The 57,671-nt window shown below is 45.0% G+C and carries 50 protein-coding genes (1 of these 50 running past the window's edge); 13 read left to right on the top strand and 37 right to left on the bottom strand.

Annotated features, from left to right (window positions below; translation table 11 throughout):
* From FFM70_RS10800 to FFM70_RS10790, 3 genes are all read right to left on the bottom strand, one after another.
* Window positions 1-871, bottom strand: the 5' portion of a protein-coding gene (locus FFM70_RS10800) for a Gfo/Idh/MocA family protein (RefSeq protein WP_137616864.1). 140 nt of this gene lie to the left of the window's left edge; the window shows 871 of its 1,011 coding nt (coding positions 1-871); it begins with the start codon at window positions 869-871; its stop codon lies off the left edge, out of view.
* A 157-nt stretch (window positions 872-1,028) separates the two neighbouring features.
* Window positions 1,029-1,589 carry a hypothetical protein gene (locus tag FFM70_RS10795; protein WP_137616863.1) on the bottom strand — a complete coding sequence of 187 codons (561 nt, stop codon included), beginning with the start codon at window positions 1,587-1,589 and terminating at the stop codon, window positions 1,029-1,031.
* On the bottom strand, window positions 1,573-1,764 hold the full coding sequence (locus tag FFM70_RS10790; RefSeq protein ID WP_137616862.1) for a hypothetical protein: 192 nt from the start codon (window positions 1,762-1,764) through the stop codon (window positions 1,573-1,575). The genes FFM70_RS10795 and FFM70_RS10790 overlap by 17 nt, the downstream gene beginning before the upstream one ends.
* A gap of 384 nt (window positions 1,765-2,148) precedes the next feature.
* On the opposite strand from FFM70_RS10790, the gene FFM70_RS10785 reads away from it, so the two are divergent.
* The gene (locus tag FFM70_RS10785) at window positions 2,149-2,532 is read left to right on the top strand and encodes a DUF4828 domain-containing protein (protein WP_137616861.1); all 384 of its coding nucleotides are present in this window, start codon (window positions 2,149-2,151) and stop codon (window positions 2,530-2,532) included.
* A 42-nt stretch (window positions 2,533-2,574) separates the two neighbouring features.
* Here the strand turns inward: FFM70_RS10785 and FFM70_RS10780 are convergent, their stop codons facing one another.
* Both FFM70_RS10780 and FFM70_RS10775 read right to left on the bottom strand, forming a co-directional pair.
* Window positions 2,575-3,351 carry a GH25 family lysozyme gene (locus FFM70_RS10780; protein WP_137616860.1) on the bottom strand — a complete coding sequence of 259 codons (777 nt, stop codon included), beginning with the start codon at window positions 3,349-3,351 and terminating at the stop codon, window positions 2,575-2,577.
* A gap of 31 nt (window positions 3,352-3,382) precedes the next feature.
* Window positions 3,383-4,273 carry a MurR/RpiR family transcriptional regulator gene (locus tag FFM70_RS10775; protein WP_137616899.1) on the bottom strand — a complete coding sequence of 297 codons (891 nt, stop codon included), beginning with the start codon at window positions 4,271-4,273 and terminating at the stop codon, window positions 3,383-3,385.
* A 106-nt stretch (window positions 4,274-4,379) separates the two neighbouring features.
* Here FFM70_RS10775 and FFM70_RS10770 point away from each other — a divergent pair, with 106 nt between their 5' ends.
* Window positions 4,380-5,891 carry a gluconokinase gene (locus FFM70_RS10770; protein ID WP_137616859.1) on the top strand — a complete coding sequence of 504 codons (1,512 nt, stop codon included), beginning with the start codon at window positions 4,380-4,382 and terminating at the stop codon, window positions 5,889-5,891.
* A 392-nt stretch (window positions 5,892-6,283) separates the two neighbouring features.
* Here the strand turns inward: FFM70_RS10770 and FFM70_RS10765 are convergent, their stop codons facing one another.
* The 4 genes from FFM70_RS10765 to FFM70_RS10750 all read right to left on the bottom strand — a co-directional run bounded on the left by FFM70_RS10765 (window position 6,284) and on the right by FFM70_RS10750 (window position 10,281).
* Window positions 6,284-7,159, bottom strand: a complete 876-nt coding sequence (locus FFM70_RS10765) for an alpha/beta hydrolase (RefSeq protein WP_137616898.1) — start codon at window positions 7,157-7,159, stop codon at window positions 6,284-6,286.
* The gene (locus FFM70_RS10760) at window positions 7,152-8,477 is read right to left on the bottom strand and encodes a PTS transporter subunit EIIC (RefSeq protein ID WP_137616858.1); all 1,326 of its coding nucleotides are present in this window, start codon (window positions 8,475-8,477) and stop codon (window positions 7,152-7,154) included. The genes FFM70_RS10765 and FFM70_RS10760 overlap by 8 nt, the downstream gene beginning before the upstream one ends.
* Window positions 8,478-8,615: 138 nt before the next feature.
* Entirely contained in the window at window positions 8,616-9,938 is a 1,323-nt protein-coding gene (locus FFM70_RS10755; protein ID WP_137616857.1) for a DUF4097 family beta strand repeat-containing protein, read from the bottom strand.
* Window positions 9,922-10,281, bottom strand: coding sequence for a PadR family transcriptional regulator (locus FFM70_RS10750; protein ID WP_137616856.1), 360 nt, complete (start codon window positions 10,279-10,281; stop codon window positions 9,922-9,924). The genes FFM70_RS10755 and FFM70_RS10750 overlap by 17 nt, the downstream gene beginning before the upstream one ends.
* A 211-nt stretch (window positions 10,282-10,492) precedes the next feature.
* Here FFM70_RS10750 and FFM70_RS10745 point away from each other — a divergent pair, with 211 nt between their 5' ends.
* Window positions 10,493-11,422, top strand: a complete 930-nt coding sequence (locus FFM70_RS10745; RefSeq protein WP_137616855.1) for an MDR/zinc-dependent alcohol dehydrogenase-like family protein — start codon at window positions 10,493-10,495, stop codon at window positions 11,420-11,422.
* Here the strand turns inward: FFM70_RS10745 and FFM70_RS10740 are convergent.
* Window positions 11,404-12,246, bottom strand: a complete 843-nt coding sequence (locus tag FFM70_RS10740; protein ID WP_137616854.1) for a helix-turn-helix domain-containing protein — start codon at window positions 12,244-12,246, stop codon at window positions 11,404-11,406. The genes FFM70_RS10745 and FFM70_RS10740 overlap by 19 nt on opposite strands.
* Before the next feature lie 215 nt (window positions 12,247-12,461).
* Window positions 12,462-13,019: a TetR/AcrR family transcriptional regulator gene (locus FFM70_RS10735; protein ID WP_137616853.1), complete on the bottom strand. Its 558-nt coding sequence runs from the start codon at window positions 13,017-13,019 to the stop codon at window positions 12,462-12,464.
* Window positions 13,020-13,186: 167 nt separating this feature from the next.
* On the opposite strand from FFM70_RS10735, the gene FFM70_RS10730 reads away from it, so the two are divergent.
* Together FFM70_RS10730 and FFM70_RS10725 are read left to right on the top strand one after the other, a co-directional pair.
* Window positions 13,187-14,629, top strand: coding sequence for an MDR family MFS transporter (locus FFM70_RS10730; protein WP_137616852.1), 1,443 nt, complete (start codon window positions 13,187-13,189; stop codon window positions 14,627-14,629).
* On the top strand, window positions 14,626-15,375 hold the full coding sequence (locus FFM70_RS10725) for a DUF4811 domain-containing protein (protein ID WP_137616851.1): 750 nt from the start codon (window positions 14,626-14,628) through the stop codon (window positions 15,373-15,375). Before FFM70_RS10730 ends, FFM70_RS10725 begins: the two co-directional genes overlap by 4 nt.
* A gap of 459 nt (window positions 15,376-15,834) precedes the next feature.
* Here FFM70_RS10725 and rlmD read toward each other — a convergent pair whose 3' ends face one another.
* The 12 genes from rlmD to FFM70_RS10665 form a co-directional block, all read right to left on the bottom strand.
* A complete protein-coding gene (rlmD, locus tag FFM70_RS10720) occupies window positions 15,835-17,205 on the bottom strand; it encodes a 23S rRNA (uracil(1939)-C(5))-methyltransferase RlmD (protein WP_137616850.1) in 1,371 nt (456 codons plus the stop codon).
* Between the two features lie 219 nt (window positions 17,206-17,424).
* Window positions 17,425-18,435, bottom strand: coding sequence for a diacylglycerol kinase (locus FFM70_RS10715; RefSeq protein ID WP_137616849.1), 1,011 nt, complete (start codon window positions 18,433-18,435; stop codon window positions 17,425-17,427).
* Between the two features lie 182 nt (window positions 18,436-18,617).
* A complete protein-coding gene (gene gatB / locus FFM70_RS10710) occupies window positions 18,618-20,042 on the bottom strand; it encodes an Asp-tRNA(Asn)/Glu-tRNA(Gln) amidotransferase subunit GatB (RefSeq protein ID WP_137616848.1) in 1,425 nt (474 codons plus the stop codon).
* Window positions 20,042-21,505 carry an Asp-tRNA(Asn)/Glu-tRNA(Gln) amidotransferase subunit GatA gene (gatA, locus tag FFM70_RS10705; RefSeq protein ID WP_137616847.1) on the bottom strand — a complete coding sequence of 488 codons (1,464 nt, stop codon included), beginning with the start codon at window positions 21,503-21,505 and terminating at the stop codon, window positions 20,042-20,044. The genes gatB and gatA overlap by 1 nt, the downstream gene beginning before the upstream one ends.
* On the bottom strand, window positions 21,505-21,819 hold the full coding sequence (gatC, locus tag FFM70_RS10700) for an Asp-tRNA(Asn)/Glu-tRNA(Gln) amidotransferase subunit GatC (protein WP_137616846.1): 315 nt from the start codon (window positions 21,817-21,819) through the stop codon (window positions 21,505-21,507). Before gatC ends, gatA begins: the two co-directional genes overlap by 1 nt.
* A 28-nt stretch (window positions 21,820-21,847) precedes the next feature.
* Window positions 21,848-23,023, bottom strand: a complete 1,176-nt coding sequence (locus FFM70_RS10695; protein ID WP_137616845.1) for a CamS family sex pheromone protein — start codon at window positions 23,021-23,023, stop codon at window positions 21,848-21,850.
* Window positions 23,020-25,062 (bottom strand): NAD-dependent DNA ligase LigA, encoded by a 2,043-nt coding sequence (gene ligA, locus FFM70_RS10690; RefSeq protein ID WP_137616844.1) that lies wholly within the window; start codon window positions 25,060-25,062, stop codon window positions 23,020-23,022. Before ligA ends, FFM70_RS10695 begins: the two co-directional genes overlap by 4 nt.
* Window positions 25,063-25,083: 21 nt before the next feature.
* The gene (pcrA, locus tag FFM70_RS10685) at window positions 25,084-27,342 is read right to left on the bottom strand and encodes a DNA helicase PcrA (protein ID WP_137616843.1); all 2,259 of its coding nucleotides are present in this window, start codon (window positions 27,340-27,342) and stop codon (window positions 25,084-25,086) included.
* A 1,548-nt stretch (window positions 27,343-28,890) separates the two neighbouring features.
* Window positions 28,891-30,063 carry a 5-(carboxyamino)imidazole ribonucleotide synthase gene (locus FFM70_RS10680; RefSeq protein ID WP_137616897.1) on the bottom strand — a complete coding sequence of 391 codons (1,173 nt, stop codon included), beginning with the start codon at window positions 30,061-30,063 and terminating at the stop codon, window positions 28,891-28,893.
* A 100-nt stretch (window positions 30,064-30,163) separates the two neighbouring features.
* Window positions 30,164-30,709: a DUF2179 domain-containing protein gene (locus FFM70_RS10675; RefSeq protein ID WP_137616842.1), complete on the bottom strand. Its 546-nt coding sequence runs from the start codon at window positions 30,707-30,709 to the stop codon at window positions 30,164-30,166.
* 22 nt (window positions 30,710-30,731) lie between these two features.
* Window positions 30,732-31,316: a xanthine phosphoribosyltransferase gene (locus FFM70_RS10670; protein WP_137616841.1), complete on the bottom strand. Its 585-nt coding sequence runs from the start codon at window positions 31,314-31,316 to the stop codon at window positions 30,732-30,734.
* 42 nt (window positions 31,317-31,358) lie between these two features.
* The gene (locus FFM70_RS10665; protein ID WP_137616840.1) at window positions 31,359-31,994 is read right to left on the bottom strand and encodes a glycoside hydrolase family 73 protein; all 636 of its coding nucleotides are present in this window, start codon (window positions 31,992-31,994) and stop codon (window positions 31,359-31,361) included.
* A 132-nt stretch (window positions 31,995-32,126) separates the two neighbouring features.
* Here FFM70_RS10665 and FFM70_RS10660 point away from each other — a divergent pair, with 132 nt between their 5' ends.
* The gene (locus FFM70_RS10660; RefSeq protein ID WP_137616839.1) at window positions 32,127-33,101 is read left to right on the top strand and encodes a Gfo/Idh/MocA family protein; all 975 of its coding nucleotides are present in this window, start codon (window positions 32,127-32,129) and stop codon (window positions 33,099-33,101) included.
* Between the two features lie 102 nt (window positions 33,102-33,203).
* Here FFM70_RS10660 and FFM70_RS10655 read toward each other — a convergent pair whose 3' ends face one another.
* Entirely contained in the window at window positions 33,204-33,680 is a 477-nt protein-coding gene (locus tag FFM70_RS10655) for a hypothetical protein (RefSeq protein WP_137616838.1), read from the bottom strand.
* A 127-nt stretch (window positions 33,681-33,807) separates the two neighbouring features.
* On the bottom strand, window positions 33,808-34,722 hold the full coding sequence (locus FFM70_RS10650; protein ID WP_137616837.1) for a 1,4-dihydroxy-2-naphthoate polyprenyltransferase: 915 nt from the start codon (window positions 34,720-34,722) through the stop codon (window positions 33,808-33,810).
* 119 nt (window positions 34,723-34,841) lie between these two features.
* Between FFM70_RS10650 and FFM70_RS10645 the strand changes: the two genes are divergently transcribed.
* On the top strand, window positions 34,842-35,819 hold the full coding sequence (locus tag FFM70_RS10645; RefSeq protein WP_137616836.1) for a polyprenyl synthetase family protein: 978 nt from the start codon (window positions 34,842-34,844) through the stop codon (window positions 35,817-35,819).
* 163 nt (window positions 35,820-35,982) lie between these two features.
* Entirely contained in the window at window positions 35,983-37,632 is a 1,650-nt protein-coding gene (locus tag FFM70_RS10640) for an SWIM zinc finger family protein (protein WP_137616835.1), read from the top strand.
* A gap of 618 nt (window positions 37,633-38,250) precedes the next feature.
* Here the strand turns inward: FFM70_RS10640 and cydC are convergent.
* The 4 genes from cydC to FFM70_RS10620 form a co-directional block, all read right to left on the bottom strand.
* Window positions 38,251-39,999 (bottom strand): thiol reductant ABC exporter subunit CydC, encoded by a 1,749-nt coding sequence (gene cydC / locus FFM70_RS10635; RefSeq protein ID WP_137616834.1) that lies wholly within the window; start codon window positions 39,997-39,999, stop codon window positions 38,251-38,253.
* A complete protein-coding gene (gene cydD / locus FFM70_RS10630; RefSeq protein ID WP_137616833.1) occupies window positions 39,999-41,732 on the bottom strand; it encodes a thiol reductant ABC exporter subunit CydD in 1,734 nt (577 codons plus the stop codon). The genes cydC and cydD overlap by 1 nt, the downstream gene beginning before the upstream one ends.
* 118 nt (window positions 41,733-41,850) lie before the next feature.
* Window positions 41,851-42,846 carry a cytochrome d ubiquinol oxidase subunit II gene (gene cydB / locus FFM70_RS10625; protein WP_137616832.1) on the bottom strand — a complete coding sequence of 332 codons (996 nt, stop codon included), beginning with the start codon at window positions 42,844-42,846 and terminating at the stop codon, window positions 41,851-41,853.
* The gene (locus tag FFM70_RS10620) at window positions 42,839-44,278 is read right to left on the bottom strand and encodes a cytochrome ubiquinol oxidase subunit I (RefSeq protein ID WP_137616831.1); all 1,440 of its coding nucleotides are present in this window, start codon (window positions 44,276-44,278) and stop codon (window positions 42,839-42,841) included. The genes cydB and FFM70_RS10620 overlap by 8 nt, the downstream gene beginning before the upstream one ends.
* Window positions 44,279-44,938: 660 nt before the next feature.
* On the opposite strand from FFM70_RS10620, the gene FFM70_RS10615 reads away from it, so the two are divergent.
* On the top strand, window positions 44,939-45,112 hold the full coding sequence (locus FFM70_RS10615) for a hypothetical protein (protein ID WP_137616830.1): 174 nt from the start codon (window positions 44,939-44,941) through the stop codon (window positions 45,110-45,112).
* Between the two features lie 106 nt (window positions 45,113-45,218).
* Here the strand turns inward: FFM70_RS10615 and FFM70_RS10610 are convergent, their stop codons facing one another.
* The 4 genes from FFM70_RS10610 to FFM70_RS10595 all read right to left on the bottom strand — a co-directional run bounded on the left by FFM70_RS10610 (window position 45,219) and on the right by FFM70_RS10595 (window position 50,244).
* Complete coding sequence (locus FFM70_RS10610) at window positions 45,219-45,809, bottom strand: ECF transporter S component (protein WP_137616829.1); 591 nt, start codon at window positions 45,807-45,809, stop codon at window positions 45,219-45,221.
* 103 nt (window positions 45,810-45,912) lie between these two features.
* Window positions 45,913-47,337 carry an amino acid permease gene (locus FFM70_RS10605; RefSeq protein ID WP_137616828.1) on the bottom strand — a complete coding sequence of 475 codons (1,425 nt, stop codon included), beginning with the start codon at window positions 47,335-47,337 and terminating at the stop codon, window positions 45,913-45,915.
* A 238-nt stretch (window positions 47,338-47,575) separates the two neighbouring features.
* On the bottom strand, window positions 47,576-48,547 hold the full coding sequence (locus FFM70_RS10600) for an AEC family transporter (protein WP_137616827.1): 972 nt from the start codon (window positions 48,545-48,547) through the stop codon (window positions 47,576-47,578).
* Between the two features lie 65 nt (window positions 48,548-48,612).
* The gene (locus FFM70_RS10595) at window positions 48,613-50,244 is read right to left on the bottom strand and encodes a malolactic enzyme (protein ID WP_137616826.1); all 1,632 of its coding nucleotides are present in this window, start codon (window positions 50,242-50,244) and stop codon (window positions 48,613-48,615) included.
* Between the two features lie 219 nt (window positions 50,245-50,463).
* Between FFM70_RS10595 and FFM70_RS10590 the strand changes: the two genes are divergently transcribed.
* From FFM70_RS10590 to FFM70_RS10580, 3 genes are all read left to right on the top strand, one after another.
* Window positions 50,464-51,351 (top strand): LysR substrate-binding domain-containing protein, encoded by an 888-nt coding sequence (locus FFM70_RS10590; RefSeq protein WP_137616825.1) that lies wholly within the window; start codon window positions 50,464-50,466, stop codon window positions 51,349-51,351.
* 472 nt (window positions 51,352-51,823) lie between these two features.
* Window positions 51,824-52,138 (top strand): hypothetical protein, encoded by a 315-nt coding sequence (locus FFM70_RS10585; protein WP_137616824.1) that lies wholly within the window; start codon window positions 51,824-51,826, stop codon window positions 52,136-52,138.
* Window positions 52,139-52,322: 184 nt separating this feature from the next.
* Complete coding sequence (locus FFM70_RS10580) at window positions 52,323-52,769, top strand: hypothetical protein (protein WP_137616823.1); 447 nt, start codon at window positions 52,323-52,325, stop codon at window positions 52,767-52,769.
* Window positions 52,770-52,879: 110 nt separating this feature from the next.
* On the opposite strand, the gene FFM70_RS10575 is transcribed toward FFM70_RS10580, so the two are convergent.
* From FFM70_RS10575 to FFM70_RS10565, 3 genes are read right to left on the bottom strand one after another with little or no spacing between them, the layout of a single operon-like run.
* On the bottom strand, window positions 52,880-53,824 hold the full coding sequence (locus tag FFM70_RS10575; RefSeq protein ID WP_137616822.1) for a metal ABC transporter solute-binding protein, Zn/Mn family: 945 nt from the start codon (window positions 53,822-53,824) through the stop codon (window positions 52,880-52,882).
* Window positions 53,821-54,681 (bottom strand): metal ABC transporter permease, encoded by an 861-nt coding sequence (locus tag FFM70_RS10570; protein WP_137616821.1) that lies wholly within the window; start codon window positions 54,679-54,681, stop codon window positions 53,821-53,823. Before FFM70_RS10570 ends, FFM70_RS10575 begins: the two co-directional genes overlap by 4 nt.
* Entirely contained in the window at window positions 54,678-55,421 is a 744-nt protein-coding gene (locus FFM70_RS10565) for a metal ABC transporter ATP-binding protein (protein ID WP_137616820.1), read from the bottom strand. The genes FFM70_RS10570 and FFM70_RS10565 overlap by 4 nt, the downstream gene beginning before the upstream one ends.
* Window positions 55,422-55,698: 277 nt before the next feature.
* Here FFM70_RS10565 and FFM70_RS10560 point away from each other — a divergent pair, with 277 nt between their 5' ends.
* Window positions 55,699-56,115, top strand: coding sequence for a hypothetical protein (locus FFM70_RS10560; RefSeq protein ID WP_137616819.1), 417 nt, complete (start codon window positions 55,699-55,701; stop codon window positions 56,113-56,115).
* Between the two features lie 86 nt (window positions 56,116-56,201).
* On the opposite strand, the gene FFM70_RS13875 is transcribed toward FFM70_RS10560, so the two are convergent.
* On the bottom strand, window positions 56,202-57,671 hold a 1,470-nt coding region (locus FFM70_RS13875; protein WP_171002358.1), incomplete at its 5' end, for an MSCRAMM family protein.

The following is a 57,671-nucleotide window of genomic DNA, read 5'->3' as shown; positions in this document are numbered from 1 at the left end:
TCACCGCGGCAAAGTCACGCGCTTCCGCCAACATCGGATTCTTGTCCGGTTTAACCCCAATAGATTGGACCGTTCCTTGATCATCATGATAGCTGACTTGACCGAGTTCGGCGGCATTATCCATCACGATAGTGTCGCGCAACCCATTGATTTCAGACGGTAAAAACGAATTACTCGTCTTACCAACATTCAAGGTCACGGTAAAACTAGGGTAACGTAAAACCGCCACCCCTTTGCCATCGACCTTGGTGCGAATCAAGGTCGGGTAATACGCAACTTCATCCGGCATGCCGAACCAACCAACCGCATCATACGCGAGATAGACGCCTAAATCTTGGAGTGCCCCACCGGCGAACTTGAGTGAAAAAATATTAGGTTCTTCACCAGCTAAAACGGCATCATAACGCGAAGAATATTTCATATAGGTCAATGTGGCGCCTTGAATTCGCGGCATTTTCGCTAACTGTGCTTGAATCCGTTTGAAATTTACCTCGTGAATCTGACGAGCTGCCTCAAACAGCAGACAATCAGGATGTTGTCGTAAGCATTCATCGAGTTGCTCGAACTCAGCTTGATTTGCGACAGCCGGTTTCTCAACAATCACGTGTTTCTCATGAGCTAAGGCTAGTTTGGCCTGCTCAAAGTGCAAACTGTTTGGTGAGGCAATATAAACTGCATCAAAACTCCCTTGACTGTAAAATTGGTCAAGGTCGTCAAAAGTTTCCGTCGCGTGGTTCAGTGTCGCAAACTCCCGCGCCCGTGCTAAATGTCGCGAATAGACCGTCGTCAACTGCCACTCACCAGATTCATGGGCAGCATCAATAAATTGCTGCGTGATCCAATTTGTGCCGATGATTCCTAATTTTAACATACTCGAGCTCCCTTCAAGTTAATGTAACCGGTTTAATTTTCTGATAATCAATTAAGTCATAAATCTATTTTAACAGTTTTATGCGCTGACTTGCCGTAATTCTACCTGGGACATAAAAAAATTGGTGCTGCCTCAATTAGACAGTACCAATACACAACTACTCGGTCATCATTAACTTTAAACTTTCCGTACTCACAAATAACGGATAAGTTTTTGGAAACATTGCTTGGTTATCATAATCATAATGTAGATATTTGAAAGCATATTGTTTATAAAAATCCAGTGCAGCAGATAACGAACTGACCACAATACCAATAGTGCCAATATTTAAATCAAACCGTAATTTCAACACACTGTCAAAACAATCATAGATCAGCTTTGCGCCCAGATGTTGCCGTTGCCAGCGCGTATCAACTCCCAGCCATGAGATTTCAACAACAGGCAAATTGATTTGTTGGTTATTGTCACTTGGTAACGCCCGTAATCGATTAAAAATCAAACGATCGTACCCGGTTTTTACATCAATCACACCCGTTGAGATTGTATAATACGCAACGATTCTATCACCATCTAGGTAAATCGTCGTCGAACGTGTATGATGTTTTTCATCCTGAATGGCTTGATGCCATAAATATTGATTTACTTGATCATTGCCACAATCAAACTGCCTTAAAATACGCTGCGAAGTGATATACCTTAAACTACTTCGCTCGATCAATAATATCCACTGGCTTAACTAATGCACGTTTGGCACGTTCAATATCTGCTTTAAACGCTGACGATTGTTTCACATCATGGTCAGGCATCAAAATTGTCATCAGCTGATTAAATTCTTGTGGACTCTTAACTGTAATTGTATGTTTAACACTATTTTGGGGATCAGTGACTGCCATTTTGATTTCTCCTTCACAAATATCATCTTCACTAACTATGTTTGGTTTCCTAAGTATAGGGGCTTTTACCATACTTGTAAAGAAATTAAATCACAGTGTTAACTTTACACAGCCACATTATTGATTTTTTTATGCAAAACGACTCATACCCACCTCTCACGACACTCAACTTCTGTCTAAAAAGCTGTTTTGATTTAAAATTTGAAAAATAAAATGTTATCAAAAAGATGTTAAATTTCATCATCAATTTTACAAAATATTACTTTCATTACTAACAGGTAACAGGGGTCTAAAAGCTTTGCTAAGAATCAGGTTATTGCGTGACGAATGCCTTTCATTAGTGGTATATTTTAAGGGTAAACTTAATGAAAGAAGGTTGATCCGGTGAAGCGACGTGGCGCCATTTTATTTGGCTTATCATTACTGGCAGGACTCTCAAGTACCTTATTACGCAAGCAACACCCTACCAAAAACGCAAGTGGTGACTTGGCAGTTTTTTATGCAGGGACATGGACCTATCGCGACGAAGAACATCACCGCGATCACAAGCTTGAAATCGATCCAAACATGATCATTCGCATCGATGGCCGGCCAATGCCGGCGACGGTCGAATCAATTTCATCGAGCGAGCTCGTCTTACTCGACAAATATGGCTTTCATTTAGAAGTCAAAGCAAATGAACAGCGTCCAGTCAGCTTGTTTGACGAGGCAGATAATCGAAACTACGTGATTCTCTCGCCCGGCGCACTAAACGAAGCTGCTAACTAAAAAATTGCGACCATCAAACGGGTCGCAATTTTTTTAGTCACTTTAATTTAGGCCAGCTGAGACTAAGTTTTGATAGGCATCGTTATTGCCATTAAAAATAATCCCACTGAATTCTTGACTGGTCCCATTTTGCCGATAGACAGCCCGATTCGAATAATGCATAAAAATGATGCGCTTGTCTCGGTGATGGGTATTTGTGGTATTCAACCATAACGGAGATTGCTTAATGACCGGTTTGACAAGCTTATTAGCAACAGATGGCGTTGACCAGACCACACAATTACGATCATAATGGTTTGTTAACTTTAAAACCATCGTGCGTAATTGTGTCTGAGCACGCTTCACGTTGACCGTATCGGCCGTATAGTCGCCATAATACTGCACCTGAATCGCAATCGGTAGATTACCGATATTGTGTCCAACGACCCTTTCAAAATAGGCCGCTTGCGCCTTGCCTGAACTTGAAAAGCTGAAAACATGCGAGACACCGACACCTAAATTAGTGCCCAGGACACGCGAATAATTGCTTGAAAAGTTATCATCTGTATAACTCGCACCCTGGGTCGCTTTAAGATAAACAAATTTTAAACCGTCATTTTCCAAGGCGGCAAAATCCAAATAGCCATCATTTTGAGTGACCGCAATGCCGCGGACATTAAAGCCCGCCACAACGGCCGCACGACGCTGTTGTACCCATTGTAAGCCGCCCCAAATCAACCCAGCAATTAGCAACAAAATGAACAGCCAGCTGAGCCTGCGCCGCCAACTTGCGCCGCGAGTCTTGGCATATACCGGCCGGAAATGTTGTCGTTTCGTCATGCCATCCATCCCATCTTACAAAAAATCCACCTTATAATTCAGTCCGTGTTTGGCTAATTGCCTCACGAACACGACTAAGGCTGGCGGCCATTTTAACGTTACCATGAACCGCCGTCATCAAAAATAAACTATCAATAATACTCATTTGCGCAATTAACGAGGTCAAGCCCTCTGAACGATAATTTACTTCTTCCGCAACCGAAATAAACGCCACATCACTCGCCTGAGCTAACGGCGAATTACCGAAACTCGTGAGTGCGATTACTGGGACCCGTTGTTTTTTCAAAGTTGCTAAGATTTGTAAAGTTTGTTGGTTACGGCCAGTATGTGAAATCACGACGGCAACATCTTGGCCCGACATCTGTGCGGCTTGCATCAGTTGCATATCATAGTCGCTATTCTGCGCACAAGGAATCCCGGTCCGCACAAACTTGTGATAGCCATCCAGAGCGGCCACTGAAGACCCACCCAGACCGTAAAACGCGATACTTCGTGCTTGGGTCAACAGCCGAACCGCTTTCTTCAATTCAGCTTCGGTCATCACTTGGCTCGTTTGGTCTAAGGAACTTCGAATACTGCTAAAGGTCGAATCCGCGATTCCTTTCAACGTCGTCTGTTTTTCAACATCTTGAAAGGCTTCGGCAGTCGTCTGTTCCAACGGTTCCGCAGCGGTCAGTTCACGTGAAAAGTCCCGGAAGCTGTTAAAACTGATCCGTTTCACGAAGCGTGAGACCGTGGCTGTCGAAACGCCCACCGCGGCGGCTAGATCTGAAATTGATTGGGCCGCCGTCTTCACGGGGTCCTGAATAATATAATCCGCAATTTTGCGATCGGTGTGACTCAAGTTAGGATAGTACGACCGAATCAAGGTCAAAACGCGGTTACGATGTGTGGCTTTTGCAGACACGCTGCCCACCTCCATGACCAAATTTTACCACAGTTTAGCAACGCACCAATAATTTCTCATTGCGACCGCTACCAAAGTTGACTAAACTAAGGATAATTATAATTTTGAAAGGACTAAGTTTATGACAGAAATTATCGGCGTCGATGTCGGCACCACCAGTACCAAAGTTGTGCTCTACGACCAGGCCGGCACCGCGATCGCCAGTGCCAATCATGGCTACCCGCTCTATCAAACCGAACCAGAGATGGCCGAAGAAAGTCCGGCTGAAATTTATGACGCAGTCGTTGCAGGCATCGCTGAGGTCACTGAAAAAGCGACCCAGCCAGTTGCTGGCATTAGTTTTTCAGCAGCGATGCATAGCTTGATTTTGCTTGATGACCAGTTCCAACCCCTGACCCGCATGTTGACTTGGGCGGATAACCGCGCCGCAGCGGCCGCCGAACAATTGCGAGCCCTGCCGAACGCCCATGACCTGTACGCTAACACGGGGACACCCTTGCATCCAATGACACCGTTGGCCAAGCTCGTTTGGCTCGCGCAAACCAAGCCTAAATTACATCAGCAGGCCCGTTGGTTCGTTGACATTAAAGCGTATCTCTTACAACGACTGTGCGGTCAACTCGTCACCGATTACTCGATAGCCAATGCAACCGGCCTATTTAACTTGCATACCTTTGATTGGGACCCGCAAGCCTTAAAATTGGCTCAAATTACAGCAACACAACTGCCACAACTGGTCGATACGACCACCCAACTCATCGGCTTAAACGAAACCGTTGCTACTAAATTAAAGCTCTCACCCACAACTCCACTGATTGTCGGTGCAAGTGATGGTTGTCTCGCCAATTTAGGTGTAAATGCCATCGAACCTGGTGTTGCCGCTATCACAATTGGCACTTCTGGCGCCATTCGGGTCGTTACCGACGCACCAAAATTAGACCCCCATGGCCGCCTCTTCTGTTACTACTTGGCGCCGCATCGCTGGGTCGTCGGTGGCCCGGTCAATAACGGCGGTAATGTCTTACGGTGGGTCGAGGACACCCTGTTCTCTGCCGAAAAGGCCGTCAATGAGGGAACCGACCGTTCAACCATTGAAATGATGCTCGCGTTAGCTGCTAAGGTCCCAGCTGGCAGTCATGGGCTACTCATGCATCCGTATTTGAACGGTGAACGGGCCCCACTTTGGGAAGCGACTGCCCGCGGTGCCTACTTTGGCTTGACCGCACGACATTCACGGTCAGAGATGACCCGTGCGGCGCTTGAAGGCATCTGCTTCAACCTTGCCCATGTGGCAAAAATGGTCCAAGCGTTGACTGGTCCATTCACCCAATTACAAGCCACTGGCGGCTTCACCCGTTCTGAGACTTGGCTTGGCATTTTAGCTGATATTTTTGACACGACCGTCACAATTCCAGATAGCATGGCCAGTTCAAGTTTAGGCGCTGCTATTTTAGGGCTTGAAAGTTTGGGCCAGATTTCCAACCTAACCGCCGTCAAAACAATGATTGAGTCAACACGGCAGCAACATCCCAATCCAACGAACGTCCAAAATTATCAAGAACTTTATCCGATCTATGAACAATTGATTGCGGCCTATCAACCAATTTTCAACCAGTTAAGTAAATTCAAGTAGTCATATAACGCAAACGAGTCTGGATAATTTTCCCAGGCTCGTTTTAATATTCTAGTGACTAAGCGTTGAAAATACCAACCTTGTCGTAAATCCCGTAATACACGCGTTGGTTATGCTAAAAATGGCCTCATGCGGCTTCCCCTAAATCTAAACAATCATTCAGAATTACTGACTAGCTGTAGGTCGTTGTGGATAGCATCGGCCGTGATGGTGGCGTTTGACCGGTGCTTTTCCGGTCTTACACCACGGACCGGCCGGGAGACTTGTGGGCTATGCAAGGCTTCCGGGCGAGGGTCAAGACGTTCTTCAGGCTTGACCCGGTCCCTCGGCCGCATGTTATCAACAACGACCGGAAGCGGCAATCATCGCCTATCCTTAATTACTAACCCATCTTAATTAGCACCCATCAACGCTTTCGTCGGGGTCTTCTTCTTACTATCCAAGATGTACTCCTGAATCAGACTGACAATTTGCTTATTCTGCGGCAAATCAGAGTGTTGGGCGTTATCCCCCGTAACCGTCACTTCCGTGTAATGCTTCACCTGACCTTGATAAACGTACTTGCCAGCCTCCACACTGCGCGCTGGGACAAGCCCATCAGAATCATAATTTTCGGTGCCAGCGACCGAGAACACAGCTAACTTTTTCGGTAATCGGTCACGATACTTGATGAAATCTGCTAGCATTTGCGTTTTGTGACTGAGATTGGCCTCTGAAAAGTTATATGGTGACCCAATCGTCATTAATTTTTTGACCGTAATATCCTCACGCGTGAAATAATGTTCAAAGAAATAAGTATAAACCAGGCCACCATTTGAATGTCCTATCGCCTTGAAATTATTAAATTGATAGCGGTGCGCTAATTGTTTAAAGGCCAAGGAAAACCAGCGGGCTTGTTTTTGAATATTGCTATAACCATCTTTATTATTTTCAAAACCCACGACAATAAAAGGTTCATTATCACGTGGTCGTAGGGTTCCCGAAGACTTGATCGTACCATCCGTTTTGACTGTTAATTTGATCAAGCTATGGCGCTGTTTGTCGGCTTTATTTAATTGCGTCACCAGCCGGTCAAACCGGTTCTGCGTGGCGCTACTGCCTGGAATTAAGATCACCGGTGACAGTCGCGAATCATGCCGGCCAGCCATCGATTTTACATTTGCCTGCGTCCACTGATAAGCTGGCCAAATCAAGGCAACCAGAAACAGGCCAACCAAGATAAGGACCCCTAAACTATTGCGACGCCGACGTTTTAACAAATTATGCATCATCGCCGGTCATCTCCAATCGTAAACTCTGTTCATGAGCAGCATGTAAAGTAGCTTCCGCTAACCGCATGAATGGCAAATAAATCAATACCGAAATGACCAGATCCAACGACCCAATCAACAACGCTACCAGATTACCATTTGTCCCAATGAAAGCAATCAAAGGCCCTGGTGTCCCCAACGGTACCGGATAAACCATTGGCGGCAACCACTTTAACCAGATGGCGAATGCCGCCACCGACATATTCACGAGTGGCGCTAAAATGAACGGAATCGCATAAATTGGGTTATATAAGACTGGTAATCCGGTCATCATTGGGCCATTACTATTGAATAATGCTGGAACGAGGCTCCAACGCGCCACGACATGATAATTATGGTTATGACTGCTAATAATGATTGTAATGATTAGTGCCAGTAGCATCCCAGTGCCGCCGAAAGTCCCAAAAGCGTCGTACAACGTATGGGACGTGTAAGGATATGGCACATGGTAAGCTGAATGGTGACTGAGCGCATAATTCAAATTAGTTGTCATCGAAGGGGTATTCGCCAGCAAACGTTGTTGAAACGGTCCAGCCAACCCAAGTAATTCCATGAGCAGCGTCAAGCCAGCCATTGCAAATGTCATCAAGCCGTTGTGGCTCGACGTGGCAATTTTTTGCAATTGATCCAAAGTCTGTTCTGAATAATCGAATAACATGAACCAATTTAAGACTAAGCCCACGCCAACTGCGAGTAAAAAGCCGATTGTCATCGGTAACAAAGACGCAAACGTTCGGTCTAAAATCTGGGTCGTGTGTGATTGACGCGGCACATCAGCAGGTCGACCAAACCAGCGAAACAGGATGCCAATCACAACCCCAATCAAAATGGCACTCGTTAGGCCATTCGTCCCCAACAAGACCGGATTAAAGTCAACTTGCGTTTGATCTGGATATTGATACGCCACTAGTAGCAGCGCAATTGCCCCACTGATGCCCGCCAACTGATCATCACGGTGATAAGCTTTGGCATAATACTTAGCCGCCCCAAATGCCGCAACAATTGCCACACTATCCAATGTCAAATTAGTCAAGTTATCAAACGGATAATGTAAATATTTATAGTACGGTACCCAAGTTGATAAATGAAAAATACTGGCTAAAAACCCCGTTTTCGTCAGTAATGTCACTTGAATGATTTGACTGAAACTCCCAATCAAGACAAACGGAAAAGTGAGCATCACTGTTCGTTGGATCACGCGATAAATTTTCGTTTGCCGTATCCGTAAAAGTGCAGGTACTAGGCGGTTAATCAATTGTTGTTCACTAATCCCCATTTCAAGATCCCCAATCTCCGTTTAGCTGTTATTTTGATTATAGCCTTTTAGCACAGTGACGGAAAAGAATTACTCACGGTTATTTTCAGAAAAATCGCGTTGCGGAAATTTCAGTCAATTTCTGCAACGCGATTGAGTTTAATAAAGATAAATTGAGCCAGAAGTCGTCCGCCCTTGAACCGTATAGGTCGGCGTCGTACCAACTTGTCCCGTTTGATACCCATCCGCAATGTGTTCCGGTTGTGCGTTGTTGGGCGCTACGACGCGTCCACTTCGTGCTTCCAGTTCATAGCGATAACTAGCATCCCGTGGCAAGCTAAATTTAATCGAGCCACTCTTATCGCTTAGATTCAAATCACTAGTCAATTTCGAAAATGCGAGCTTCATCGTCCCCGATTTAGCCGTCCAACTACCACCGCCAATTAATTGCACGCCTTGAATACTGCCACTAGTGACTGTCACCGTATATTGGCCAGCTTGCACCGCCGATAACTTTAACCGACCACTTTTGACAAGCATCCCAAGTTGTTCAGCAACTTGAACTTGGGTCATCACTAAGTTTCCTGAAACGACATCCGCACTGAGCGCTTGCGCCTGCAAACTGTCTAATTTAGAACTACCACTTGTAATTCGGATATTAACGACTCCCAACTGAGCCAAGCCAGCCATCAGAACGGTTCCCGAACTACTTGCTAATTTCAAATTGCCGGCATAATTAGCTGGCACCAGCACTTGAACATGAACCCGTAAAGGGATGAGAAATGGCACCTTACCCTGCTCAATACTTAGCGCTGAGCCTTGTTGCGTCACCGTCGCATTATACGACGCGTTATTGTGATTCATATATTCACGCACAATAATTTCATCTTCGCCGCCAACCGTCGGCAATACCTTAACACGGGCAGACCGATAGCTGATCGATAAATCTGTGATGTCGGCTACGGCAATACGTTTTTCATTCACTAAATTCAAACTATCATGGTATTCCCCTGCTAAATTTAACGGTTGGCTGGGAGTGCCAAAGTCCGGTGCTGGTACTGGTTGATCGTTAAGATTAATGCCATCGCCATTGATGACCAACTTTCCCAGTTTAAGTCCATCATGGTCGGCTTTAATCGCACCATTGTTGATTGAAATCCCATCAGAATTGACTTTTAACGTCTCACCACCATCAATCTCAATCCCCTCATCATCCATCACAACATGATGGGCATGCAAGTTGGTTTCATTACCATTTTCCGTATTGATTTGCTGGATCAACGCATTAATGTCACCAAAATCACTAAAAGCTTCCGCGACCGCCGCTTCAGAATCCAGTCCGTTAGTGGCCTTGTCATTAGCAGCCTCATTTAGATCTGTCGCCAATTCAGTTTTTAATTCAGTTAAAGCTGGCGTCATCGTTTGCGTTTTAAAATAAGTATTCAGCCGCATGGCCACTAATTGTTCAATTTTTTCTGACATCTGCGTCAATCCTCCCTAAAATCAAATCATCAATCACTTGCTTGGCAAAATGCCATTCTTCGATATTATGAGCTAACGTTTTTTGACCTTGCGCCGAAATTTGATAATATTTGCGCCGGCCACCCTGCGTTTCATTGCCCCAATAACTTGTAATCTCGCCATTTTTCTCAAGTCGGCGAAAGACCGTGTACAACGTCGCTTCATTAATTTCATAAGCCCCCTGACTCAGGGTCTTAATGGTCTTCGCAATGGCATAACCATAACTGTCGCCCTGATTCAGGATATTCAAAACGATGGTTGTCGTATGGCCGCGGATCGTTTCTTTCGAAATCTCTGGTTGCATGCTGACCTTCCTTTCAAATTAAGTATTATGTGTCACATAGTAATTTCAATAACCATAATTTACCACCAATTACTGTGTGTGTCAAAGTAATTGTCGTAAAAAAGCCTCAAAATTGCTAAAATTTGAGGCTTCGCCAATTATCAGTATTCTGATTTTATCATTTGAACTTAGACCGCTATCCTATAAGACATCAACTACAGGAGGCCATCACATGCAAGTCATTCGACAAACGTCTTTTACTGGCATTAGTGGACTTGAAATCGCTAATCTGCCACAACAACAACCAACCGCAACCGAAATTAAAATCCAAACTGCTTATACTCCAGTTCTGCCTTGGGATTGGCGCAGTGCAACGGGTAATTTGACCAGTCTCAACCCCGCAAGACCACCATATGTACCCAGCTATGGATTGACTGGAATCGTTACTGATGCTGGTCGCCTTCGTCAGCAATCTTTGATTGGTCAACGCGTCTTGACTGTCAATTTTCACGGATCTGCTCGTGAACAAAACCTTTTGAGACCTTCCCCATTACTCTTACCAATTCCAAAACGAGTTTCACTCGCCGCCGCAACCACGCTAATTGGAGGCGCTGATGCTGCAATTAAACTCATCTCAGCCGCGCACATTCGGCCCGGAATGACTGTGATTATCACTGGAGCTGCGGGTGGTGTCGGCACCTACCTCGTCCAGTTAAGCCACCAGCTCGGCGCTAATGTCATTGCCTTAACGCGACCAAGCAATCGTACTTGGCTTCAAGAACTTGGTGCGACAGCAACTATTGACTATACAACAGCTTTGACGCCACAATTGACGACTATTCCAAACGACACTCGCTTATTAGACACCGTTGGTAACCCCGACTTATTGAATCGTCTCGCAGCCAATCGACCACAACTTCAAGTTTATTCGCTGGCACTGCCCCAATGGCAACCATTACTCACGACGCAAAGTTTCCACTTCATCAGTGGTCCAATTTGGCCAAGAACTTATCGGCAATTGCTCGACCAACTCGCCACTGGTGAACTTAAAGCGGCCATCGCTGAAACCGTCAATTTCCATGACGTCCGCCAAGCCTATCACACAGCACAATTACCTGGACGGCGTGGGCGAACCCTATTGGCCTATTCCTCGTCAAATTGATACAACTGTAATTTAAACAGTGTCGCCAACATCTGTCCCTCTGCTTGAACATTTTTGGCAGTTGCGTGATCCCCTAGTTGATCCAGACATGCTGCTAACAAAACTAGGGTGTCTGCCAACAAGTAATGAGACTGCTGTGTTGTGATTAATTGGACGCCGGCTTGTAATGTCTGTTTTGCCGCGACATATTGGCCTGCTTTAAACTGACATAGCCCAAGTTGATAGGCCACACAATTGAAATTTTCATCATACGGTAAAACAGATACTAAAGTTTGTGCTTGCTCAAACTGCCTCAGCGCGAGTCGCCAGTAATCTTTTTGGGCATTCAAGCAACCACTGGCGCTTAAAATTAATGGTCGTAGCGAATCATCGGCGGCCACTAAGTCTAAACTCAACCTCAAATCTTTTTGGGCCTCAGCGAATTGCCGTGTCTGAAAGTTGGCAACACCACGATAATAATAAAAAATGGCCAAGTCATGATCTGTCAATAACTGGTCTTGCAACGCTGGTTGTGATAAATAAGTTGCTAATGCACGGTAAGCATGCTGGTTACAAAGTCGTTCAATTTCATTATTTAATGTCTGCTGCGCCTCAATCTTCGGATAGCGCGCCAGCACCGCTTGATCCATCGATAGGCCCAGCCGCTGACAAATCTGGGCAAAGACCATCGCATTGGGCAAATATTGACCATGCTCAATTGCACTGATCAGTGACTGTACACAAATCCCTTCAGCAACCTGTTTCTGTGTTAGTCTTTTAGCTTTTCGGCTCTGTCTAAGCGTTACTCCAAGTTTGGATAGAAAAGTTGCTTCATCAATCATCATTTCAAACTCTCTTTCAGAAAGGTTAGTTAGCCATGAGACTAATTATCTGGTTAAAATTCATTTTTACTTTGCTATTGACGGTCTGGCTGATTCGCGTCTGCGTAATCGGAATTTTGTTAATCCTCGTTTATCATTATTATCACAAACATCACAATTAGCATTGACCAAAAAGGAATCGAAATACCACAAAATGGTGTTTCGATTCCTTTTAAGCACTATTTCACATTTTCTTGATCGATTGCAAGCTGCATCACTTGGGTAAACCGAGTATCCAGTTCTGCTGGCGACAACGTGAAGAAACCGCCAATCTCCTGAATAATAAACCCGAATAAGGTTGACCGATACAACGTGTTTTCAACCCGTGAGCTATCATCTAACTGTAATGGTCTAAACATATCTTGATATAACTTGATCAAGGCTTTTTGCGTTTTCGGACTCTTAACTGAATCTGTCAAACTCAGTAATAGTGGGGCTAACCCCACATGCCGTTTGCAGGCATCACGAAATTCTTGCGCAAAGACCATCAGCTTTTCTTCTTTACTTGCATTGTTTAATTGCTCTGTTAAGCGATCTGAAACCCCTTGAACAAATTGTAAGCCAACTTGATCCAACAAATCGCTTAAACTATCAACATAATTATAAATTGACTGTGGCCGGACATCTAAGGCCACGGCCAAGTCACGGATAGTTAACCCGTTCAAGCCATTTGCTTCAATTAATTGGTTGGCTGTTGCCAACACCTTCGCTTGAGTTAACGTTCTTCTTTTAACCATGTTATTTCCCCACCCTCAAAATTCATTCAAACCTTATTATAACCTATTTTATTAAGTTAGTTAGGGTAAACGTCACCCATCAGTTTGTTTTTTTCGAAAAAAAGCCTATAATAGTTTTAAACTGATTTAGTCAGTTTAAAACTATCGCTAAATGAGGCTTAAAAATAATGGATACGAATGGTAAACGTTATAGTCAATTATGGCTAACGATTACATTAGTTTTAGGAACGTTCTGTACGGCCCTCACAACAAACATGTTAGTGACGGCTTACCCAACGATGATGAACCGTTTTTCAATTTCAAGTGCCACGGTTCAATGGCTCACGACCGGTTCCTTACTAGTCATGGGTATCATGATTCCAGTAAGCGCCTGGTTATTAAACAATTTCAGTTTACGCCTTATCTATACGGCTGCACTAAGTTGTTTTTTGATTGGCCTAATCGTCAGTTATACCGCTAGCAACTTCCAATTGATCTTAATTGGGCGCCTAGTACAAGCCGTCGGTATTGGGATCACCTTTCCAACGATTCAAACGGTTTTGCTCGTCATTTATCCTCCCGAAAAACGGGGCACGATGCTTGGTCTTGGCGGTATCGTGATTGGGTTGGCGCCAGCGCTCGGTCCAACTGTTTCAGGGTGGATCTTAGACAATGCGAGTTGGCGAGACCTTTTTGGCCTAATGATTCCACCGGTCGCGATTGTGTTAGCCCTCGCTTGCTACACGGTGCGGCCCGTCATTCCACTGAAGAAATCTGCCATTGATGCTTGGGCAATTGCCTGGTCGACGATTGGTTTTGGGAGCCTACTCTATGGCTTTTCATCCGTCGGTAATGATGGCTGGTCTTCACCAATCGTGCTCATTAGCATTTTGATTGGACTTGTCTTTATCGGCTTATTTGTTCATCGCGAATGGCCTCAAGCTGAGCCCCTATTAAATATTCGATTACTCAAAATTCCGTCATTTACGATTGCCTCACTGATCACCGCCCTTGCAAACACGGCCATGATTGGGATTCAAGTGGTCTTACCAATGTATTTGCAAAATGTTCGTGGCCTATCACCGCTAGATTCCGGACTCATGATTTTGCCAGGCGCTTTATTATATGGTGTCATCAGTCTGATCAGCGGCCGGGCCTACGATCATATTGGTGGTCGCCGTTTAGCCTTGATGGGAACTTTCTTATTAACGCTTGGGACGTTACCGTTTGCCATGCTCACGCAACACACGCCGTACCTGTATATCATCATGGAATACATCGTCTTGATGAGTGGTGTCGCCTTAGTGGCCATGCCATTAACAGCCGCTAGCTCCGTCGACTTAACTGGACTCCAGCTCAGCCACGGGACCGCCATTAACAGCACGATGCGTCAAATCATGACTTCCATGGGGACCGCAATTCTTGGCAGTGTCCTCGCAAATGTGATGGCCAACGCCAAACCAGCCAAAGCCCTACTGACGACCGCACCTTTGGCCTACCGTGACCAGAGCTATGCTGCCGCCATGCAAGGGTTCCATGCCGCCTTTTTAGTTGCGACGGCCATGGGAATTTTAGGCATGATTTTTGCACTAATGGTCAAACGTACTCCGAAAGCTGGTGATATCCAATGATTCTCATTATTTTAAGCTTGGGACTAATTGGGTTCATTGTCGGCTATTTAGCTTTCAAAAAGGGCTGGCAACGCCATCTTGTTGGCGACTTGGGACTAGTTTTATTAATCAGTGCCGCCGTCTTGATGATTGGCAACGATAACAACCATTGGGGCATGCACCAAACAACCACCACTAAAACGACCCAATTAACCTCCGCCGTTGCGAATCCGTACGTGAAGCTATTACTTTTCGAACCCGTCAAAAAATCGAACACCGAAAAAGTGTACGTTTATCGGACAACTGATAGCAAAAAGCGTCAAAATACGGCGGTCAGTTTAACCACGCACAATCAGGCTACCACTGCTAATGTCACGACTGCCAAGTTGACGACCAAAACCACGCGTTGGACTTATGACAATCAATTTTGGCGCTGGCTATACGCCGACACTGGCACCCACACCACCCTCGTCAAACGGGAGAATACTTTCATCCTACCCAAGACTTGGGCAACTTTGAGCATCAGCCAGGCCAAGTGGCTTGAAACGCAAGCCAAAGCCGAAAATGCTAAAGCCAAGACGGCACTCAAAGCAGCCGTGACTGCTAAAGTAACCGCTGTGAAAACTGCTGATCCGACACTTTCAGCGACTCAACTTGCCACCTTAACTAAAGCGGTGACACAAGCTGCGCAGAAAGATGCTAAAAAACAGGCACCAGCACTTATTGCAAAACTGATCAAACAAGCGCAAGCTCGCTCAATTCATTAATCTAAAAAGACCATCAACTCCGAATCGAGTTGATGGTCTTTTTAGTACTGCCACCCTATCCAGCAGCCCAAGAACAATATGGCTACAAACTGGCATATTAACTATTCTGAAGAAGCAAGACAAGATCTTTTGCATCTCAAAGATTATTTGGCAAAACAATCACTGCTAGCGTCATAGACAACTCACAGTTGACTAGCTGGAGGTTGTTGTTGATGGCATCGGGCGTGTTGGTGGCGTTTGACCGGCGATTTTTCGGTCTTACACCACGGACCGGCCGGGAGATTTGCGGTTTGTGCAAGGCTTCCGGCCGAGGGGCAAGACGTTTCTTAGGCTTGCCCCGGTCCCTCGCCCGCATGTCATCAACAACAACCGGAAGTGGCAATTATCAACTATCAACCGTTAAAAATAGCAAAGCAGCGTGAAAATCGACTTGATTTTCACGCTGCTTTTAAATTAACTTTAGTCTTTAACTAAAACCGTCACACTTTCAATATGTGGGGTTTGTGGGAATTGATCTACTGGTTGAACGGGTGCGGCAATATGATAACCGTGTTCACCGAAGCGTTGCACATCACGAACTAACGTTGATGGGTTACAACTAATGTAAACCACGCGCTTTGGTCCCATTTCGGCAGCACTTTCGATAAAGGCTTCATCCAACCCTTTACGTGGTGGATCAACAACGACAACATCTGGTTTGATGCCTTCTTCAGCCCATTTAGCCATGGCCTTTTCAGCACTGTCCAGCACAAACTTGGCATTTTTGATCCCATTCTTGTCGGCATTTTGACGGGCATTGTCAATGGCTGCTGGCACGATATCCACGCCATAAACTTGCTTAGCATGTTGCGCCATTGTCAAAGAAATCGTCCCAATCCCAGAATAAGCATCAATCACCGTTTCATTGCCAGTTAAACCGGCTTGATCGATAGCTAATTGATAAAGCTTTTCGGTCTGTTGTGGATTAACTTGGTAGAAAGATGGGGCTGAAATGGCAAAGGTTAAGCCTAATAATTGGTCATCAATGGTTGACTTACCAGCTAACACATTGTTAACCGGTCCTAAGATGACGTTAGTCCGCTTTTGGTTGACGTTCTGGATGATGGAGACAACTTCTGGTAAAGCGGCCTGAATCTCTTCTACAACGACATCAGCCATTGGCAAATGTTTTGTCCGTGTGACGATAACGATCATCATTTCATGACTGTAATAGCCCCGACGAACCATAATCGTCCGAATCGTCCCGCTATGATGAAATTCATCAAAAGCGGCTTCATGATATTTACGCAAAATATCGCGCACAACAACAATGGCATGATCAATGGCTGGATCTTGAATATAGTAGTCTTCAATCGGCATCAATTGGTGGCTGCTCTTCTTAAAGAACCCAGTCGTCAACTTGCCTTGCACTTGGCGAACAGGTACTTGTGCCTTATTCCGATATTGGGTTGGGTTTGCCATCCCAATGGTTGGTAAGACCTCAACATCATCCATATGAACCTTGGCAAATAATTCAGCGATTTGATGTTGCTTGAACTTCAATTGTTCTGAATATTCCAAATGTTGTAACGGTGCAATCCCGGTCTGACGGTAAACACGGCCTTTAGGGTTGACCCGATGAGGACTAACTTGTTCGATCTTTTCAACTTCGCCGAATGCAAAGTTCTTAGTCGTTTTAGTCACTTTCACTGAGATTTTTTCTTCAGGCAACGCATTTTCAATAAAGATTGGGTAGTTGTCCACTTTGGCAACGCCCATGCCTTGATAAGTTAAGTCCATGATTGTGACATCTAAGACTTCGCCTTTATATACTGGTAAATCAACTTTCATGTATTGGTTTCCTCTTTTTACTTTCTTTGGTGACGCGAACTGTTTTATTTTTTGAAACGTGCCCGTGAAGGCAGCGGATTCCGCTTGCTACGCTAGTGACCTAATGCGAAAACCGCATTAAATCACTGGCTAGGCAATGCTCATCAGCTGAGCGCCTTCCCGCCCACTCTAAAAAAATTACCGTTCACCATTGTATCGGTAAACGGTAATTTAAGCAAGTTATTCAGTTTCTGAATCAGCTTTCGCTTCTGGTAATTGATCGACGGCCGACACAAAATTGCGTTCAGCGTTTTGAAGTTCAGGGTCGGTGATGGCATCGTCCGGAATCCGATCCGTGTCCGCATACATTTCAATATGTTGCTTCAAATCACGGAATGTCATCGGCGCATCGCCGCCATATTCGCCATCAATGTTGATCATCAAACGATTATCCAACGCCCGCGCAACGACCTTCCGTGTTTTCACGTAGATGATGCTTGGATCGTTAATGTGTTTCCCACCGTTCAAGACCAACGTCATCAAATGCAACATCTTCGCCACGTTACTGGTTTTTACAATAATCATGGTAAATTTGCCGTCGTCTAATGACGCATCGGGCACGATTTGTTCGAAGCCACCGACTGAATTCGTCAGGGCTAAGAAAAACATCGACGCCTTGCCCGTGAAATGGCCCCCATCATACTTAAGGTCCATCTGAACGGGTTTGACCCGTGGCAACAATTCGGCACCCTTCGCCAAATAAGCGGCATAACCGAAAATGGATTTCAGTTGTGACGGCACATCATAAGTGAGCTCCGTCAAAAGCCCGCCAGCCGCAATATTAATAAAGTATTGCTCACCGGCCTGACCAATATCCATATTGACCGTTTGATTCTTCAAAACGACTTTCGCCGCTGCCACCGGGTCATTACGCGGAATGCGTAAGGCACGGGCATAATCATTGGTCGTCCCAGCTGGGATGATTGCCATCCGTGGCCGCCGCTTTAATCCAGCGATACCGTTCACAACTTGATTGATGGTCCCATCACCACCGGCCGCTACGAGTAACTCAAACCCGTCTTTGGCACACCGACGCGCTTCATCAGCCGCTGAATTAGGCGCTGGCGTTGTCGCATAGGTACTCGTTTCGTACCCTGCTTGTTCAAAAATCCCAAGAATTTCAACGAGGTCGTGTGCCAATGCTTCACGCCCCGATGTCGGGTTATAAATGATCCGTGCCCGTTTACGCATGTTTCTTTTCCTCCGCGTCTTGCAGTAACAATTGTGCCCCACGTTTCTAGCCTGATAGCCGAAACGTGCTTATGATGGGCAGCTGCCTGCGCTTGCTACGCCACTAGCCACCTGCGAAGAACGCAGGTCACTAGTAGCTAGGCAATGCTCAGCAGCTCCCGCCCATCAACACACTCTTTTGATTACCGTGCTTTTAATGATGTCATCAACAACTTATTAACCACTTTAGGGTTGGCTTGGCCGTGGGTTTTTTTCATGATCTGACCAACTAAGTAGCCAACTGCCCGATCTTTACCATTCTTAAAGTCATCAATTGATTGTTGATTGTTTTCTAAGACATTATCAATAATTGGTTGTAACTTAGCAGGGTCTGATAATTGAATCAACCCTTTGTCATTGACCCATTTAACGGGTTCAGTGCCTTGCATGATAGCCTTGAAGACTTTCTTCGCGATCTTGCTTGAAATCGTTTCGTCAGAAATCATCTTGATCATGCCCGCTAAGTTAGCTGGCGTTAACTTCGTATCTTGCAAGTCGACTTTATTTTCGTTCAAGAACGCATTCACGTCCCCTTGCAAGTAGTTTGACGTCAACTTAGGATCTGCCCCTTCTTTGACAGTTGCGTCAAAGAAGTCTGACATTTCCTTGGTCTGCGTCAAAACGCCAGCATCATAAGCCGTCAAACCAAACTCATTTACATAACGATCACGACGAGAACCTGGCATTTCTGGGATCGTCTTTTGAACGTCCTTGATCCAATCATCACTGATTGAAACCGCCGGCACATCTGGTTCTGGGAAGTAACGGTAATCATCGCTACCTTCCTTGACCCGCATCAAAATTGTTTGCCCAGAAGCTTCGTCAAAACGGCGAGTTTCTTGTTGGACTTGGCCGCCAGACATTAAAACGCGTTGTTGCCGTTGTTCTTCAAATTCAAGTGATCGCTTCACATAGTTGAAAGAGTTTAAGTTCTTCATTTCAGTTTTAACACCGTACTTGTCAGAACCAGCTGGTCGAATTGAAATGTTAACATCGACCCGCATTGAGCCTTCTTCCATCTTAACGTCTGAAACGCCCGTAAATTGAATCCGTTGACGCAATGCTTCACAGTAAGCATAAGCTTCTGCAGGTGAATTGATTTCAGGCTTCGACACGATTTCAATCAATGGTGTCCCTTGCCGGTTTAAATCGACATAAGAATAATCATTTTCATGAGTGTTTTTACCTGCATCTTCTTCAATATGCATTTCTTCGATACCGACTTTTTTCTTCTGACCGTCGACTTCAATTTCGATCCAGCCATCATGCGCAATTGGTTTTTCATGCTGCGTAATTTGATAAGCTTTCGGGTTATCAGGATAGAAGTAGTTCTTCCGGTCAAAATAAGTTTCGTGCTCAATTTCCGCATGTAATGCTGTTGCTGCCTTGATACCGGCTTCAACAACACCCTTATTCGCCGTTGGTAAGACCCCAGGATAGCCCCAATCGATCACGTTCGTATTGGCATTTGATTCAGCACCAAATTGTACGGGTGAAGGACTAAAGATTTTTGAATTCGTTTTTAATTCAACGTGGACTTCAAGCCCAATAGTTGTTTCAAAATTCATTAATGCTGACCTCCTAAATCTGGGGTGGCTTGATGAAAATCAGTGGCTTGTTCAAAGGCATAACCTGCCTTATAAAGCGTGCTTTCATCAAATGATTTACCGATTAATTGTAAGCCAACTGGCATGCCATCGGCAAAACCAGCTGGAATTGACATCCCTGGTAAGCCAGCTAAGTTTACCGGAATCGTCAAAACATCATTCATATACATCGTGATTGGGTCAGAGATTTCGTCACCAATCTTAAAGGCTGGGGTTGGCGCAGTTGGTCCAATGATTAAATCGTAATCTTCAAAGACCTTATTGAAATCATTGATGATCAACGTCCGAACTTGACCAGCTTTGTGGAAGTAGGCGTCGTAATACCCAGCAGATAAGGAGAATGTCCCTAACATGATTCGGCGTTTAACTTCATCACCGAAACCTTCAGAACGACTGCGAACATAAACGTCTTCCAAGTTTTTAACATCTTGTGCTCGGAAGCCATAACGAATCCCGTCAAACCGTTGTAAGTTTGATGAAGCTTCAGATGAGGCAATGATGTAGTAAGCTGAAACGCCATACCGACTATGTGGTAATGAGACTTCTTCAACCGTCGCACCCAATGCTTCAAACTGTTTAACGGCAGCTTTGATGACTTCGCGAACCTTAGGGTCAATCCCTTCATCCATATATTCTTTAGGTAACGCGATCTTCATGCCTTTGATATCACCGTCTAAGCCAGCGGTAAAATCAGGCACTTCACGTTCTGAAGAAGTGCCATCATGCACATCGTTGCCGGCAATCAAATTCAAGGCCGCCGCATTGTCTTTAACCGTCCGCGTCATTGGGCCGATTTGGTCTAATGAGGACCCAAACGCGATTAAGCCCCAACGTGAAACCCGACCATAAGTAGGTTTCATCCCAACGATCCCATTAAAGGATGATGGTTGACGAATTGAACCACCAGTATCAGAACCATACGCAACCGGCACAATTCCGGCAGCGACGGCAGCAGCTGAGCCACCAGAAGACCCACCAGGAACGCGACTGACGTCCCAAGGGTTCTTGGTCACTTTGAAAGCCGAATTTTCAGTCGACCCACCCATGGCAAATTCATCCATGTTTGTTTTACCGACAATGATCATGTCGTTTTGGGTCATCTTATCGACAACCGTTGCGTTATAAACTGGCACAAAGTTTTCAAGCATCTTAGAAGCGGCCGTGGTCGTTAAGTCCTTGGTCACGATGTTGTCTTTGACCCCTACTGGAATCCCAGCTAACACATTGTCAGCGTTGATGCCTTTTGCATCTAAGGCTTTCGCCGTTGCTAAGGCGGCATCTTCATTTAAATTCAAGAAGGAATCGATTTTCGCATCCGTTTGCTTTAAATTTTCAAACGTTGCTTTGGTTAATTCTTCAGCACTCAGCTTCTTATTTACTAGGTCAGCGTGCAGGCTGGTTAAATCTTGGTTGAAAAAGTCCATTATTCGCCGTCCCCACTTTCATCAATAATTGCTGGCACTTTAATTAAGCCATTCGCCGTTTCTGGTGCATTGGCTAATAAGGCTGCCCGTTCGTCACTCTTGACCGCAACATCTTCACGTAAAGCGTTGTGTCGATCAGTCACTCTGGACGTTACGGGAACCCCGTCCGTATCAACTGTGCTTAATTCTTCGAACATGCCAATAATTTTTTCAAGCTGACCGGTAAAAGTCCCTAATTGGTCCGGCGTGAATTCAAGTTTCGCCAAACTAGCAACATGGGCGACTTGTTCAGCATTAATGCGTTCTTCAGCCATCAAATTTCCTTCTTTCTATCTTGCTTAATTAATCGTTACCTTGATCACTAAATACATGCGTGTAATATGAGCTACCTTTAGCGGTCCGAGCTAAGAAGCTTTGGACATCGCCATTCGCACTCTTCACCGTAATTTCAACCGGTACCCCTGATGGTAAGTAGCGTTTTGCGGCCGTTGCCAAATACTGCGTAAAGCTGATAATTTCAGTCTCACTATAGAATTTAGTCGTAATATTCACACTTAATTTGCTCAAAGACTTGTCTTTGTAATGCGCATTCGCGGTCACACCTGACAAGTTCGGGAAGAAGTTTTGAACATGCGACTTGAATGAACTGAAATCAGATTCATCGTTACTATTCGCACCCGAGTTCTTGGATTCCGAGGTTGCTGGGAAAACATAATTTTTCCAGTTCAATGGTTTCCAATCAGTAATCGTGGTCGAACCATTCTTCGAAACCGCATAGGCAATCATGTTACCACCTACTAGACTATCATTTGAAGACTGCTTGTAAAGTGCTAAAACGATTGGCACACTCTTCAAAGCGGACTTTTGACGAAGCCGTTGTAAGACCGTGTTAGCCATTTTCTTACCTTGGGCCGTCAAGACCGTGTCCGAAATGTTCGTTTCATATGTGGCGCCATATTGGACTTTCGTGTAGTAATCAACGGAGTTCATCCCGAGGCCAACCGTGACCCCGCCTAAACTCAACTTACTGCCACTCTGGATCATATAGTCTTGTTCTTCCAGTTGTTGTAAATAAATTGGATTCCGTGTATCGGCATCCTTTTTACCATTATTAACTGGGTTCAAGCCCTCAGCGTTATCTTTCGACTTACGGCCTAACCAATTTTGAACCGTCGATGTGCTGAGATATTGGCCTTCCTGATAAACGTACTTACTCGTTGAAAATTGCTTTTTAGAAACGTCTAATAAGCCCGTTTCAAAACTCTTCAGATTCATCACGTTGTCATTTTGAGCGACCACGACACCTCGTGATTTACTAGTAGTGTAACGGCCATTCTTAATGACCCCTTGATAGAACTCTGAATCAGTCGACCCAGTCGTGGTGGTCGTTTTCGAACCCGTGGTGGTCGTACTCGTACTATTCGACCCAAACGATGAATTCTTTAAATTACCACAGGCGGCTAAAGCCATGGCGACCACGACGACTAAACCAGCCGTGCGTATGCGTTTAATGTTCACGCTTCTGTATCCTCCCTCATTGTCGTGCTGAACCGGGCTTCATCCCATACCGTAATGTCCAGCTGCTGTGCTTTTTGTAACTTACTACCCGCATCAGCGCCGGCGATAACTAGATCCGTTTTTTTCGAAACACTGCCAGTCACCGTGGCTCCATGATTTTGAAGCCATTCCGTTGCTGCCGGACGCGTAAAGCTTTCCAGCTTACCCGTCAAAACGACGCGTTTACCGACAAACCAACTATCACTAGTTTGCGTTGCCGCTTCACTTGGTCCTTGATAGGTCATATTGACATTAACGGCTTGCAATTCTTTGATCAAGCCTTGCACCGCCGTACTGTCAAAATACTGAACGACGGCGTTGGCAATAATATCGCCCATTGAGTCAATGGCCGCAATTTCAGCTTGATCAGCCGCCATTAGCGGTTCAATCGTGCCAAAATGTTGGGCAATCAACCGGGCAACCTTAGCCCCAACGTGCCGAATGCCAAGACCAAATAATAATCGTTCAAGTGAATTATTGCGACTACGGTCAATCGCTGTCAAGAGGTTGGCTGCAGATTTATCTTTTACTTTATCTAATCCGAGCAAGTCAGCCGTCGTGAGTCGATAGAGATCGGCCACGTCCGTCACCAGCCCACTCGTGTATAACTGGGCAATTAATTTTGGCCCTAAGCCATCGATATTCATCGCATTACGTGACGCAAAATGAACCAGCCCTTCTTGCACTTGCGCCGGGCACTTCGGATTGATACAGCGTAACGCTACTTCGTCTTCTAAATGGACTAACGGTGCCCCACAGGATGGACAAACCGTTGGAATCGGCAATGGCACAGCTTCTTTTGGTCGTTTGCTTAGATCAACAGACGCAATTTCTGGAATAATATCCCCAGCTTTATGCAGTAGTACCGTATCCCCAATCCGCACATCTTTGGCCTGAACATAGTCTGGATTATGCAAGGACGCCCGCGCCACAGTCGTCCCAGCTAGTTGAACCGGGGTCATGACCGCCGTGGGTGTCACCACGCCGGTCCGACCGACTGTCCATTCAACATCTTCCAGCAAAGTTGGCTGTTCATCCGGTGGAAATTTAAAAGCAATGGCCCAGCGTGGCACTTTGACTGTCGCACCGAGTGACCGTTGCAATGGGAGCGGATTCGCTTTAATCACAATCCCATCAATACCATAAGCTAAGTTGGGGCGTTCATTTTGATAATGATCGATATAGCTAAACACATCCGTCATCGAATGAGCAACCTTGAAATCTGGATTGATGGCAAACCCAAGATCCGCGAATTCCTCAAGCATATCGCTCTGAGTTCTCGCTGTCAGAGGGGCGTAATCCGCCACGTTATACATAAACGTACTCAATTGACGTTCCGCTGTGACCTTCGTATCGAGTTGCCGCAACGAGCCGGCCGCCGCATTCCGCGGATTAGCAAAAATCGGTTCACCAGCAGCTTCTCGGCGTTCATTTAACGCAGCAAAGGCTGCTTTCGGCATGTAACATTCGCCACGAACTTCGACCGTCAATGGCCGCTTCAATTCATGGGGAATCGAAGCAATCGTCATGATATTTTGTGTAATATCTTCACCAATCGTCCCATTACCCCGAGTGGACCCTTGGATCAAGCGCCCATTTTCATACCGTAAGGATAGGGCTAAACCATCAATTTTGAGTTCACAATTATAATCAAACGGGTCGTCCACATTTTGCCGCAAACGATCATCGAATTCTTGTAGCTCCTCGTGTGAAAAGACATCACCAAGTGACAGCATTGGAATATCATGCTGGACCTTGGTGAAACCAGCTTTGACCGTTCCGCCGACTAATTGTGTCGGTGAGTCTGGCGTGACGATGGTTGGAAAAGCCCCTTCTAATGCGACTAATCGCGCATACTCACGGTCATAAACATCATCTTCAACTTTAGGCGCATCATTATCATAATAATACCGCCGCCATTGATTTAACTCGGCTCGAAGTGCGACCGCTTCCGTTGCCGCGGTCGTCGCAGTCAAAGACTCAATGGGTTGTTTTGCCATGTGTTTTGCCCCCTCAAGGATTTAATCTTGAACTTTTTGAATTGGTGCAAAGGCTGCTAATAAACGCTTGATACCTTCAGACTTGAAAGCAATATCCAACTCGGCATCTTCACCGGCACCCGTGACTTTAACCACAGTCCCGGTGCCCCACTTGCGATGCTTGACCTTGTCACCGATGCGCCAACTATTCTTATCAGCGCCAGTGCCACTAGCTTTCTTAACCGTTGGCCGCGTCCCAACTGGGTTCTTTTTATAGCGCGGCGTCAAGGCTTTCTTCGTTGCAAACGGCACCTCTGGACCACTCGTCATGCCGCCTTCCAATTGATTGTCATTTTTAATCAAACTCTGATCAATTTCTTCAACGAAACGCGATGCTTGGTTACTTTGACGGCGGCCGTACAACATCCGTGAGTAGGCATTGGTCAAATACAGCTTCTTTTCGGCCCGCGTAATCCCCACGTAAGCCAAGCGGCGTTCTTCTTCGAGTTCATCTTCATCCATCATCGCGCGTGACAATGGGAAGATACCTTCTTCCATCCCAATCATAAAGACCACTGGGAATTCTAGCCCCTTAGCAGCATGCAAGGTCATCAACGTGACAGCTTGAGGTTCTTCTTCGACATTGTCTACATCGGAAACTAACGCCAAGTCGGCTAAGAAGTCGACGAACTTGTCGCTCTCTTCGTCTTCTGGCTCGTAACTATCATCAAACTGTTTCGTAACCGATAAGAATTCTTCAATGTTTTCGATCCGCGTTTGAGATTCCAACGGTTTGGCAACTTTGGCATCTTTTAAGGCTTTCATATAGCCGGACCGTTTCAAAATTTCTTCGGTTAAATCCGTGACCGATAAGTATTCCCGCATGGCCCGTAATTCATTCATCGTGGCCGCAAACTTGGCAATGCCACCCTTGGCCCGCGTGGAAATACCGTTCGCCATATCAACGTTGCTAGCGGCTTCTAACATCGAGTATCCCGCTTCATCCGCAAAGGCGCGCAGTTTATCAACACTCGTTTGACCGATACCACGTTTTGGTTCATTGACGACCCGTTCAAAGTTGATCGAATCTTGGTCATTCACGATTAAAGTCAAATAGGAGAGTACATCCCGAATTTCCTTACGGTCGTAGAATTTGTTACCGCCAACCATCGTGTATGGCACATTGGCTTTGACGAGTGACTCTTCCATCACACGCGATTGGGCATTAGTCCGATACAAAATGGCAAAGTCACCATAATTAAATTTATTTTCAGCCATCTCTTCTTGAATCTTTGAAATGACATAATGCGTTTCATCATTTTCACTTTGACCACGATAATAAGAAATCTGGTCACCCTCGTCATTTTCAGTCCACAATTTCTTTGGCCGACGAGTCGTGTTATTGTTGATCACTTTGTTAGCCGCGGCCAAGATTGTCTTCGTTGAACGGTAATTTTGTTCCAACATGACACTATCGGCTTGCGGATAATCTTGTTCAAAATCAAGAATATTTTCCATATTCGCGCCCCGCCAACCATAAATTGACTGGTCCGCGTCACCAACAACACAAAGATTTTTATACTTTTCAGCCAATAGGTTGACCAATGTATACTGGGCATTGTTGGTATCTTGATATTCATCCACGTGAATATAATGGAATTTATCTTGGTACCACCCCAACGTTTCTGGGTGGCTCCTAAACAATTGAATCGTTAGCATGATCAAGTCATCAAAATCGACCGCTTGATCCGCAGCCAATTCATGTTGGTATTGGTCATAGACATCTGCGACGATACTTTCGAAGGGACTTGCGGCCGATTCTTTATACATTGCCGGCGTTTGTAAATCATTCTTGGCATTCGAAATTGCCGACAAGATCGACCGTGGATCGAACTTCTTAGAATCAATATTTTGATCATTTAAAATTCGCTTGACTAACGTCCGTTGTTCGCTCGTCCCGGCAATCGTAAACGCCCGGTTATACCCAATTTGATCAATGTCACGACGCAAGATTCGGACACACAAGGCATGGAACGTGGAGACCCAAACATCGCGAGCGGATTCACCCAACAATTTACCGACCCGTTCACGCATTTCGCGCGCGGCTTTATTCGTAAATGTAATCGCTAAAACATTCCAGGGATTAACCCCTTTTTCTTCAATTAAATAGGCTACTCGATGCGTTAAAACTCGGGTCTTCCCAGAGCCCGCACCGGCCATAATTAGTAGCGGTCCTTCAGTGTCTAATACGGCTTCTTGCTGCTTGTCATTCATTCCTGCCAATAGGCTTTCTTTCGACACGCTGTTCGCCACCCTTTCTAAAAATCAGTCAACAAATATTATAGCAAATTTTAGGCGTTAATGCTCGGTTAGAGAGTGTAAAAACCGGCGTTTCGACTATGAGCATTGCCTAGCCAAATCACTAATGCGGGTTAAGCATTCGTGACTTGGCGTAGCAAGCGGAGTGGTCGGCCGATTTTTACACGTTTCGACTCACTAGGTTAAAAACACTCAAGTTTCGATCAACCTGCTGCTGTCCCATTGAGGCTCAGAGTCAAAAACGGTTCAAGCCCCAATCGCACCCAATTCAGCCCGCCGGTCGGGTCCCGTTAGCGCTGGAACGTGGTGGGCACGGTTACGAGCCACAGCCCGGTCTCGTAAGCCGGCCTTTTACTAGGTCGCCGGTAAATCACCGCCAACCAAGTAAAATTTCACCACTGAGCATTAACGGGACCCAACCTCTAGGCTATGTTTGCCCACTCTGCAAATTTTAGTTAAATTTCTAGCTAGTCAGTTCAAAAAACTTAACCACTAACTTCAGAGCCATCGCTGTTTTCTCATTGACACCTTCAACCAAACCTAAGTTAATTATGACAATCTCATGAACTTACGTTGTCCAAATGAGTGTCTTTTTTCAATTGATCTTTAAACCTCAATCAATCAGCAACAATCTGATATCCTCAAACAAAATACGTCGCCTACATCATCTGATTTCCGTGTGTAATCAGATTTTGTAGACTATGTTGAAATTACAAACCATAGTTTTGTACTGGTATGATTTTCGACATTTAATGGCTAAACTCAGAAACAAGTTTTAAGCTACCGTCATCATGAGACTAATAACAGTGTCTCCCATTAGGTCAGAATCGGTGCCTATATGAAAAACAAGTATGGTCTTACACGGTAATTCAAAGCCAGCAAACCGAGTCGTTGAATTGTCCAACAAGCTTAGTCGATAAATCATGTAGACACTACATACCAGTTTTGACTAACTCTGCTAAATCTAAAACAACTGACCAATCGCTCAAAACAGTTAACGAGCTGCAGGTTGTTGTTGATAGCATCGGGCGTGTGGGTGGTGTAAGACCGGCGATTTTCCGGTCTTACACCACGGACCGGCCAGGACAATTGCGGTTCTTGCAATTGTTCTGGGCGAGGAGTAAGACCGCTCTTCAGGCTCACTCCGATCCTTCGCCCGCATGTTATCAACAACAACCGGAAGCGGCAACTATCAACTATCTTTCATATGATGATTAATCACAGCGGGATGGGACCAGCAATTTTCAACTAAATCAGTTATCTAGTCGGAGGTCGCCGCTGATGGCATCGGTCGTGATGGTGGCGTTTGGTTGGCGTTAGCCAGCCTTACGCCACGGACCGGCCGGGACAATTGCGGTTTTTGCAACTGTTTCGGGCGAGGAGTGAGACCGCTCCTAAGGCTCACTCCGGTCCCACGACCGCATGCCATCAGTGGCGACCGGAGACGGCAAAGATGACCAATTCATAAATTGATACTAAAAATAGCCGCCAACCTTCGCAGGTTCAACGACTATCAAAAATTATTAAATTTTAGTCACTTGTAGGCGTAGCATCATTGATGTTAGTTGGCGTATTGACCCGCCAGATGGCTGTATCATCGATTTGGTCGAGGGCTTCCTTGACCGTATCAGCTTCCACTAAAACGTGACCCGCAACAACCGTTTTTTCGGCTTGTAACGTGGTTCGATGATAAAAGTTGAAGAACCAATTTGGCTTGATCTGCCACTGGGTCCGAATCCCGTGGACTTGCGCCGTGGTAAAGTAAACCGCAACAACTGGCATCAACTGTTTAATCGGCATGAGCGGCAACCCAGCAATGGCCCGCAAATGTTGTTCAGCCATACTGATGTTGGTCGCTCGTTCAAAAACATAACCAGATTGATGCATCGCTGGTACAACTCGCTTGACGTACAAGTTACCACTCTTAGTCAAGAAGAAAGCGACCTCAAAGATACCGGTATAACTGAGATTGGCACTAATTTCTTTAGTGATCCGTAAGATTTCATCGTTGACGGCACTCTCAATTTGAGCTGGGACAATCGTCGCAACTAACTCATGATTGCGATAACGATTTTCGACAATTGGAAAGTATGCCGTTTCGGTAGCTGTCTTGGCTACCACGACTGAAAGTTCCTTATCGTAAGGAATCAAGGATTCCAGCAAATAAGTCCCCCAATCCAGCAAATCCGCCGCCTTAACGATATCCGTTTGCGTCTTAATTTCTAATTGGCGATTCTGACCAAGGCCTTTTTGAATTGGCTTCAAAATACTTGGATAGCCAATTGACCCGATGGCCTGATAAACATCATCCAAACTAACAATCGTCGCAGATGGCGCCACGTTTAAGTTTAACTGGCTAAAGAAAGCGCGTTCCAACGAACGGTCTTGCATAATTTCAAGCGCATCCGCACCTTGGGGAACTTTGGTGTGTGCCGCTAAAAAGTTCACGACTGACGCATCGACCGTTTCCGATTCATACGTCACAACATCGCAACGTTCCGCAAAATTTTGTAACTGTTGCTGATCATTTAGGGCTCCGACAACCCGAAAATCTGCCAGTTCCATGGTCTCAGTATTTTCGTCATCACCGTAAACTCCGACATTAATGCCAGCATTACGCGCGGCAATTACCAATCCAACACCGTTGGTACTATTGCCAATGATGCCTAAAGTATCGCCTGGATTTAAAACCGAGTTGTCCACATCCGTCCCTACTTTCTTCACATTAAAATAAATTCAATTTACCGAAATTCTTATTCGTTTATAATCATACGTTCCCGACCGCGTGGTTGCAAGCCCCAGCTTACTTTTTTCGCTGGCCGTTGCGCCGTTTGACTCGTTTTAACCAAAAGCCACCAGAAATATAGCGAGGCTCATAGGCAATGATAAAGGCGTTTGGTGCGGTTGTTTTGATCAAATCATACAACCGCCGTTCATTCTTACGAGGGGCTAAAATTTCTAAAGCTAACCGTTCACCGTCTAAACCATAGGCGACGTGCTGTGTCACTCCGAAGCCATTACTGCGTAAGACTCCTGGCAAGGGCGATTTGGGATCTGGTAAAATCACTGAAATCATCGTATAACCTAGTGCTAATTTATCCTCAAGCACCATGCCAACGTAGACGCCAACGCCATACCCTAAGGCATAAACCACTAAATTAATCGGCTTATCCAACCGATTCAAAACTAACGATAATCCAAGCACATAGATGGTGATTTCTAACACGGACATAAACGCCGCAAAATAGCGATACCCACGCATCACTAGTAAGAAACGGAGGGTGTTCAACGTAATATAAGCAAAATTAATCACAAAAATGAGTGCTAACATTCCAATATCAACGTGCATTCTACCACCAACTTTCGCTTAACTAATCGGTCGTTTCAGAAGCAAAGTGGACTTGGTTACCTTCGAATGAGGTAATTTGTGCCAAAGATTCCAACCGTACGCCACGATCCTTGATCATTTGATGCCCCGTTTGGAAGACTTTTTCGATGACCATCCCAGCACCGGCGATTTCAGCCTTGGCCTGGTCACAAATTTCAAATAAGCCTTGAACAGCTTGACCGTTGGCTAAAAAATCATCGATGATCAACACTTTATCATCCGCACTCAAAAACTTCTTGGCAATCGAAATCTGGTTCGATGTCTTTTTCGTATATGAATAAACTTCGGCCGTAAATAAGTCATCAATTAAAGTTACTGATTTATGTTTACGGGCAAAAACGACTGGTACGTGCAATTGCAACCCAGTCATCACGGCTGGCGCAATCCCGGAAGATTCCACCGTCAAGATTTTAGTAATGCCCTCGCCTCTAAATAAGTAGGCAAATTCTGAGCCAATCGCAAACATTAAATCCGGGTCAACTTGATGATTTAAAAAACCATCAACTTTTAATACTTCGCCAGGTAACACCCGGCCATCTTCTAAAATGCGTTGTTCAAGTTGTCGCATAGTATCCTCCTGATGGTTTTGATTGATTTAATTATAAAGAACTTACTTCTTATCATACCGTTGTAAGTCATATTTTTGAATAATATTAATTAATTTTTGCGCATAACTCGGATCGGTCGCGTAACCAGCATTGCTTAAAGCCACAGCTGCCGTCCGATAATTCTGCGCTTGAATCACGCCTTGATAAAGTTGCGGGTTCCAAGTCGTCCCATCGGCCAGCTTACGTGCGTGCCCAACCATTGAGTCATGCCAGCTCGCATAGACGCGAAAACGGTGCTTTTCATTGTGATACGCACCGTCATGGTATTCTTGAGTCGCCATCAGCTTCCCCTTTTCGCCAGTACCCGCTTTAACCCCAAATAAATTATTGTTCTGTTGCGCATTGGCACTGCGGCCCCAATCGGATTCCAAAATAGCTTGGCTTAAACTAATACTCGCCAAAACATGATATTTTGTTTGCATCTTCTGGGCATCTGGCACTAATTTTTGAATGAATTCAGCATGTGAAAGGGTCGCTGAAGCCGACTGCTGCGTGGTTGGAGCGGCCGAGGCCGCCAACTTATGCTTGACCGTCCACCCCAACCCGCCAAGCACGACCAGCACAATGATCAGATTAAGCCACTGGATGCGACCTTTTTTCACAATAAAACCGGCTGAGCGGCGCTTCTTTTTGGACATACTTGCGAATCCTTTCTACCTAACGTGATTATCTTCTATTCTACCGGCTTTCCATGTAAATTAAAACGTTAATCAAGTCGCTTTTCTGCTAAAATGAAGTCAGTTTCAAAATTGCGTTGAGGAGGATTTTTCATGCCAAAAACTTATCGTTGGGCGATTGTCGGTCTCGGCAACATTGCCCACAGTTTTGTTAAATATTTTGACCAACCAGACGGTGAAATCTACGCGGTCTGTTCACGATCACAAGCTAAGGCTGATGCTTTTGCACAGGAACACGGCATCCCTAAAGCATATGGTAACTTAGACGACTTATTAGCTGATGGCCAGGTCGATATCGTCTACGTGGCAACTCCCCACAATTACCATCTCGATACAATTATGCCTGCCCTAAAGGCTGGGAAACACGTTTTCAGTGAAAAAGCGATTACCATGTCGAGTGCTCAACTCACGGCCGCCAAAACTGTCGCAGCTGAGAAACAGCTCATTTTGGCCGAAGCCATGACGCTTTACCACATGCCACTTTATCAAAAATTGCATGATTTCGCCATCGAACGCAAACTTGGCGCCTTAAAAATGGTTCAAGCAAGCTTCGGTAGCTATAAGGAACCGGATGTCACTAACCGCTTCTTCAATCCCGATTTAGCTGGTGGTGCCTTGTTGGATATTGGGGTCTATGCGCTAGCCTTTGTGCGTGAATTCTTAACGGCTAAACCTTATATCACCGGGACGACGATGCATCGTTTCAGCAGTGGCGTGGATGAATCCGAGACGATCAGTTTACGGACGGCTAATGATGAACTGGCAACTGTAGCCCTGACTTTCCGGGCAAAGATGCCGAAACAAGGCATCGTGGCCTACGAAAATGGCTACTTCACGATTGACAGTTATCCGCGCGCTGAACAAGCCTTGTTCACTGACTCAACCGGCAAAACGGAAATCGTTAAAGCTGGTGACAGCAAGCAAGCGATGAATTATGAAATTGCAGATATGCAAAAAATGATTGCGGGGCAACTGGCCAATACGAGTTTGGTTAAGACCACCGATGTCATGGATGTCATGACGGCGGCTCGTGATCAGTGGGATTACCGCTACCCATTTGAAAAATAATTACGCAATCCAAAGTCCGGCAAATGCTGGGCTTTTTTGATTGGCATATAAGACGTCAAAAAAAGGTATTCCAACCAAATTGATCAGCATACCTTGTTAGTCTTATTCGAATTTTGAAATTTCAATGGCCACTTGCTGACCCAACTTAGCCTGCAACGCCGTTTTTACGGTCGTAACAGTCCCATTGAAAACCATACTGATTTCCCGATGTGAATTTAAGATGAACTTCACGATTACACGGGTCTTCTTTTCTATCGCTGGAATCGCAGGAATTGCCGCAATTTCAATACCAGCAATCTCTTCAAATTTAATCGTGCGTCGGAACCACGCCCCTGGTAAAACTAGCCGATGCGTCGCCAAGCCACCCGTTCCCATCATGATGTTGACCATGAAGAACAAGGTCCAGAATAGTAAATCTGAAAAGCTCGTTAAACCACCATAGCTACCAGCACCCCATATCACAAGTAAACCAGCCACAACTAGTTGACCCCAGCGATACTTAGACCGAATTTCCAGTTGTGATTCAACGCCAATGTTGCGAATGACAATAAAAGCCAAAATACCATTTAATACTAACATGTGTCGTTCACCTCACTTTCACCTATGGGTTATATTGTAACAATCATTACCGTATAAGTAACCCCAGTTGTTCGGCTGAACGGTCAAAAATCACTTTGGCAGCCATCACTTTGCCAATCAAGTCGGCCTAATTAAAAATCAACCCCAAACCCATGCAAACCACGAACGTCAAGCAGATGATGCTGGCATTCTTGATGGCTAAAATAAACGTTTCCCGTTTGACTTGTTTCCGCATAAATTGGCGCGTATTTTTCAGGACCGGGATGACGCTTAGTAAGGTCAACAAACTTAGCTTTGGTAAAACACCAATCCAAACCGCCACCATCAGACAGATATAGCCAACAATATAGCTCCATGCAAAGACTTGTAACATCACCGGCTTACCCAAATAAGAAACAATCGTATGCCGCCCTAAGGCAATGTCTTCATCCATATCACAAATATTATTTGCCAACATAATATTAGAAATTGCAAAAATAGCTAGACCAGCTGAAATCATGACGTTGAAAGTCCCGTGCCAAGTAATTGGTGCGACATCATACGTGTTGATATAAACCGAGATCCAGAAAATCATGAATCCCATCGTGAAACCAGAGAAAAATTCTCCAAACGGTCCTGATGAAATTGGCTTCGGTCCGCCAGCATAAAAATAACCGACCGCATAGGAATAAATCCCCATCCAAAGTAACGGCAACCCGGTCTGAGTCACTAACCAGAGACCGAGGATCAATGAGATTCCACCCAAACCAAAAGTTAGTGTGCGTGCTTGTCGAATGGAAATTTGATTGACACCCACCACGTTGGTTGCTTCCAAAAACTCCTGATTAGCCGCGTCGCGTGGGGCATGTAAGAAATCTTGATAGTTGTCGTTCGCGTTCGTCGCCATATGAAATAAGGAAGACGCTACAAAGAATAATAATAAATAGCCTAGATGGACCTGATGATAATTATAGACAGCGTACAAACTCCCCAGGACAAACGGCAGCACGCTGGCAATAAGTGATTTTATTTCAACGAATTCCAAAAATACTTTTGGTTTCAAAAATTGACTCCCCTTTTATTTGACAAGTATTAGCGCGTTTTGTACCTTTAAGTTAGATTGTATTTTAGAATGCGTGGGGCTGCAAGTTTTGACACACCCCACTGACGGGGTGAACAAGCATGATTCAGACGATTTGGCAACCAAATACACCAGTACATCAACAATTAAAGGCGCTAAAGCCTTATCTTTTGGCTCAAGTCCAAATTAATAATCCGGCCATTGATCAACGCGTCCACGAACTTTTGGCGGCCGGGGGTAAATTTTTACGTCCTGGTTTCTTCTATTTATTCAGCCAATTTGGGACTGACCAAGAACCAGCACGTTTACAAGCTGGCGCAGCGGCAATGGAACTTTTACACGTCGCCACTTTAATCCATGATGATGTGATCGATGAAGCCAAGGAGCGGCGACACATCACGACAATTCACCAAGATTACGGTCAACGCAATGCGATTTACGCCGGGGATTTGTTGTTCACCTGCTATTTTGACCAAGTTTTGTTAGCCGCCTTAAGCCGGGAAGATGTTAAACGAAATACCGCAGCCATGCGCGGTATTTTGCAAGGGGAACTCGATCAGATGGCGCACAATTTTAACCCCACGACCACACTAACGGATTATTTGGCCGTGGCTGCCGGTAAAACCGCCCGCTTATTTAGCCTAAGCTGCGAGCAAGGCGCTCATCTCGCTAAAGCCCCTACGGAAATCGTTCAGTTAGCGCAACAAATTGGCCAACAACTTGGGATTGCCTATCAAATGCTCGATGATATTCTGGATTATGCTGGCGATGAAAAACTCACCCACAAACCAATTTTGAGTGATTTGAAAGATGGCGTTTACTCACTACCACTCATCTATGCCCTACAAACTGACCCAAGTTTGGCGCGACAACTACCCATGCCGGGTGCGACTGTCACCAACGAACAACTCTTGACTATTCGTGATCAAGTCATTGTGTTAGGTGGCGTCACCCGCGCCCAACAGCTTGCGACCCAATATACGCAACAAGCGCTTAGTTTGATCAACGACTTGCCAGCCGGCGCCACGCAACAAACCATTCGACGCCTGGTGACCCAATTACTCGTTCGTAATCACTAATCATTCCAAATTTCAAAGCGGCAACCACCTGACAATTCAGTGTGATTGCCGCTTTATATTTCGAGACAATGACGATTCGAGATGAGACATCTTCAGTATTGGCTTGTTGACACAATTTTGCTATAGTAAGGCTAACTCAACTCAGAAATTGGAGGTCACACAGATGGCTTGGCAATCCCTTTTTCAACCCCAAATTCTCGCCCGTGGCGTCGATTATTATCAGCGTGGACTAGTGACAGAATTCAAATCGACTGGTGATGGCGTTGAAGCCACCGTCGAAGGCTCACAGCTTTACGACGTTGCAATCACCTTTCGACATGATAAGATTCAGCATGCACTCTGTGACTGTCCTTACGCCGCTGAAGGCAATTATTGTAAACATATGGCGGCAGTCTTGCTTTACAACGACAAGCCGTTCACTGCGCCAAAAATCACTCAGCAAACTCAACAAGTGGCCACGCTCGTTGCTCAAGCAACTGAACAACAAGTTCGTGATTTTTTAACAACTTTACTCCAACAGGATCCACAGTTGACTAGCCAGTTTAAGTTAATGGTCACCAAAACGCTCTCAGAAACTGATCAACGCGTTTACGAAGATGAACTTGATAGTATTTTTGATGACTACTTAGATCAAGATGATTTTATTGATTATGAAGATGCTGGGGATTTTGAAAGTGAGTTATCAACTTTTTTCAAGACTGTGATTCAGCCGATGATTGCTCAAAAGCAGCTTTCAATGGCTTTAAGCCTTGTTGAAACAACCTTTGTTAACCTGGAAAACTTAGACATCGATGACTCTAATGGTGAACTTTTTATCCTGACTCGCGCCTGTTCAGACGCTTGGCAACAAATTCTTAGTCAGGCTGACCTGCCACTTAAACAACAGGCGTTTGCTTGGTTCCAACAAAAACTAGCAGATTCCAACGACCTTTTTGACAATATTATTGAAGACTTGCTCTTCAATAATTTCCAAGACGCCAGCTTTTTAACTCGTAAGCTTGCTCTAACTGAAACAATGCTAAACCAAGCTAGCACTATCACTGATGATTGGGAACGGGAAATCAACGGTTCCAAATGGGCGGGCTATCATTTGCAAGTCCTCGACGCGCAATCGGCATCACCTGCAACGATCACCGCATTTTGTGAGGCTAATCTCAGTTACCACCAAGTCCGTCAATATTACATTGACTTTTGCATAGCTCAAAAAAATGACGCGCAGGCGATTCAATTACTAGTTGCTGGTAAAAAACAAGACCAGCATTCACTTGGCGCTTCCGAAGACTACAGTCGCCAACTCAAAACGCTTTATCAGCGGCTTGGTGATCAAACGCATTATCAACAAGAATTGTGGTCGCTACTGACCCATCAAACAACTGTCGAGCTAGCCGATTACCGCGAGTTAAAACACTGCTTTTCACCGGATAACTGGCTAACTGAACGGGAAAAATTATTTAACTCAATGCGCCCTCGAACCAATCTAGAACCGCTCTACGCTGAAGACCATCTCTACCATCGGTTATTAACCGCGGTTTTAGCAGAAGATGGCCTAACGGGTGTCGAGACTTACGGTCCGATTCTAAAAGCTAAATTTTCTGATCAACTCTGCCAAAAGCTTGCCACAACTGTTGAAGCAATGGCAACCACGACTGGATCCCGTGAACATTACCGCGAATTAGTCGCAGTTTTAAATCAAATGAAACGCTATCCTAATGGTCGCCAGCTAGCAACAGAGCTCATCGCTGGTTGGCGCAAACGCTATGCACGCCGTTCAGCCATGATGGACGAACTCAACCGCTTTGACCAAATCAATTAAGCCACGGCTAGTTAGAAGACAATAAAAGACAATTAATAATTGCTGCTTCCGGTTGCTGTTGATAACATGCGTCTGAGGGCCGTCTTGCCCTTCGCCCGGAAAATCGCCGGACGCCACCTACACGGCCGATGCTATCAACGACAAGTGACCCAGGTGCAATATTCAGGCCATCTCTGCCTCAATTCAACGACAAGTGTTAGTTATCGAATTCAAGTAAAAATTTTATTTTAACGCATAACTAAGTTCAGTTTTAGCACATAATTTAGCCGTGAGGTCGGTTCGGTTAGGGCTCAGCCGTGGCATTTGACTTAGCGCGGTGAACTGCCGCGGTTAGTCAAAAATCGATTTTCGAGACCGCATTTTGGCTCGAAAACGATTCACAGCGTTCCAGCCCTAAACGAACCGACCGGTAGGCGGCAATTAAGTTCACTTCATCAGTCAAGAACAATCAGTATTTCTGAGCAGTTAGCTTACTATTATGATGGTCGACACGTGCGACAACAGACAATTTTCTCCGCTTAACCCAGAAACAGCGACTATTCCAAACCCCGGAATAGTCGCTGTTTCTACGTTAACACTCACAAATTAACAGTTTGTTGTCGCACTCTGATTTTAAACTCATACTTCATCATGACCTTGATCTAAATCGTATAACCGTTTAAACCGCGGTGCCGTCGCATAGAGTTCTTGCGGCGTGCCAGCCATATCGAACGCGCCCGCTTCAAGGAACCGAACCTGATCGACATAGTTGATGCCAGCCAAATGGTGCGTGACCCACAAAATCGTTTTATCTTGTAAAACCCGGAAAACCGTGGCCAACAAATGCGACTCCGTAATTGGGTCCAAACTGACCGTAGGCTCGTCCAAAATAATAATCGGCGCATCTTGTAGTAAGATCCGCGCCAAGGCGATTCGTTGCCGTTCGCCACCAGAAAAACGTGCCCCGCCTTCTTCGACGACCGTTTCATATTGATCCGGTAAACCTTCGATCAGTGGTGCCAATTCGACGGCCTTTAACGCCGCTTTGACCTGCGCATCCGTCGCATCGGGGTTCCCCATCCGCACGTTATTCATAATTGACGTATTGAAGAGATACGGTTGTTGATCCAGCACACCAAACAACTTGGCTCGTTCGTTCTGTAAACGACTGATTGGCACATCATTTAACTGAATGCTCCCACTGGTCGGGGTTAAATCGCCCAGAATTAGCTTCAACAAAGTACTTTTACCCGTTCCAGACGGTCCTAAAAGGGCTAACTTTTCACCAGCTGCCAAACTTAAATTTAACTTTTTGAAAATTGGCCGCGTGCCGGCTTCGTATTGGAAATCCAAATCAGCGACCCGCAAGCCACTAAACTGTTCGGTTAACACGGTTTGATCCGTTTCATCCACCGGTGTTGTGTCTAAGGCATTCACGCGCCGAATCGACCGTTGGTAACTTGGCCATTCACTGACCCCTTGGCTGACCGATTGAAAGGCATCGACTAGCGGAAAAACAGAGAGTACGAAGGCCGCAATCCAATTGGCGCTCGCCTGATTCGTCGTCCAATAGAAACTACTCCAAATTAGCAACGCAAGACAGATGATGCCGAACAACAATTGGATCGTGAAATCCCGCCACCACTGAAAACGGTGGTCGGCTCGACGTAGACGCGCAATTTCATCAATTGGCGCCGTCTGACGGTCATAAAAGTCGGTTTTGCGGCCAGAAATCAGCCAATCACCTAGGCCCATCACCGCATCCGTTAGCTGCGTATAGAATGTCTGTTGGATTTTGCGACTTTGTGATTCACGAGCCCCGTTGATCAAAACGGACCATAATGGCATTGCAATGATGATCAGGCCTAACATCAACAACATCAATAGGCCAAACCACCAGCTAAAATAACCCAGTGCAATCACAATCATCAAATACATGAGCCAGGCAATGACCGTTGGAAATACCGTCCGCAAATAAAGATTTTCGATATGGTCAATATCATCCGCTAAAATACTGAGCACATCACCCGTTTGAAAATTCTGACGAATCGCTACAGCGTGCTTCGCAACCGCTTGGTAGAGCTTTTTGCGAAAATCTGAAACGATACGTAGCACCCAGTTATGACTCGTGATCCGTTCAGCATACCGAAAAGCTGGGCGACCAATCCCGAACGCTCTGGTCAACACAATCGGCACGTAAATCATCAAAATGTTGTACGGATGCCGCGCGGCTTTACTAATTAAATAACCCGAGTTAAACATTAACGCTGACCCACAGAAAAAGGTCATCAAGCCCAAGAACAGCGTCAAGGCTAACAACTTTTTATACTTACGCAGATAGGGCATGACCCAAGTATCATGTTTAAATGTTTCAAAAAAGGCTTTCATCAGATTGCACCTACCATTTCATCACGTAAATGGCCATAAGCCCCATTGTGGGCGGCCAATTCCGCTGGCGTCCCTTGTTCCACGATGGCGCCGTGGTCCATGACGAGCACATAATCCATTTGATTGATCCAGTGCAACCGATGCGTCGCAAAGAAAACCAAATGATGCTCAAAGACCGGCAAAATCGTTTGCTTCAATTCGGCCTCGGTTTCAATGTCCAAATGCGCAGTCGGTTCATCAAACAAGAGAATCTTCCGCGAATCATCAAGAAAGGCTCGCGCTAAAGCGATTCGTTGCGCTTGCCCGCCACTGACACCGCGTGCACCTTCACCAATCTGGGTGTTCAACCCATCTGGCAGCGTTTTGATCCAGGCCGTTAAGCCCGCTTTTTCTGCGGCTTGACCGATGGCGCTGAGGCCCGCTTGCGGTTGATAAAAGGCAATATTTTCTGCCAAGGACGCATGGAATAAATACGGATTTTGTGGAATATAGAAGAAACTTTGCTGCCAAGCCGTTTGACCTAAATGTGACACTGGTTGACCGTTAACTTCAATCGTCCCGTGACCGGGCATCGGGCTTAAGAAACCACCTAACAAATTGATCAACGTCGATTTTCCGGAACCAGACGCCCCAATAATGCCGATTCGTTGGTACCCTTTAGCAACCAGATCCAACTGTTTTAAAGCCGGTTGCTGGTCATCGTAACTAAAGTCCACCTGTTTCAGGCTAAGCGTACTATCTGCCTGCCAAGCTAACGGTTGTTCGCCCAATTGATCACGATCAGTTGGGACCGGCAGCGCTAACATTTTTTGCACGTCAGCGAAAGCATTTTTTCCATTTAAGGTGGCATGATAATCACTTGCAAACGTACGGAGTGGTAAGAAATAATCTGGAGACAATACTAAAATCACTAGTGCCGGTAATAGGGTAATGGTGCCATTGATCAGCCCAAACCCTAAGAAGACTGCGACGACCGCAATTGACAGCGTCGTAAAGAAATCCAACGCAAAGGTTGATAACATTGCGACTTTAATGACTGCCATCGTTTGCTTGCGATAACCTTCACTGACCTGATAAACATTATGCGCATACTGCTTGCTGAGTCCAAGTTGCTTTAAGGTTGGCAACCCCCGTAGCGTATCCACGAAGTGATTTGAGAGCCGCTGATAACCAACGTATTGTTTATCGGCCTTAGCTTGAGCAGCGTAGCCTAAAATAATCATAAATAAAATAATTAACGGAAAAATAGCTAATAAGAATAGTGCTTCACGCCAACGCAACCAGGCAATATAAACAAGAATAACCCACGGAATCACCATCATATCAATGACTTTGATGACGACTAGCATCAAATAAGTCTGAACCTTGTCAATACCTTCCAAGGCAGTCGTAACCACATTCCCAGTCCCAGTTTTTGCGACATAACTCGGTCCTAATTGATACAGTTTTTGCATCACTTGTCGCCGCATTTTGCCGCTAGTTTTTTCAACGATGGGATACATCAACCAGTTTTTAAAGACAACTAACAATTGGCGTCCCGTCCACGCAATTGCAAAGATCAGCATGGGTTGCAGTATCGTGGCTAACGACTTTAAATGCCATAACCCCACGATCGCAACTGACAAAAACTGGGCCTGAATAATAATACAGATTCCCTCCACGACCGCTAACAGCGCTAAGATCACCGTTAACCGTCGCATCCCAGGGAGTTTGAATAGCGCCGGATCAAACATCTCCGTCACCCCCGCTTAAAATATTAAAAGGCCGCGACTTGGCACTTGGCCAAGTCACGACCCGATCCGTGCAATTTAATTGTACCACCGCTTTAACTATTTGGTGGTTAAAACTCGTTTAGGACGCCAAGCGCTTGTAAAAGACCCAGTAACTCCAAATGAAGTAAACCAGCATAATTGGCAAGACGCTTAAAGCAATCACCGTCATCAAATGCAACGTATAAGGCGAATTTGAAGCATCCTTAATGAGGATACTATTAACCGCATTATTCGCGACCATGACCCGTGGGAACAGCCCATTAAATAAGAGGACGACCACGTCGATCAAGGACAAACCACTGCTAATAAATGATAGCCATTCATGATTACCATAGACACCCCAAGTTGCTAAACAAGTTAAGACAACTAGAGCGACCACCAAAATCAATGTTGAGATTGGTTTCTTGGCAAAGAAGTCAGTGTTGAAGTACAAGAGAATGGCAAAGACCACTTCACCCGCAAAGAGCACCCAGTATAGCGGTTTTGCCCATTGTAAGGCACGCGTCCGTAGTGTTCCAGTCGTCTTGAGCCGAATAAAGTTCAAGCCGTGTAAGTAGCAGAGTAAGGTGACTGCGACCCCACCAACAATTGAGAACAAGTTAACGTAGTCAGTGAAGTGGGCAGTCATATCGCCATGCGCATTGATTGGCATCCCTTTGACCATCGCTGTAAACATCATCCCAAATAGGAAGGCCGCAAAGAAACTACCCAGTGCGGCTGCCCATTCCCAGAAATTCCGACCAGCATCACTTTCCATGCGGCTTCGGAATTCAAACGAAACCCCACGCATGATCAACGCCACCAGAATCAACAACAGAATCAGATAAAAGCCTGAGAATAAGGTTGCGTACCACATTGGGAATGAGGCAAACATTGCCCCACCAGCAGTGATCAACCAAACTTCATTGGCATCCCAGTGAGGACCGATCGTGTGAATGACCACATCGCGTTCCGCTCGGGTTTGTGCCAAGCTCTTAATCGTCATTCCGACCCCGAAGTCAAACCCTTCAAGGAAGAAGAACCCACTAAATAAGACGCCAACTAAAATGAACCATAATAATTGTAAGTTACTCATGACTGAACGCCCCCTTACCGTAAGGATCGTATGGTGCGTCATCAGTTGCCTGTAACAAGTCGTCTGGGCCATGATGCAAAGCACGCCGTGATAAGACAATCATGACGACCCCTAACCCACTGAAGACACAGAAGTAAACAATGTTTGAAATCAACAAGGACGCCACACTGACATTCGGTGAAACCGCATCGGCAATTGTCAAGAGACCATAAACGACCCATGGATAACGACCCAATTCAGTGATCAACCAACCAGCCGTATTGGCAGCAAATGGTAAGAAGGTACAAATCCCTAAGACCCATAAGAACCAGCGTTGGCTAAGGATCAGATTAGTCCCTGCGCGGTTAAAGAAGAGTCCAATAATGGCAATCAAGGCAAACAAGCCACCGGCAATTGTCATGACCCGGAAACTCCAGAACAACGTCTTAGTTGGTACATAGTAATTCATGTTCTTGCCAAACTTCTTATCATACTTAGCATGGAATTCCTTATTCAACGTATTTTGACCCTTAACATTCCCAGACAATTTATGGTAACTCAAGATATCCAGCACGTAAGGAACTTCAATGGACCAATTCGTTTTGTGATTCTTGGTATCCATGCTGGAAACAACGGACCATGCCGCTGGCGAGCCAGAGTCCTTATAAAGCCCTTCAGTCGCCGCAAACTTCATTGGTTGTTCTTTAATGATGTAACGTGTCTGCACATCACCAACTGCGACAACCCCAATCGTGGCAACCAAGCCAACAATCAAACTAACTTTAAGTGATTTCCGGAAGAAGTTAACATTTTTACCTTTGAGTAAGGCAAATGCAGCCATTCCAGCAACCACGAATGACCCGGTCACGAACGCACCAAACAAAACATGAGGCAATTCGTTCCAAAGTTGCGGATTCTTAATCACCGCGCTAAAGCTCGTCATTTGTGCCCGACCAGTCTTAGCGTTGATCATGAAACCAACTGGATTTTGCATGAAACTGTTTGCCGCTAAAATCCACATCGCCGAGATCATCGTCCCAATCGACGTCAACCAGATGAACGCACAGTGCAATTTAGCATTAAACCGATCCCAACCAAACATCCAAAGCCCAATAAACGTGGATTCCATAAAGAACGCCACTAACGCTTCAATTGCAAGTGGCGCCCCAAAAATGTCACCCATAAAACGTGAATAATCAGACCAGTTCATCCCAAATTGAAATTCTTGAATAATCCCTGTCACAACCCCAACGGCGAAGCTAAGTAAGAAGATCCGTCCCCAAAATTGTGCCATATGCTTATAAAGCACGTCTTTCTTGACAACATAGACGGTTTCCATAATCGCAACAACCAGTGCTAACCCAATTGATAATGGCACAAAGAAGAAATGAAACACCGTTGTCATTGCGAATTGAAAACGCGCCAAGGATAAAATGCTTAATCCGAGATTCATAAAGGTCCCCCCTTTTATTAAACGATTTGGTTCACCTAAGTAAGCGGAACCAATCAATTCACCCTAATCATATCAACTGATAAGTGAAAATTCAATCAATCTCAACTTTTATTCTAAAAATAGTCAAACTCACTAATTATTAAACCCACGTTAGGCCAAAAATCGGTTTGTTAGTTGACATACTCACCATGTACTCGAGTTTAATGGCGACACTGACTACAGCATGTCTAACATCGCACAAAACGATTACAAGTCTTTTGTCCACATCCATTGATCTATCCGCCAGCTAATAACTATTCTATTTACTGAGTCTTTACTCATTCCAGTCGTCGAAAACCAGTGATTTAGTGACTCTTCCTCTAAATAATAGTCGTCATATCGAGTCATCTCAGAAAATAAATCAATTTATTCTAAAGCGTTTCAACACCACACATTTTAAATGTGTTTAATCCAGGTAATTACTGGGATGGTGTTAAACTCATCCCTGTTGACATTTAACACACCCATCACTAACGCTTAAAAGAGTTGCATATAGCACGCAACCTGCCGTAAAACGACCTAGTTGTAGGTGGGCCTCTTCATGGGGCTACGCCGACATTAGTTGACATTCTGTTAATCCGTGCTATATTTAACTGAATTAACTAGAGAAGAGGCTAACGCATGGAAATCGGCACTAAAGTGACATTTACACTTGAAGGACAGTCCTTCACTGGCGAAATTGCAAAAGCCTACACAAATTCTTATCTGATCACCTTTGAAAGTACTGATCCAGAAATTGTGGATAAGTATCATGACAGAGTTGTCATCAGTCAAAAACAAGTCCAACCGGTTTAATGTCTCAACGTTTGCAATCACCTGAATTTAATCAAAAGGTCGGTCATTACTTTATAATCACAAGTAATGACCGACCTTTTTAGTGTCTCATTATTTTTCTGAAAAATTACCCTTTGCGCTGTCGATAACGTAATAATGGTACCCCAATCAATGGAACGACAATTCCAGCCAAGATTGCTTCTGGAATCCCATTTGTCCCCACCACTGTCAGTAAGTATGGCATTAATTTGCTCAAATCAACTTGGTAAAAGCCAGCCGCCGCATGGCGATATAGCGTGCCAATCAGCCCGAGTACCAGAACCGTATTTGTCAGTGACCCGGCAACACCAGCGAGAGTCAACCCCACAGCTGGTTTAGCGCGTTGCTTCAATGCAATAAAAAGCCAGCCGGCGACCACGCCAATCAAGATTCGCGGTAACACTGAGACTAAGGGATTCGTGAAGACTAGTGGCGCTAAGGCACTTGTCGGCGCGATAAACGCCCGCGCCCAGTCAATTAGCCCCCAAGCACCGCCGACGATGGCCCCATCTTTGGGTCCGAGGACAACCGCAGCAATGATCACCGTCACATGAATCGTGGTTAAACTCAGTCCAAGAATTGGAATATATCCGAAAAATGGCACCACATTTTGACTGATCACAATCGCAATCAATACCGCTAAAATACTAATATGATAAGCCTTTGACCGTCGTTGCATCCGCACACCTCCATGGATTCGCCGTTAAGAATAGAACTCATTATAGCATGTCGAGAAAGTTGAAACACCAAAAAACGAGCCCCGCAAGACTCGTTTCAGTACGCTATTTAACTTCTTCATCACGTAAGCGTGCGCGAATCCGTGAATGACGATAACTATAAACAAAATAAATGATAATTCCAATCGTGATCCAGATGCCAAACATCTTCCAAGTAAAGATCTGCAAGTTTAACATCAAGTAAATACATGCCAAGAATGACACGATTGGTAGCACTGGATAAAATGGCACTTTGAACGAGCTGTTGATCTGCTGGAGCGTTTCATGCTTACGCAAAAAAACAACCCCAATTGAAACCATCGCAAATGCAAATAACGTCCCAATATTGACCAGTTCGGCAATTTTATCCAACGGAATAACCGCCGCAAAGACGCTGGCAATGATCCCAAAGATCCAAGTACTTTTGACTGGAACTTTAGTGCGTGGGCTCAAACTACGAAAGGCCTTTGGTAATAGCCCATCACGACTAATCGCAAAGAGTAACCGCGTCCCACCATATAACATCACGATGAGCACGGTAGTCATCCCAACGACCGCCCCTAATGAGACGATTCCAGCTGCCCAATTTTGGTGAATCACAGCCAAAGCATAGGCGACTGGATCGCCAACGTTTAATTTCGTGTAATGAACCACCCCAACCAAAACTGCTGCCATGGCGACGTACAGAATCGAAGCAACAATCAACGACCCAATGATCCCAATCGGCATATCCCGTTTAGGATTCTTAACTTCTTCTGAAGCCGTTGAGACCGCGTCAAAACCAATATAAGCGTAAAACGCTAATGACGCCCCTTTAACTAGTCCATGAAAGCCATGTGGCATAAATGGGTGGAAATTAGCTGGTTTAACGAAGAAGATGGCAACACCAATAAATAGCACAATCACCATGATCTTGACCACGACCATAATCGAGTTAACTCTCGTCGACTCCTGAACCCCACCGACTAATAATAATGAAATGGCTAAAACAACGACAAAGGCAATTAAATTAAAACCGGCATGCAGTACACCGGCAGTTCCAGCAGCTGCCGATAAAAATTCCGGCAACTTAATACCAAAGCCACTCAGTAAATTTTGAAAATATGAGGACCAACTGACTGCCACCGAAGAAACGGCAAACAAATATTCCGAGATCAACGACCAGCCTAAGATCCAAGCCAAAAATTCGCCGAAAACCGTATAAACATAAGTATAGGCACTCCCCGCTAACGGAATCGTGGACGCAAATTCCGCATAGCATAAAGCCGCCAACGAACAAACGACGGCCGCAATCACGAATGACAGCATCGCCGCGGGCCCAGCGTACTTGGCCGCAATAATCCCAGGAGTGATAAAGATCCCAGAACCAACAATCGCGCCCACGCCCATCATGGTCAAGCTGAAGGCATCTAGAGACTTTGCCAAACCGCCTTTATTAAAGTTTGCTGGGTCAACTGGTTTCTTAACCAGTAACCGCTGTGATGCTTTCATCAAATGAGGGCCTCCTAATTGAATTCTTATTAATGCAACGTTGTTAATTTTATTGATTTTCAGCCCATTAGTCAAGCAAATCCAACGATTATTTCAAAATAGTGCGGTTGTAAGCGGGTTCTTATGCGATTCAACGATCATTAGTTATTTTGAACAAAAATTCTTAACTAATAATCCAATTGGAAACAAAAAAGGACTCACCACTCAACGGCAAGCCCTTTTTCATAATTTTTTAATTTTAGATAAATTGAATTAATGACATCAAGATTGGTACAACGATGATGAATAACACGGTACTCGTTGTCACAACGTTTGTCGCGTATTCAACATCTCCATGCGCTTCGTTCGCCAAAATCGGCAAGACAGCCAACATTGGCGTTGCGGATTGCACGATCAACGTTTGTGAAGCCATGGTTGGGAAGCTAGCCCCAACGTTGCCAGCGACCATGATCACGGCGATCATGACGATTGGTGACAGGATGAAACGGCCAATCAATGCAACGACTGTATCACGATCAAACTTGATACTGCCTAACCCGGCATCCGCTAACACGATCCCAATATAGATCAATGAGAGTGGTGTGACCAAGTTACCCACGTAGGTTAACGTTGAGTTAATGAACGAAATCTTCAAGATTGGAATGTTCAACAATAAGAAGACTAAGGCAACTAAGAACCCAACTAATGGCATTGGGATAACTTTCTTCCAGTCGATCTTATTGTGCGTTTTACCCTTTGGCTTCGTTGGATCATCGTTAGAAATCAAGAAGACCCCAAATGCCCAAGTCGAAACGGTATTCACAATATAATAAACTAAGAAGTAAGTCATACTCTTTTCGCCGAATAATGCGATGTTCAAAGGTAACCCGATGAAAATCGTGTTGGCGTTGACGACCGCGTTGATAAAGATCCCTTTACGGCCGGGACGAATCTTCATAATCTTAACTAAAGCAAAGGCAATCAAGTAACCGATAATGACGGCGATGAAAGCATAGGCTAAGTAGCCTGAAAATGATCCTAATTGTCCCCGTGTGAGACGACTTAATACTGACACAAAGATTGACGCTGGCAAAGCAATATTCTTAATAAATTTTGAAATATTTCCCGCAAAACTATCTGCGAACCAGCCAGTACGACGTAAGATGAATCCAAGCACCATGATCAAAACGACCACAAGTACGCTTTGGATCGAATTCCATAAAACAGCCATGAGTTTTTATTCCCACTTTCAACTTTTTTTAATTAACCAAATCGCTTCTCTCAGGCGACCACTAATTATTTATATTCAGGAACCCACTTCATGTCAGCAACAGCTTGCTTGGCACTCGTGATTGGTTCTTTGTTCAGCTTTTGGTCGAGGACACTTTGTGCGACGACTTCAGCTAATTTTTGTGAAAATTCAGTGATTTTTGAAACTGGTGGTAAGACTGCCGCACCAGGCTTCGATGTATCCACGATGCCACCTAAAGCATGGCAAGCCGCAGATAACGTTTCACTGTTTAAGACTTTAGCGGTTGAGGCAATCAAGCCAAAACCAAGTCCTGGGTACATGAGGGCATTGTTACCTTGCCCGATTTGATAAGTGACGCCATTGTATTCAACGTCGTCAGCAGGGATCCCAGTCGCAACTAAGGCCCGGCCATCAGTCCATTTGATCAAATCTTCCGCTTTAGCTTCTGCTAATTTGGTTGGATTTGATAATGGGAAAATGATTGGACGATCAGTATGGGCAGCCATTTCTTTGATGATGCTTTCTGTAAAGGTCCCTGGTTGAGTTGAGGTCCCAATCATGACAGTTGGATGAACAGCCTTGACAACGGCTTCCAAGTTCGTCAACTCATCCGCATTGCTAAATTCGCTCCGTGAACGCGTGAATTCTTTTTGAGCTGGCGTCAAGTCTTCGGTATCATCGAAAAGCAAGCCTTGCTTGTCAACGGCATAGAAATGTTGTTTGGCTTCAGCTTCGGTCAAACCAGCTTGCATGAGTTCATCCATAATTTGATTGGCGATCCCCATGCCGGCAGTCCCAGCACCGAATGATAAGATTTTTTGGTCCTTGATGCTTTCCTTAGAGATGTTCAAGGCGCCTAAGATTCCGGCCAAAACGACCATCCCAGTCCCTTGGATATCATCATTGAAGGTCGCAATTTTATCTTTATATTTATCTAAAATAACTTGTGCGTTTGAACGACCAAAGTCTTCCCAATGTAAAAGTGATTCTGGGAACAACTTTTGTTCTGCTTCAACAAACTTGTCGATGACATCGTAGTATTGATCACCATAAACCCGTTTGTGACGGTTACCAAGATACATTGGGTCGTCCAATAATTTTTGGTTGTTGGTCCCAGCATCAATGCTAACTGGTAGGACTTGTGAAGGATCAATCCCCGCAGCAGCGGTATAAACCATCAGCTTACCAACGGCGATATCGACCCCGTTAACACCCCAGTCGCCCATACCTAAGATACCTTCAGCATCAGTCACAACGACTAAGCGAATGTCGCGGCCTTCAGCAGCGTTCTTCAAGGTTGCTTCTACGTCTTCAGGCGCATCAACTGAAACAAACGCAGCGTTTTGTGGGTCTAAGAATAATTGATTGTATTGTTCGATTGAATCAGCAACCACTGGATCATAAACGATTGGCATGAATTCAACCACGTGTTGATCCATCAAGTGGTAGAAAAGTGTCCGGTTTTCATTAAACAAGTTCATTAAGAAAATCCGTTTTTCTAACCGAGTCGCCTTGCTTTGGAATTGACCGTAAGCTTGGGTCGTTTGTTCTTCAATCGTTTGTACGGCAGCTGGTAAGGTCCCAGTTAAGCCTAATTGTTGGCGTTCAGCTTTCGTAAACGCCGTCCCTTTATTTAAAAATGGGTTATTTAAAATTGTATCAGCGGTTTGAGTCATATTTATAATTCCTCCATTTTTTGTTTAATAAGTTAAGTGAACGAATTGAATCTCCAACAGGCTATACCCTATCGTATGACTCATCATTCGGTCAAAGCCTTGCGCTTATCAATTGACAAACAACAGTTTAGCGCCGAGCAAATCTTATAGTCAAATCTGTGCTATGATATAAATATTATTTATAAGGTACTAACAAACGTTGGTTTTAAAGGAGTTAAAATGAATACAAAAGACTTAGACTATTTTCATCAATTAATTTTGCAAAAAAGTTTTTCAAAAGTTGCGACTTTTTTTAAAGTCAGTCAGCCGACCATTACCACGGCCGTTAAACGACTAGAAACTGAATTCAATACAAAATTAATTATCCGCGACCGGGTCCATAATGCCCTGACGCCAACTGCCAGCGGCGAACAACTCGCCGAACACGCCGAAATTATCTTGCGGCAACTCAAGATTGCCCATCAAGAAATCACGAATTTAACCCAGCAGCAAATTGTCTTAGGGTTGCCCCCAATTATCGAAAACCACTATTTTCCACAAATTGCGGCCAAATTATCGGCCGCCGACATGTTGGCAACTATTCAGACCATCGAAGGTGGCTCAATCGCCTTACGAGAAGCCGTTCGTAATGGTCGCGTCGATATGGCCTTATTGGGATCCGTTGAACCCCTCTCCTATCAAACGTTGTTGGCTGAAGAATTCGACCGCCAGCCGTTTAGCATTTTCGTGTCACGTGATCATCCGTTGGCCAAACGCAAACGAATCTACTTCAGCGAATTACGTCACGAAGACTTTGTATTCTTTAATAGTAACTTTGTGCATAATACTGCTTTTAATAAACTCACCCGGCGCAATCATTTTCGCCCCAATATCGTCTTTCGTTCTAACGATACCCACGTCTTAATGAAACTGATTGCGGAAAACGTCGGGATTGGCTTTTTAACTACGGTCGTTGATCATTACAACGATAATGTTGTCCGGTTAGAGTTACTCGATGATGAACAACCTGAATTTATTACGAGTATCGTCTATCGGACATCACATATTCTCACGCCGACCCAATTGAAACTATTAGAAATTTTACACAGCGCCTTAGAAACCGATTAACGAGTCCCTACGTTTGGTGCAAGTTGGTTTAAATTACCACTCTGGTTGGGCCAAAATTGGCTGGAACGTGGTGGCCGCGTTTGGAAGCCAAAGAGCGGTCTTCCAAGCCGGGCTTTATCTAAGACGGAAAATCACCGTCTAAGATAAACTTCACCACTGAGCCAATTCTGGCCCGCCCGACGTTAATTAACGGCTATTAAAAAAATTAATGATTGATTATTTTTAGTTCAATTATTTAGCCGAGAGGTTGGTTGCTAAAATGCTCAGCCATGTCGTTGGCCTTAGTGCGAGTGGACTGCTCGGACTTAGGCCAAGGCCAGTTTTGAAGACCGCCTTTTGGCTTCAAAATGGCCCATGGCGTTCCAGCATTTTAGCAGCCAACCGGCAGGCGGCAATTTCAACTAGCACCAAGCACGAGTCCCTGTGTTATAGTAGTTTTAGGCGTTTAGCCGGATTATTAGGAGGAAAAAATTTGGATAACGAGACATTAAAAGCTTACCTTGCTGACAACTCGCAGGTCATCAGTATTTTCATGGACAAATGTACCGATTACTTAAATAAACAAAATATGGACCGTTTACCCGCACGACGATTCAACGAAGCAGAAATCAACCGCCAAGCCGACAAAATGTTGGATGAAGTGATTGAGAACATTCGCGGCAAGATCGTTCCCCACACACGTGAACAAACGCCGAAAGCTTGGGCGGCCTTTCTCAGCGAAAATGATGTTTTGGATGACTTAGAACTGTCAATGACCGAACTCTCCTTCGAACAAGAAGACGACTAATTAACACAACAAACCGCGCCTGGATTGCGTTCCAGACGCGGTTTGTTTTTAAGTACGGTTCTTAAACTGATAGCATTCATATAAAGTTACCCTTTTCAGGTAAAAATTACTTGTGTAAACGACAAACTGCGTCCATAATACTGGTATGCACCAATTTGGAAATCTTTACTCAGGAGAATGAAACATGTCTAACCAACCGGTAGCAGTGGCAACTCTGTACTTTAAGTTGCGAAATGATGACGGTTACTATCAACTTCGGTGTGAAACTGGCCCGCAGCGCTTCATCGTTCATGAAACCCGCTGGCCCAATTTCAAGCATTGGTTTTCAGCCAATTACTGGCATACCCATTTCTCAATCGAGCGTGACACCCTCCCAGCTCTCGTTAAAGAGCTGATGGGCGTGGTACAACCTTGGCCGACTTATAGTGAGCCTTTGGGCCAGTCGACTAAAGCCAAGATTGAATGGGAAATTGGCTTGTCACTTGAAAGCCAGTATCGAAGCAGTCAGCAAGTTTCAAATGGGACCCTGCGGCACGCCACCGACTATGTTCATCGTAGTGGAAAAGGTACCGTACCACCCGAGTTTCAGCAATTATTAGCGCTCATTACCGCCCATCGTTTGGCGCAGTAGGATCGCCAGCTCCTCATCATTTGATGGGGAGCTTTTTGTTGCGCCGAATCACGAACATCAAAACGTGCGACTCAAGGCAGCTCATCTTGTCTTGGATCGCACGTTTAAACTTATGAGGCCGATAGACCTTGATAAATTTGCGTCAGGTTCCAATTCATCATCTGATAATAAGTCGCACCAGTCGAGCCGGCTGCGCCTAGCGAGTCGGTATATAAAGTCGCTTTGATTGGTAACTTAGTTTCCTGAGCGAGCTTTTGCATTGATTTCGGTGAGACTGACGTTTCCACAAATAGATTTTGCACATTCGACTGACGAATCTGCTTAACGACGGCCTGCATTTGTTCTGGTGTCCCTTGAGATTCCGTGTTCACTTCCCAAATGTAGGCCGCCTGAATGCCGTACGCCGCCGCAAAATACTTGAATGCCCCTTCGGAAGTCACCAATAAACGTCGATTAGCCGGTAACGTCGCAAACTTGGCTTGTGACGTCTGATGTAATCGTTGTAATTTGGCTTGATAAGCCGTAGCATTCCGTTCGTAAAACTTAGCGTTTGCGGGATCTTTTTGCTGTAAGATCCGGCTGATCGTTGCGACGTACTGTTGACCATTGGCCAAATCCAACCAAGCGTGGGGATCCGGCTCATGCCGATTGGTCGTTAAATAACGGACCGGCACACCTTGACTGGCCGCAAAGACGTCTTCATTAAAGTTCTTCCTTGACGCTTTGACCAGTTTCTTAAACCAGCCATTCCCGCCCGTTTCCAACTGTAAACCGTTGTAAAATACGACATCAGCATCCGCCGTTGCGGTAATATCCGTTGGTTGTGGGTCATATTCGTGCGGATCAGTTCCCCGCTTTACGATCGAATAAGCATCAACTTTATCCCCACCAACCTGCCGAACCAGATCATCTAAAATCGAATTCGTACTAACAACACGTAATTTGCCAGGACGCCGAGTCGTTTCTGCGTCAACTTGTTGCCGTTGCTGCAGAAACAGCGCTACCCCTGTAATCATGGCAACTACCGCTAAAACGGCAACGAAATTTTTCTTCATGCTGGCACCTGCCTTGGCCGCCGTAAATTGGTGAACAGCGCTTGTTTTGGTGAAATCAAGAATGACACCCCAAAAATAATTGCTGCAATCAACACAATTGCCGGACCCGAAGCCCAATTCAAGCTGTAACTAAAGTATAGGCCGACCACTGATGACACTGCACCAATCGTCGCTGCCAACACTAACATGGTCCCGAGCTTATCTGTCCATAGGAACGCCGTTGCTGCCGGCGTAATCAACATTGCGACGACTAGAATAATACCGACCGTCTGTAAGGCTGAAACCGTGACGAGCGTTAAAACCAGCATTAGGGCATAGTGCAATAATTGGGCTTTTAAGCCATAGGTTCTAGCGAACGTGGCATCAAAGGACGTCACCAATAATTCCTTGTAGAAAAAGACGACGAAGAGAATGACTAGACCGAGCACGACCGCCGTCGTCATGATATCGGTATCGCTGACTGCTAAAATGTTCCCGAATAAAATGTGATGTAAGTTCGTCGCACTTTCCGCCATTGAAATCAGGATGAACCCTAAGGCATAAAATGCGGAGAACACGATGCCAATTGACGTATCTGTTTTTAACTTACTATGACTAGCCACAAACCCAATCAGGCCGGCTGCTAGGAGGCCAAAAACTGAAGCACCAATCAACACATTTATTCCTAACATATAGGCGACGGCCACTCCCGGTAAAACCGCATGGGAGATTGCGTCACCCATCATCGACATGCCGCGTAAAATGATGAAACAGCCAATAATGCCGGACATGACCCCGACCATGATTGCCGTGATCAGCGCGCTTTGTAAAAAATCGTAACGGCCAAGCGCCGTGATAAATGCTGTAATTGAGGTCATAACGCTACCCCCTCCGCACCGCTAAATAAGACATTGGAAAGATCCTGGCTAAACGTTTTCGCAATATTCGCTGGCCGATAAACGTCGGCGACTGTGCCCGCATCCACGATTCCGTGATTGAGAATCACTAAGTCATCGAAATAATGTGACACCTTGTTCAAATCATGGTGGACCACAATGATAGTCTTCCCAGCATCACGCCACTGCTTCAAAATCGTCATAATGGCAGTCTCGCTTTGAAGGTCAATCCCGACAAACGGTTCATCCAAAATAATGATTTCTGCTTGTTGAACGATGGCCCGCGCCACGAAGACTCGCTGCAATTGACCACCGGAAAGCGCGCCAATTTGGCGGTCGGCAAACTTTTCCAGTCCCACTTGTGCTAAGGCGGCTAAACTTGCCTTGCGCTCGGCCTTCCCTGGGCGATGAAACAGCCCCAACTTACCGTATGTGCCAGTCAGAACAACCTCAAAAACGGTGATTGGAAAGGTGAGGTCTAAGTCTTTACGCTGTTCAACGTACGCCAGCTGGCGCTGCAATTGTTTAATCGGACGATCGTTATAAGTCGTTGTACCGGATTGTGATTTGATCAAGCCAAGCATGGCTTTGATCAAGGTTGATTTACCCGCACCGTTGGGTCCAATGATTCCAGTAATCTTGCTGGCGTTAAAGTGAACGGCAACATCAGTTAAAACTGGTGTGTCATCGTAAGCCACGGTCAGGTTCTGAATGTTTAACATTTTTGAGCCCTCCGTTGATTGTCGGTTACTTACCATCTTAACTGCCATTCTAACGGATAATTAACAGTTATGTAAATAATTGTTAGGTAGTGTTGACTTTATTTATAATCGGTAATAATTTTAGCGTGATTATCAACTTATAATCAGCTTTAAGTAAATTAGTTGGCATTACTTTTTGTGGGTAATTGGGCCCCTCAAACTGATTGCATTCGTAAATGTTGGCATTATACGATAATTTCTTGCTAAACTATAGAAAAAATCAATTGGAGGAATCATCATGCCCCTCAACTTTAAACAAGCCTTGACCTCTCAAAATTTCATACAACCGTTCAATCGCTGGTTCTTCGGTGCGACTAGCCTGCTCTACTTGGGACTAGCTTTCAGTGTCACTTGGACCAGAACGATGCGTTTAATCGTCCTCGCTTCATACGCACAATGGGGTTTAGTACATTTAATTAAATGTAAGCGTAAACATTCACTTAAGACTAAATTGCCGATCACATTAGACTCGACCTTGGCTAACTTAGCAATTCTTTTGGCGCTACTACTGACATTTGGTTATGCTACCCTGCTATTATTCGCTGGCGGTCCAAATTGGCGGCTCTTACAACAACTAATCGTGGCCTTGATGATCTGTGCCTGTTTATTTGGCGCGAATTTGATTGTTTTGAAACGGCTGATTACGCTAGGCTAAATAATTGTCCATCTTTCACTAGACACACAAAAACGCGCTCGCCAAACTAGACGAGTGCGTTTTCTTGATTCAGAAGCATGACTAACTTAATGTTTTGAAACTTTTGCCTTTTTCCAAGCGTAAGCTAAAACCAACACTAACAACAAAACACCTAAAGTTATTAAGCCAATCGATAATTGTTCATTTGATTGTGGTAAATTTTTGGTCTTCGATTTACTTGTAGCTGCTGCTGATTTAGCTTTCGAACTAGCTATTCCTTTCGACTTCGAACTAGCCGTTGGTTTCGTCGACTGAATGGCATCCGCCGCCGATGACGACTCAGTATTTGGCTTGGTAGTTGGCTGCTGTGGTTTCGCAACATCCGGTTTGGAAACAGTTGGTTTAACGTCATTGACAAATTTGATGTTCACCGTTGGCGTCGCTTCAGAGACTTTAATAAATTGTGTCTCAGAATTCAGTAAATAACCTGATGATACCGAAACTTGTTTAATTCGATAGGCACCCACTGGCAAGGCTTTTTGCACGATTTGACCATTTTTATCGGTAGTTAACTTGCCGAAAATCTGTTTACCAGTACTTTGATCAATCAATACAAACTCACTACCACTAATCAACTTGGTTGGCTGATTCTTCACATGATTGATGATTGTCAATTGACCTTTGATTGGTACTGGTGTCACTGACTTAGCCTCATTTTCAAACTCGGCTGTGGTTGGGCTATCCTTAGAAATCTGAACTATTTGCGTCTCAGTATTCAACACATAGCCAGCTGGTACGGAAACTTGCTTCAACTGATAGGCACCGGCTGCCAAATCTTTTTGAACAATCCGTCCGTCCTTGTCGGTGACTAACTTGCCAGCAACTTGTTTACCAGTTTCGGAATTAATCAATTTGAATTCACTACCAGCAATCAACTTGTTTGAGTGATTCTTTTCATGATTGATGATTGTCAATTGACCTTTGATTGGTACTGGTGTCACTGACTTAGCCTCATTTTCAAACTTAGCCGTAACTTGGGGATTGTCTTTGGAAATCGTCACCGTCTGTGTCTTAGTATTCAACACATATCCGGTTGGCACAGCAACTTGTTTCAACTGATAGTCGCCCGCTGGCAAATTACTTTGCACAATTTGACCATTCTTATCAGTGACTAACTTGCTGCCAACTTGTTTACCAGTTTTCTGATCAAACAAATTGAATTCACTGCCAGCAATCAACTTGGATGGTTGACCTTTCTCGTGATTAACAATCGTCAATTGACCTTTAACTGGCACAGGCGTTACCGGTTTAGCTTCATTTTCAAACTTAGCCGTAACCTTAGGCGTATTCTTTGAAATCGTAATTGTTTGCGTCTCAGTATTCAACACATATCCAGTTGGAACCGCAACTTGTTTCAGTTGATAGTCGCCCGCTGGCAAATTGCTTTGAACAATTTGTCCGTCCTTATCGGTGACTAATTTGTCACCAACTTGTTTACCAGTACTTTGATCAAGCAAGCTGAATTCACTACCCGCAATCAACTTGCTTGAGTGATTTTTCTCGTGATTGATAATGGT

The organism is Lactiplantibacillus nangangensis, from assembly GCF_005405065.1.
Lineage (GTDB): Bacteria > Bacillota > Bacilli > Lactobacillales > Lactobacillaceae > Lactiplantibacillus > Lactiplantibacillus nangangensis.
Note: the sequence above shows the minus strand (reverse complement) of the source record. Positions and strands in the feature narration are given on the sequence as shown.

What these genes read in the sequence shown, in the direction of transcription:
- gatA (WP_137616847.1), bottom strand. Translation starts at nt 21,505, where the DNA reads ATGGACTTTTTCAACCAAGATTTAACCAGCCTGCACGCTGACCTAGTA.
- FFM70_RS10740 (WP_137616854.1), bottom strand. Translation starts at nt 12,246, where the DNA reads ATGATGATTGATGAAGCAACTTTTCTATCCAAACTTGGAGTAACGCTT.
- FFM70_RS10610 (WP_137616829.1), bottom strand. Translation starts at nt 45,809, where the DNA reads ATGCAACGACGGTCAAAGGCTTATCATATTAGTATTTTAGCGGTATTG.
- gatC (WP_137616846.1), bottom strand. Translation starts at nt 21,819, where the DNA reads ATGGCTGAAGAACGCATTAATGCTGAACAAGTCGCCCATGTTGCTAGT.
- FFM70_RS10615 (WP_137616830.1), top strand. Translation starts at nt 44,939, where the DNA reads ATGGAAATCGGCACTAAAGTGACATTTACACTTGAAGGACAGTCCTTC.
- FFM70_RS10560 (WP_137616819.1), top strand. Translation starts at nt 55,699, where the DNA reads ATGCCCCTCAACTTTAAACAAGCCTTGACCTCTCAAAATTTCATACAA.
- FFM70_RS10580 (WP_137616823.1), top strand. Translation starts at nt 52,323, where the DNA reads ATGTCTAACCAACCGGTAGCAGTGGCAACTCTGTACTTTAAGTTGCGA.
- FFM70_RS10790 (WP_137616862.1), bottom strand. Translation starts at nt 1,764, where the DNA reads ATGGCAGTCACTGATCCCCAAAATAGTGTTAAACATACAATTACAGTT.
- FFM70_RS10725 (WP_137616851.1), top strand. Translation starts at nt 14,626, where the DNA reads ATGATTCTCATTATTTTAAGCTTGGGACTAATTGGGTTCATTGTCGGC.
- cydD (WP_137616833.1), bottom strand. Translation starts at nt 41,732, where the DNA reads ATGTTTGATCCGGCGCTATTCAAACTCCCTGGGATGCGACGGTTAACG.
- FFM70_RS10570 (WP_137616821.1), bottom strand. Translation starts at nt 54,681, where the DNA reads ATGACCTCAATTACAGCATTTATCACGGCGCTTGGCCGTTACGATTTT.
- FFM70_RS10590 (WP_137616825.1), top strand. Translation starts at nt 50,464, where the DNA reads ATGAATACAAAAGACTTAGACTATTTTCATCAATTAATTTTGCAAAAA.
- FFM70_RS10760 (WP_137616858.1), bottom strand. Translation starts at nt 8,477, where the DNA reads ATGGGGATTAGTGAACAACAATTGATTAACCGCCTAGTACCTGCACTT.
- FFM70_RS10775 (WP_137616899.1), bottom strand. Translation starts at nt 4,273, where the DNA reads ATGGAGGTGGGCAGCGTGTCTGCAAAAGCCACACATCGTAACCGCGTT.
- ligA (WP_137616844.1), bottom strand. Translation starts at nt 25,062, where the DNA reads ATGGCAAAACAACCCATTGAGTCTTTGACTGCGACGACCGCGGCAACG.
- cydB (WP_137616832.1), bottom strand. Translation starts at nt 42,846, where the DNA reads ATGAGTAACTTACAATTATTATGGTTCATTTTAGTTGGCGTCTTATTT.
- FFM70_RS10565 (WP_137616820.1), bottom strand. Translation starts at nt 55,421, where the DNA reads ATGTTAAACATTCAGAACCTGACCGTGGCTTACGATGACACACCAGTT.
- FFM70_RS10715 (WP_137616849.1), bottom strand. Translation starts at nt 18,435, where the DNA reads ATGCGTAAACGGGCACGGATCATTTATAACCCGACATCGGGGCGTGAA.
- rlmD (WP_137616850.1), bottom strand. Translation starts at nt 17,205, where the DNA reads ATGAAAGTTGATTTACCAGTATATAAAGGCGAAGTCTTAGATGTCACA.
- FFM70_RS10645 (WP_137616836.1), top strand. Translation starts at nt 34,842, where the DNA reads ATGATTCAGACGATTTGGCAACCAAATACACCAGTACATCAACAATTA.
- FFM70_RS10750 (WP_137616856.1), bottom strand. Translation starts at nt 10,281, where the DNA reads ATGCAACCAGAGATTTCGAAAGAAACGATCCGCGGCCATACGACAACC.
- FFM70_RS10620 (WP_137616831.1), bottom strand. Translation starts at nt 44,278, where the DNA reads ATGAATCTCGGATTAAGCATTTTATCCTTGGCGCGTTTTCAATTCGCA.
- FFM70_RS10600 (WP_137616827.1), bottom strand. Translation starts at nt 48,547, where the DNA reads ATGGCTGTTTTATGGAATTCGATCCAAAGCGTACTTGTGGTCGTTTTG.
- FFM70_RS10770 (WP_137616859.1), top strand. Translation starts at nt 4,380, where the DNA reads ATGACAGAAATTATCGGCGTCGATGTCGGCACCACCAGTACCAAAGTT.
- FFM70_RS10655 (WP_137616838.1), bottom strand. Translation starts at nt 33,680, where the DNA reads ATGTTAGTATTAAATGGTATTTTGGCTTTTATTGTCATTCGCAACATT.
- FFM70_RS10765 (WP_137616898.1), bottom strand. Translation starts at nt 7,159, where the DNA reads ATGCATAATTTGTTAAAACGTCGGCGTCGCAATAGTTTAGGGGTCCTT.
- cydC (WP_137616834.1), bottom strand. Translation starts at nt 39,999, where the DNA reads ATGAAAGCCTTTTTTGAAACATTTAAACATGATACTTGGGTCATGCCC.
- FFM70_RS10640 (WP_137616835.1), top strand. Translation starts at nt 35,983, where the DNA reads ATGGCTTGGCAATCCCTTTTTCAACCCCAAATTCTCGCCCGTGGCGTC.
- FFM70_RS10575 (WP_137616822.1), bottom strand. Translation starts at nt 53,824, where the DNA reads ATGAAGAAAAATTTCGTTGCCGTTTTAGCGGTAGTTGCCATGATTACA.
- FFM70_RS10665 (WP_137616840.1), bottom strand. Translation starts at nt 31,994, where the DNA reads ATGTCCAAAAAGAAGCGCCGCTCAGCCGGTTTTATTGTGAAAAAAGGT.
- FFM70_RS10735 (WP_137616853.1), bottom strand. Translation starts at nt 13,019, where the DNA reads ATGGTTAAAAGAAGAACGTTAACTCAAGCGAAGGTGTTGGCAACAGCC.
- FFM70_RS10780 (WP_137616860.1), bottom strand. Translation starts at nt 3,351, where the DNA reads ATGACGAAACGACAACATTTCCGGCCGGTATATGCCAAGACTCGCGGC.
- gatB (WP_137616848.1), bottom strand. Translation starts at nt 20,042, where the DNA reads ATGAATTTTGAAACAACTATTGGGCTTGAAGTCCACGTTGAATTAAAA.
- FFM70_RS10675 (WP_137616842.1), bottom strand. Translation starts at nt 30,709, where the DNA reads ATGCACGTTGATATTGGAATGTTAGCACTCATTTTTGTGATTAATTTT.
- FFM70_RS10745 (WP_137616855.1), top strand. Translation starts at nt 10,493, where the DNA reads ATGCAAGTCATTCGACAAACGTCTTTTACTGGCATTAGTGGACTTGAA.
- FFM70_RS10605 (WP_137616828.1), bottom strand. Translation starts at nt 47,337, where the DNA reads ATGAAAGCATCACAGCGGTTACTGGTTAAGAAACCAGTTGACCCAGCA.
- FFM70_RS10755 (WP_137616857.1), bottom strand. Translation starts at nt 9,938, where the DNA reads ATGTCAGAAAAAATTGAACAATTAGTGGCCATGCGGCTGAATACTTAT.
- FFM70_RS10595 (WP_137616826.1), bottom strand. Translation starts at nt 50,244, where the DNA reads ATGACTCAAACCGCTGATACAATTTTAAATAACCCATTTTTAAATAAA.
- FFM70_RS10670 (WP_137616841.1), bottom strand. Translation starts at nt 31,316, where the DNA reads ATGCGACAACTTGAACAACGCATTTTAGAAGATGGCCGGGTGTTACCT.
- FFM70_RS10730 (WP_137616852.1), top strand. Translation starts at nt 13,187, where the DNA reads ATGGATACGAATGGTAAACGTTATAGTCAATTATGGCTAACGATTACA.
- FFM70_RS10660 (WP_137616839.1), top strand. Translation starts at nt 32,127, where the DNA reads ATGCCAAAAACTTATCGTTGGGCGATTGTCGGTCTCGGCAACATTGCC.